This is a genomic window from Methylocystis sp. (assembly GCF_051061285.1).
Classification (GTDB): domain Bacteria; phylum Pseudomonadota; class Alphaproteobacteria; order Rhizobiales; family Beijerinckiaceae; genus Methylocystis.
Window position 1 is genome coordinate 1 of the sequence record NZ_JBPFEA010000007.1, and the last position, 53,133, is coordinate 53,133.

The 53,133-nt window shown below is 61.8% G+C and carries 48 protein-coding genes, 1 tRNA gene and 1 pseudogene; 36 read left to right on the plus strand and 14 right to left on the minus strand.

Annotation, left to right across the window (positions count from 1 at the left end):
- Window positions 1-141: 141 nt before the first annotated feature.
- From ACR65T_RS01935 to ACR65T_RS01950, 4 genes and pseudogenes are all read left to right on the plus strand, one after another.
- Window positions 142-423 (plus strand): annotated as a pseudogene (locus tag ACR65T_RS01935) (SDR family oxidoreductase); the annotation flags it as partial.
- 210 nt (window positions 424-633) lie between these two features.
- Window positions 634-1,743, plus strand: a complete 1,110-nt coding sequence (locus tag ACR65T_RS01940; protein WP_434494905.1) for a transporter substrate-binding domain-containing protein — start codon at window positions 634-636, stop codon at window positions 1,741-1,743.
- Between the two features lie 70 nt (window positions 1,744-1,813).
- On the plus strand, window positions 1,814-2,032 hold the full coding sequence (locus ACR65T_RS01945) for a GCG_CRPN prefix-to-repeats domain-containing protein (RefSeq protein ID WP_434494906.1): 219 nt from the start codon (window positions 1,814-1,816) through the stop codon (window positions 2,030-2,032).
- 304 nt (window positions 2,033-2,336) lie between these two features.
- Window positions 2,337-2,798, plus strand: a complete 462-nt coding sequence (locus tag ACR65T_RS01950; RefSeq protein WP_434494907.1) for a MucR family transcriptional regulator — start codon at window positions 2,337-2,339, stop codon at window positions 2,796-2,798.
- A 76-nt stretch (window positions 2,799-2,874) separates the two neighbouring features.
- On the opposite strand, the gene ACR65T_RS01955 is transcribed toward ACR65T_RS01950, so the two are convergent.
- Together ACR65T_RS01955 and ACR65T_RS01960 are read right to left on the minus strand one after the other, a co-directional pair.
- The gene (locus ACR65T_RS01955; RefSeq protein WP_434494908.1) at window positions 2,875-3,489 is read right to left on the minus strand and encodes a ParB-like protein; all 615 of its coding nucleotides are present in this window, start codon (window positions 3,487-3,489) and stop codon (window positions 2,875-2,877) included.
- An 849-nt stretch (window positions 3,490-4,338) separates the two neighbouring features.
- Window positions 4,339-5,109, minus strand: a complete 771-nt coding sequence (locus ACR65T_RS01960; protein ID WP_434494909.1) for a class I SAM-dependent methyltransferase — start codon at window positions 5,107-5,109, stop codon at window positions 4,339-4,341.
- 86 nt (window positions 5,110-5,195) lie between these two features.
- Here ACR65T_RS01960 and ACR65T_RS01965 point away from each other — a divergent pair, with 86 nt between their 5' ends.
- From ACR65T_RS01965 to ACR65T_RS01980, 4 genes are all read left to right on the plus strand, one after another.
- Window positions 5,196-5,963 (plus strand): helix-turn-helix transcriptional regulator, encoded by a 768-nt coding sequence (locus ACR65T_RS01965; RefSeq protein WP_434494910.1) that lies wholly within the window; start codon window positions 5,196-5,198, stop codon window positions 5,961-5,963.
- Window positions 5,964-6,069: 106 nt separating this feature from the next.
- Window positions 6,070-6,489 (plus strand): MAPEG family protein, encoded by a 420-nt coding sequence (locus ACR65T_RS01970; RefSeq protein WP_434494911.1) that lies wholly within the window; start codon window positions 6,070-6,072, stop codon window positions 6,487-6,489.
- 537 nt (window positions 6,490-7,026) lie between these two features.
- The gene (locus ACR65T_RS01975) at window positions 7,027-7,434 is read left to right on the plus strand and encodes a VOC family protein (RefSeq protein ID WP_196400889.1); all 408 of its coding nucleotides are present in this window, start codon (window positions 7,027-7,029) and stop codon (window positions 7,432-7,434) included.
- Window positions 7,435-7,620: a recombinase family protein gene (locus ACR65T_RS01980; protein ID WP_434494948.1), complete on the plus strand. Its 186-nt coding sequence runs from the start codon at window positions 7,435-7,437 to the stop codon at window positions 7,618-7,620.
- Between the two features lie 37 nt (window positions 7,621-7,657).
- Here ACR65T_RS01980 and ACR65T_RS01985 read toward each other — a convergent pair whose 3' ends face one another.
- A complete protein-coding gene (locus ACR65T_RS01985; protein WP_434494912.1) occupies window positions 7,658-8,182 on the minus strand; it encodes an NADPH-dependent FMN reductase in 525 nt (174 codons plus the stop codon).
- A gap of 8 nt (window positions 8,183-8,190) precedes the next feature.
- Window positions 8,191-9,129 (minus strand): NAD-dependent epimerase/dehydratase family protein, encoded by a 939-nt coding sequence (locus tag ACR65T_RS01990; RefSeq protein WP_434494913.1) that lies wholly within the window; start codon window positions 9,127-9,129, stop codon window positions 8,191-8,193.
- A gap of 130 nt (window positions 9,130-9,259) precedes the next feature.
- Here ACR65T_RS01990 and ACR65T_RS01995 point away from each other — a divergent pair, with 130 nt between their 5' ends.
- Window positions 9,260-10,216 (plus strand): LysR substrate-binding domain-containing protein, encoded by a 957-nt coding sequence (locus ACR65T_RS01995; RefSeq protein WP_434494914.1) that lies wholly within the window; start codon window positions 9,260-9,262, stop codon window positions 10,214-10,216.
- A 322-nt stretch (window positions 10,217-10,538) separates the two neighbouring features.
- Here ACR65T_RS01995 and ACR65T_RS02000 read toward each other — a convergent pair whose 3' ends face one another.
- Both ACR65T_RS02000 and ACR65T_RS02005 read right to left on the minus strand, forming a co-directional pair.
- Window positions 10,539-11,096: a carboxymuconolactone decarboxylase gene (locus tag ACR65T_RS02000; protein ID WP_434494915.1), complete on the minus strand. Its 558-nt coding sequence runs from the start codon at window positions 11,094-11,096 to the stop codon at window positions 10,539-10,541.
- A 15-nt stretch (window positions 11,097-11,111) separates the two neighbouring features.
- On the minus strand, window positions 11,112-12,836 hold the full coding sequence (locus tag ACR65T_RS02005) for a thiamine pyrophosphate-binding protein (RefSeq protein WP_434494916.1): 1,725 nt from the start codon (window positions 12,834-12,836) through the stop codon (window positions 11,112-11,114).
- Window positions 12,837-13,095: 259 nt separating this feature from the next.
- On the opposite strand from ACR65T_RS02005, the gene ACR65T_RS02010 reads away from it, so the two are divergent.
- Entirely contained in the window at window positions 13,096-14,130 is a 1,035-nt protein-coding gene (locus ACR65T_RS02010; RefSeq protein WP_434494917.1) for a ligase-associated DNA damage response exonuclease, read from the plus strand.
- Complete coding sequence (locus ACR65T_RS02015; protein WP_434494918.1) at window positions 14,127-15,857, plus strand: ATP-dependent DNA ligase; 1,731 nt, start codon at window positions 14,127-14,129, stop codon at window positions 15,855-15,857. The genes ACR65T_RS02010 and ACR65T_RS02015 overlap by 4 nt, the downstream gene beginning before the upstream one ends.
- 125 nt (window positions 15,858-15,982) lie before the next feature.
- Here ACR65T_RS02015 and eutC read toward each other — a convergent pair whose 3' ends face one another.
- Together eutC and ACR65T_RS02025 are read right to left on the minus strand one after the other, a co-directional pair.
- Entirely contained in the window at window positions 15,983-16,768 is a 786-nt protein-coding gene (gene eutC / locus ACR65T_RS02020) for an ethanolamine ammonia-lyase subunit EutC (RefSeq protein WP_434494919.1), read from the minus strand.
- Window positions 16,769-16,770: 2 nt separating this feature from the next.
- On the minus strand, window positions 16,771-18,150 hold the full coding sequence (locus tag ACR65T_RS02025) for an ethanolamine ammonia-lyase subunit EutB (protein ID WP_434494920.1): 1,380 nt from the start codon (window positions 18,148-18,150) through the stop codon (window positions 16,771-16,773).
- 163 nt (window positions 18,151-18,313) lie between these two features.
- Here ACR65T_RS02025 and ACR65T_RS02030 point away from each other — a divergent pair, with 163 nt between their 5' ends.
- Together ACR65T_RS02030 and ACR65T_RS02035 are read left to right on the plus strand one after the other, a co-directional pair.
- Window positions 18,314-19,204, plus strand: coding sequence for a phosphotransferase (locus ACR65T_RS02030; protein ID WP_434494921.1), 891 nt, complete (start codon window positions 18,314-18,316; stop codon window positions 19,202-19,204).
- Window positions 19,201-21,648 carry a GcvT family protein gene (locus ACR65T_RS02035; RefSeq protein WP_434494922.1) on the plus strand — a complete coding sequence of 816 codons (2,448 nt, stop codon included), beginning with the start codon at window positions 19,201-19,203 and terminating at the stop codon, window positions 21,646-21,648. The genes ACR65T_RS02030 and ACR65T_RS02035 overlap by 4 nt, the downstream gene beginning before the upstream one ends.
- 9 nt (window positions 21,649-21,657) lie before the next feature.
- Here ACR65T_RS02035 and rocD read toward each other — a convergent pair whose 3' ends face one another.
- Window positions 21,658-22,899 carry an ornithine--oxo-acid transaminase gene (rocD, locus tag ACR65T_RS02040; RefSeq protein ID WP_434494923.1) on the minus strand — a complete coding sequence of 414 codons (1,242 nt, stop codon included), beginning with the start codon at window positions 22,897-22,899 and terminating at the stop codon, window positions 21,658-21,660.
- A gap of 130 nt (window positions 22,900-23,029) precedes the next feature.
- Here rocD and amaB point away from each other — a divergent pair, with 130 nt between their 5' ends.
- From amaB to ACR65T_RS02085, 9 genes are all read left to right on the plus strand, one after another.
- Window positions 23,030-24,568, plus strand: a complete 1,539-nt coding sequence (gene amaB, locus ACR65T_RS02045) for an L-piperidine-6-carboxylate dehydrogenase (protein ID WP_434494949.1) — start codon at window positions 23,030-23,032, stop codon at window positions 24,566-24,568.
- 70 nt (window positions 24,569-24,638) lie between these two features.
- Window positions 24,639-26,084 carry a 2-oxoadipate dioxygenase/decarboxylase HglS gene (hglS, locus tag ACR65T_RS02050; protein WP_434494924.1) on the plus strand — a complete coding sequence of 482 codons (1,446 nt, stop codon included), beginning with the start codon at window positions 24,639-24,641 and terminating at the stop codon, window positions 26,082-26,084.
- Between the two features lie 50 nt (window positions 26,085-26,134).
- Complete coding sequence (locus ACR65T_RS02055) at window positions 26,135-27,127, plus strand: NAD-dependent epimerase/dehydratase family protein (protein WP_434494925.1); 993 nt, start codon at window positions 26,135-26,137, stop codon at window positions 27,125-27,127.
- Window positions 27,111-28,364: an aminotransferase class I/II-fold pyridoxal phosphate-dependent enzyme gene (locus ACR65T_RS02060; protein WP_434494926.1), complete on the plus strand. Its 1,254-nt coding sequence runs from the start codon at window positions 27,111-27,113 to the stop codon at window positions 28,362-28,364. The genes ACR65T_RS02055 and ACR65T_RS02060 overlap by 17 nt, the downstream gene beginning before the upstream one ends.
- 60 nt (window positions 28,365-28,424) lie before the next feature.
- Entirely contained in the window at window positions 28,425-29,702 is a 1,278-nt protein-coding gene (locus tag ACR65T_RS02065) for a cystathionine gamma-synthase family protein (protein ID WP_434494927.1), read from the plus strand.
- A gap of 119 nt (window positions 29,703-29,821) precedes the next feature.
- Window positions 29,822-30,154: an STAS domain-containing protein gene (locus ACR65T_RS02070; protein WP_434494928.1), complete on the plus strand. Its 333-nt coding sequence runs from the start codon at window positions 29,822-29,824 to the stop codon at window positions 30,152-30,154.
- 29 nt (window positions 30,155-30,183) lie between these two features.
- Window positions 30,184-30,609: an ATP-binding protein gene (locus ACR65T_RS02075; RefSeq protein WP_434494929.1), complete on the plus strand. Its 426-nt coding sequence runs from the start codon at window positions 30,184-30,186 to the stop codon at window positions 30,607-30,609.
- Window positions 30,610-30,685: 76 nt separating this feature from the next.
- Complete coding sequence (locus ACR65T_RS02080; RefSeq protein WP_434494930.1) at window positions 30,686-34,027, plus strand: NAD-glutamate dehydrogenase domain-containing protein; 3,342 nt, start codon at window positions 30,686-30,688, stop codon at window positions 34,025-34,027.
- 3 nt (window positions 34,028-34,030) lie between these two features.
- The gene (locus ACR65T_RS02085; protein ID WP_434494931.1) at window positions 34,031-36,631 is read left to right on the plus strand and encodes a PAS domain S-box protein; all 2,601 of its coding nucleotides are present in this window, start codon (window positions 34,031-34,033) and stop codon (window positions 36,629-36,631) included.
- A gap of 16 nt (window positions 36,632-36,647) precedes the next feature.
- Here the strand turns inward: ACR65T_RS02085 and ACR65T_RS02090 are convergent, their stop codons facing one another.
- On the minus strand, window positions 36,648-37,127 hold the full coding sequence (locus ACR65T_RS02090; RefSeq protein ID WP_434494932.1) for a ferritin-like domain-containing protein: 480 nt from the start codon (window positions 37,125-37,127) through the stop codon (window positions 36,648-36,650).
- Between the two features lie 88 nt (window positions 37,128-37,215).
- Entirely contained in the window at window positions 37,216-38,121 is a 906-nt protein-coding gene (locus ACR65T_RS02095; RefSeq protein WP_434494933.1) for a ferritin family protein, read from the minus strand.
- A gap of 924 nt (window positions 38,122-39,045) precedes the next feature.
- Here ACR65T_RS02095 and ACR65T_RS02100 point away from each other — a divergent pair.
- Window positions 39,046-39,591, plus strand: a complete 546-nt coding sequence (locus tag ACR65T_RS02100) for a hypothetical protein (RefSeq protein ID WP_434494934.1) — start codon at window positions 39,046-39,048, stop codon at window positions 39,589-39,591.
- 71 nt (window positions 39,592-39,662) lie between these two features.
- On the opposite strand, the gene ACR65T_RS02105 is transcribed toward ACR65T_RS02100, so the two are convergent.
- Entirely contained in the window at window positions 39,663-39,851 is a 189-nt protein-coding gene (locus ACR65T_RS02105) for a hypothetical protein (RefSeq protein WP_434494935.1), read from the minus strand.
- Between the two features lie 650 nt (window positions 39,852-40,501).
- Between ACR65T_RS02105 and ACR65T_RS02110 the strand changes: the two genes are divergently transcribed.
- Window positions 40,502-40,810 (plus strand): hypothetical protein, encoded by a 309-nt coding sequence (locus tag ACR65T_RS02110; RefSeq protein ID WP_434494936.1) that lies wholly within the window; start codon window positions 40,502-40,504, stop codon window positions 40,808-40,810.
- An 87-nt stretch (window positions 40,811-40,897) separates the two neighbouring features.
- Here ACR65T_RS02110 and ACR65T_RS02115 read toward each other — a convergent pair whose 3' ends face one another.
- The gene (locus ACR65T_RS02115) at window positions 40,898-41,368 is read right to left on the minus strand and encodes a VOC family protein (RefSeq protein ID WP_434494937.1); all 471 of its coding nucleotides are present in this window, start codon (window positions 41,366-41,368) and stop codon (window positions 40,898-40,900) included.
- Window positions 41,369-41,896: 528 nt separating this feature from the next.
- On the opposite strand from ACR65T_RS02115, the gene ACR65T_RS02120 reads away from it, so the two are divergent.
- On the plus strand, window positions 41,897-42,385 hold the full coding sequence (locus tag ACR65T_RS02120) for a MarR family winged helix-turn-helix transcriptional regulator (protein WP_434494938.1): 489 nt from the start codon (window positions 41,897-41,899) through the stop codon (window positions 42,383-42,385).
- Complete coding sequence (locus tag ACR65T_RS02125; RefSeq protein ID WP_434494939.1) at window positions 42,369-42,857, plus strand: VOC family protein; 489 nt, start codon at window positions 42,369-42,371, stop codon at window positions 42,855-42,857. Before ACR65T_RS02120 ends, ACR65T_RS02125 begins: the two co-directional genes overlap by 17 nt.
- A 127-nt stretch (window positions 42,858-42,984) precedes the next feature.
- Here ACR65T_RS02125 and ACR65T_RS02130 read toward each other — a convergent pair whose 3' ends face one another.
- On the minus strand, window positions 42,985-43,239 hold the full coding sequence (locus tag ACR65T_RS02130; RefSeq protein WP_434494940.1) for a hypothetical protein: 255 nt from the start codon (window positions 43,237-43,239) through the stop codon (window positions 42,985-42,987).
- A gap of 176 nt (window positions 43,240-43,415) precedes the next feature.
- Here ACR65T_RS02130 and ftsY point away from each other — a divergent pair, with 176 nt between their 5' ends.
- From ftsY to ACR65T_RS02180, 10 genes are all read left to right on the plus strand, one after another.
- On the plus strand, window positions 43,416-44,489 hold the full coding sequence (ftsY, locus tag ACR65T_RS02135; protein ID WP_434494941.1) for a signal recognition particle-docking protein FtsY: 1,074 nt from the start codon (window positions 43,416-43,418) through the stop codon (window positions 44,487-44,489).
- 5 nt (window positions 44,490-44,494) lie between these two features.
- A complete protein-coding gene (locus ACR65T_RS02140) occupies window positions 44,495-45,097 on the plus strand; it encodes a septation protein A (protein WP_434494942.1) in 603 nt (200 codons plus the stop codon).
- Between the two features lie 223 nt (window positions 45,098-45,320).
- The gene (locus tag ACR65T_RS02145; RefSeq protein WP_014892238.1) at window positions 45,321-45,464 is read left to right on the plus strand and encodes a hypothetical protein; all 144 of its coding nucleotides are present in this window, start codon (window positions 45,321-45,323) and stop codon (window positions 45,462-45,464) included.
- 50 nt (window positions 45,465-45,514) lie between these two features.
- Window positions 45,515-46,468: a tyrosine recombinase gene (locus ACR65T_RS02150; protein WP_434494943.1), complete on the plus strand. Its 954-nt coding sequence runs from the start codon at window positions 45,515-45,517 to the stop codon at window positions 46,466-46,468.
- Between the two features lie 86 nt (window positions 46,469-46,554).
- Window positions 46,555-47,118 carry a bactofilin family protein gene (locus ACR65T_RS02155; RefSeq protein WP_434494944.1) on the plus strand — a complete coding sequence of 188 codons (564 nt, stop codon included), beginning with the start codon at window positions 46,555-46,557 and terminating at the stop codon, window positions 47,116-47,118.
- Window positions 47,119-47,168: 50 nt separating this feature from the next.
- A tRNA-Glu gene (locus tag ACR65T_RS02160) sits at window positions 47,169-47,244 on the plus strand.
- 288 nt (window positions 47,245-47,532) lie between these two features.
- Window positions 47,533-49,080, plus strand: a complete 1,548-nt coding sequence (locus ACR65T_RS02165; RefSeq protein WP_434494945.1) for a sensor histidine kinase — start codon at window positions 47,533-47,535, stop codon at window positions 49,078-49,080.
- Complete coding sequence (locus ACR65T_RS02170; protein WP_434494946.1) at window positions 49,070-49,432, plus strand: response regulator; 363 nt, start codon at window positions 49,070-49,072, stop codon at window positions 49,430-49,432. Before ACR65T_RS02165 ends, ACR65T_RS02170 begins: the two co-directional genes overlap by 11 nt.
- Window positions 49,433-49,773: 341 nt before the next feature.
- Entirely contained in the window at window positions 49,774-51,099 is a 1,326-nt protein-coding gene (locus tag ACR65T_RS02175) for an ABC transporter substrate-binding protein (protein ID WP_434494950.1), read from the plus strand.
- Between the two features lie 296 nt (window positions 51,100-51,395).
- Window positions 51,396-53,024: an NADP-dependent glyceraldehyde-3-phosphate dehydrogenase gene (locus tag ACR65T_RS02180; protein ID WP_434494947.1), complete on the plus strand. Its 1,629-nt coding sequence runs from the start codon at window positions 51,396-51,398 to the stop codon at window positions 53,022-53,024.
- Window positions 53,025-53,133 lie beyond the last annotated feature (109 nt).

Below are 53,133 nucleotides of genomic sequence, written 5' to 3' on the forward strand. Positions count from 1 at the left end.
CCGATCCCGCCGACGCTCCGGCGCCGCGGACGGCCACCAAAAAACGGAGGCGCCGATCACGACATCGGTTGATCGCCATGCCCGCCAGACTGGGGAATTTTACTTCGGCGCTTCTGGGGAAATTAAAATCGGCATTTACACCACTGCGTGGGCTTGGAGCTCGCGCCTTATGGCGTGAGGTGCAATCTCGTTTCCCCTGGCTCCACGGACACCGCCATGCAGCGGTCTATGTGGCGTTCGGCAGACGCAGAGACGCAAGTGATCACCGGAGACCTTGGATCCTTCAAATTGGGAATTCCGCTGCGAAAGATCGCTGCCCCACAGGAGATCGCAAGCGCCGTCGTGTTTCTTGCGTCGGATCTCGCCAGCCACATCACGCTTCAGGACCTTGTCGTCGATGGCGGCGCGACGCTTGCAGCTTAACGGCTGATCGAAGCGCGCGCCGCCGAGCCTGCCGACATGCCTGCCGGGCGTCCGCCCGCCGTCATCCCCGTCCCCGGCCGAGGCAGGGCGGACGCAGAACCGACATCCGCGCCTCGGGGGTTGGTCTTTGGCGAGACCGTTTCGACAAGTTATAAATCGCCAAGCGCGTTGCGACACTCAAGCTTCAGAAAGCCAGCCCCGGCCGGAACGATGATCAAAATCAACTTCTTACTGTCCACGATCGTAGCTTGCTTCGCCATCGCTCTGTCCACGCCCTTATGCGCGGAAACCAGCTCCCCTCCAGCAAAAAAGATGCAGGTTGTGGTGTTGGAAAGTCCTCCGTTCGTAATGAAGACTGACCAGGGATTTACTGGATTTGCGATCGACCTGTGGGAGGAGAGCGCCAAACGCATGGGCTTGGATTACGAATACCGGGAAGCATCAACCCTCCAAGAGCTTCTCGATTCGGTAACCACGGGAAAATCCGACGTTGCGGTCACCGAGTTGACCATAAACGCCGAGCGGATGGAGCGAATGGATTTTTCCCAGCCCTGGTTCGATGCCGGCTTGCAGATGATGATTCATCAAGCGCCTCCGACTGGTTTTTGGAGTTTTTTCGAGCAGCTCGAGGAGAATGGCCATCTTAGAGTGTATCTTTGGATGGGGCTCGGCGTGATCGTCGCTTCCTTTCTCCTTACGGCGCTCGATCGACGCCTGGACCCCGAGTTTCCAGCGGAGTGGAAACAGGGCTTTTCCGAGAGTTTTTATCACGTCCTCTCGGTTCTGACGTCGGGAAAAACAAATCACAAGCTGGTGTTCGGAAGTTACGGGACGATGATTGCAGCTCTCTGGCTGGTCATGGGCGCGGGCGTTGTAGCTTACATAACGTCCTCGATCACCAGCGTGATGACTGTAAACTCTCTGGAACGGCGCATATGGGTCGCAGACAAAGACAGGATCGAGGATTTAACGGATCTCAAAGGCAAAACTGTTGGCACGCTCAGCGGGAGCGTAGCGAACATGTATGTCGCGAAGGCGGGACTGTCCGGCCGGGGATTCAGCACCCTTGGCAATCTCGTCAAGGCGCTCGCGGAAAATCGCGTGGATGCGATCGTCGGCGACCAGCCTTCCCTCGTATATCACCTACATCAGCGCCCCGATTTACCCGTGATTCCCGTAGGCAAGGTCATAAGACACGAGAAGTATGGGTTCGCCCTGAAGGCCGGGAGCCCGATCCGTCTGAAGCTCTCGAAACAGGTGATGCTCGCCTGGGAAACCGGCCTGATAGACCGTTTACGAAAAAAGTATTTTGGCGGCTGAGCGCGCACGAAACGCGTGGCGCAATTGCGAATTAGGAGATAGCGTGTCGCCGATAACTACAGGAGAAGTTATGGCACACTTTCGGATTTTGGTAACTGCGGCTACACTAGGTCTTGGTTTTGCTTTCGCGCCCACAGCATCGAACGCCATGCCGGCGGCCTCGGTGAATGCTGCGGTTCAGGCTCCGATCGAGAAAGTTTATGGGGGATGTGGCGTTTACGGACACCGTGGCCCCTATGGCGGTTGCCGGGCTGGCGGGCAGGCTAGTGGAAGGCGCTATCGCCGGTAAGCGATCTCTCTTTAGCCAATGCAAAGCACCCTGAGGACTTAGCTCCTCCGGGTGACCTGCTCGAGGCCTGGTTGGCGGTATTCAGACGGGCTCTCAAGAGTGAATTCTAAAGGAGGGCACAGGCTGCTGCGCCCTTAGCCCTTTGGGTTTTTTAGGAGTGGGCCTTGGGGCGCGACGATCAGAAACCCTCGTCGCCCAGAGTTTGGAGCCGCGTTATTTGCGGCGCAAGTAGAACGGCGCCTATCGACGCGGAAGCAATGTCGGCGTATCGAGGGGTTACGCACGACCGCTTCGAGGAATTTCCGTGACATCAAATACAGATCAGCCGAATACGACCGAGCTCGCCGCCGAAATCGTGGCGGCCTTCGTCTCTCGCAATTCGCTTCCCGTATCGGAGCTTCCCGCTCTGATTTTGTCCGTGGACGCGACGTTGCGTCGCCTCGCGACGGGCGCGCCGGCGACGATAGCTTCGCCAGCAGAGCAGCCCACGCCTGCCGTCTCCATCCGCAAGTCGGTTACGGCGGACCATCTGATCTGTCTGGATGATGGGAAGCGGTTCAAATCGCTCAAGCGGCATCTCGCGACGCTGGGGATGACGCCGGAGGAGTATCGCGCCAAGTGGGGCTTGCCCGCCGACTATCCCATGGTCGCGGCGAATTATGCGGCGCGGCGCTCGGATCTGGCGAAGAGCATGGGGCTCGGTCAATCGCGCGACAAGGCTGCCCCCCCTGCAAAGCGCGGGCGCAAGCCGAAGGCGGGCGCTTAAATCGGTGGAGCGGGTGGTGATCTGAGACGCATTCCCCGTCGCAAACGCTCAAGATCGACCTTAACCACCGAGACCCCTATGAAACCGCTTCTTCCGTGCAGCGGCATTTAGCGCATGGGTCTTTGCACCACGCGTCGCGAATCAGCCTTTTGGCTGCTTTGATCGCGAGGGCAGGGTCGCTTCGATGTAAATCGAGTTTGATATGGACGCGTAGGAAATCGGCCCAGCGAAATTCGGCGAAAGGCGCATGATCCTTCGGGCATCCGCAGTCCCGGCGCAGGCGGGCTATGAGGCTCCGGAAGGGATCGTCCGCCAAGTCCTGAAGCGCGCGCGGCAACTCCGAAAGGGTCTGCGGCGCGCCGCTAGAGCAAATTAAGCCGCGTTTCCGAAGCGCCATAAAAAACTGATGTGCATCGAGGCGGGACAGATCTTCGATCTGACGCACTGAAACCAAGTCGACTCTCTCCTGAAGAAGCGCGAGAGCCATGTGGTGACCATCAGTCAGGAAATATTGCGCGCCAGGTCCGTATACAGCAGGAAAAGGGTGAGACGCGAGAAAACGAAGTTTTTCTCCAGCCGACAAGGCTCGCCACTTCGAGCGCTTGGCGCCGACCGCCTCATATCCGACCGCTATCTGGGTCGGTCGCAGCTGTGCAAGCTTGACTGAAACAGTTTTCGCGGCCGCTTCCATGCTTGGCAACCATTCTGACGCCGTCCTTGACGTGGCCACGCCGGCTCCGCGCTCACAATGCGCTCGTTGGGGCAGGGGAAACGGTCTGGCCAACGCAAATCCCGCCGAAGAAAACGCCCAGACTGAGCGGGCGCGTTTTATCAGGAGTCCAGCTGATCCTGACGGAGGATCGCCGTCTGCTGCAATGCGGTCATTCGACGCGCGGATCAGCCTGGCGGTTTTCTTTCGGTTCAGCATGGAGAGCCTTGGCGAAGCTTTGGAAAGGGCGGGCCGATAAGGTCACTCTAACGAGGTGGCGGGTTTCGTCTGCGCCGACGCGCGAATCGGCGTCCAGCTCAAAAGACGTCGTTGCCGAGCCGCTTCGAGAGTCTCGCATTCGAAGCGAGATTCGGCCACGGGAAGCTTTTGTCGCGCGAGCGCGTCGAACAACGCAAGGCGCGCGACGGCGACCCTTACTCTTTGAATCGGATCGTCGAACAAAGCATAGGCCAGCGTCCCACACTCGGCGCAAAAATGGAACCGGACGCGTCCTGAAGCAAACGTCGTGACGCTCGTGCGGTCGTCGGCGCGAAAAGCGATCGACCCTTTTGGGTCCGAAATCCAAACGCCGTCATGCGCGCGACAAAATTGGCACGTTGGCGCATCCGATCGCGGTCTGAAGTCTCCGGGGGCAAGCTCGCTGCACAAGATCGCCTCGACCTGTCCGCACGGGCACTTTCCGCGATACTCGGTCATGAGACTCTCCGCGTAAGTTTCTTGAAATCTAACGTGCTGGATTTTCGGAGCTCTATTGGCGGCGCGGATTGACGCTTGCCGCATAACGCGTCCCACTCCAAACTCGGCGATTGATCAACGCTCCTCTGCTTTCACGCTGACGAACATGACGCCAATTGCGAAGGAGCCGTCGGACTCAATCTCAAAATGCGCTTTCGTTGTCCCTGAGGCAGCGAACTGCAGGGAGCGGATCGCCTGAACATTTTCTTCTGGCGTTCGCATCCGCGCCGTCCAAATGGGAAAGTCCATGCGCAGCTGCGACGTTTGAAGCCGATCGATCGCGAAGCCGGCGCAGGACAAGGCGGCGGCCCATTTGGCCAGTGTGTAGTTTCGCACATGAGAGGCGTCGCGGAGCAGCTCGACAGCTTGCAGATGCGTGTCGAAGAGCGGCGATGCGGGCGCATAGATGTCGACAAACACTGCTCGGCTTCCCTTTTTCAATACACGCCGGGCCTCGCGCAGGCCCGCGTCGAAGTGGCGCCAGTGATGCGCTGAGTAACGACATGCCAGAAAATCGAAGGCGCCGTCGGCGAAGGGCAAGGCCTCCACAGACGCTCTCACGGTCGTGATGTTCGACAGACCCTTTTCTCGCGCGATCGCCGAGACCGCGGCGAGCATCTCGCTCGACAGGTCGACCGCAGACGCCCGATCGGCAAAGCGCGCCACTCGATACGAGACGTGGCCGCCGCCGGCTCCAAGGTCGAGGGCGTTCTTGGGACGGATCGCCGCGACGATCTCTTCGAGGGCTTTCAGGTCCTCCCCGTCGGCGTGAACTGCGCTCTCGACATAGGCCTTGGCGCGGGGTCCGAACTGCGCTTCAACCACGTTTTCATGGGGTCTGTTCATCGGTCAGCTCCTTTCGCAAGGAGTGCAGGCTGAGGCCGAGAACAAAGGATTACAATGATGATCCTTATCCTATTATACATGCTTCCATGCTCGACGCGGACGAAAGACGACTTCTGGGAAACTTCATCCGCGCGCATCGGGAGCGGGCGCGGCCCGACATTGCGGGCGGCAGACGGCGCACGCCAGGCTTGCGGAGGGAGGAACTGGCTGCGCGGGCCGGCATCAGTGTGACTTGGTGCGCCTGGATCGAACAGGGGCGCGCCGTCCAGGCGTCGCCCGAGGCCCTCGTCCGTATCGCGCAAGCGCTCGCGTTGACGCCGGCGGAGCGCTCTTATTTGTTCGAGCTCGCTGGACGGCTGGATCCTGAGGCGGTCGCGCGGCCGCAAGAGCAGGCGCCTGCGTCGCTACGCGCCATAATTGGCGCCCTCGAACACCCGGCCTATGGCCTGGACTGCTGCTGGAGCGCGGTTTGCTGGAATGATTCTGCCGCGCGGCTCTTCCGGGGGTGGTTGGATGGAGACCATCAACGCAATCTGCTGCGCTTCGTTTTTCAGGAAAGCAGCGCGCGCGATCTTCTACCAAATTGGGAGGACCGAGCCCGGCGACTGCTCGCAGAATTTAGGGCGGACTATGGGCATATGTTTCGCGACGAACGGGTAAAGCGATTTGTGCACGCCCTACGACGTGACAGCGAATTCTTTTCGAGAGCATGGGACGAGCAGGGAGTTCGGTATCGCGAGGGAGGATTGCGAGCGTTCCGCCACCCGCAGCAGGAGCTACTGTTCGAGCAGCATTCCTACACCCCATCGGACGCTCCTTGTTACAAGCTCGTGGCGCTGCTCCCTGTGGGTTAGCGTCATTGCCGGCGCTCGCTTCCTCTTGCTCGCAACGGAACGGATCGGATAAAGTTGCGCTCACGCTGGCGCGCGGCTTCAGCGCAACTATCGCGGACGGTTTGATATGACGGCGCTTCTGACGCCCGTTTTTGTGCTTATCTCATTGACCTTCACATTGCTGTTCTGGTTGGGAGGATCGCGCTATTTGAGCCTCCGAAATCGGGAGGTGAGGACTTCGGATATTGCGCTGGGCCAGCCCGCATGGCCGCGTCGTCTCACTCAGATTGATCGCGCCTATCACAACCAGTTTGAGCTTCCCCTCCTATTTTATGCGCTCGTGTGCCTCGTCATCGTAACCGGCGCGCAACCCGCGGGCTTCCGATTTCTCGAGTGGCAATTCGTGATCCTGCGTCTTGCCCATGCCTATGTTCACGTGACATCGAACCAGCTGCGCGCAAGATTCTTGCTGTTTGCCGCCGGGGCGATGACGCTGCTCGCGATGTGGGTCCTGTTTGGCGTCCGCCTTTTGGGCAGCGGCGATTAGCTCGCGGCTTGCGGCGCCCCTGGAGCGATCGGCGGCCGTTGCAGGCTCGTGACCGGCGTCCGATTGCGATCGCCACGTTCCTTAAGGATCGTCATCAGACGTTGCGGATTGCGTTCGCTCCATCTTCGTGAGGCGCGCATCCGATCGTTCATTGCTGACATGATAGCGGCCCGGCGGCCATTGATCTGTCTCGTGTGATTGGCCTGGAGGCCAGAGCGCCTCCGCAGCAATCGCTACCGCGTTGAGCCGCCGTCGCGCCATTTCACATTCTTGGAAGTCCGGCGCCGCGGCAACTTTGTCGAGCTTCGCAATGCTGTCTGGGGAGAGTTCCAAAACCGTCGCCTTGAGATTGTCGCGAAAATGTTCGATCGACAATGCGCCGACGACAACCAAAATGTCGGGCGATCGCAAAGGCCGGAAGCCGCCAAGGCGGGACGACCGAAACGTAGGATTTCCACCGGTGTTGATTGGCCTGGTCGCGGCGAAGGAGGACTTCAGCAGTCGTGCAGATTAATCGTCGCTTGAGGAGCAGTTGTCATGATCCGCATCCGAGAAATTGACCATCTCGTGCTTCGCGTCGTGAACCTTGACGCAATGCTGAAGTTCTATTGCGATGTTCTGGGATGCACAATTGAGCGGCGACAAGAGGCGATTGGCCTAATACAGCTGAGAGCGGGCCGGTCGCTTCTGGATCTTGTGCCGGTCGATGGCGAACTCGGCAGCGCCGGAGGCGAGGCGCCGGGGAAGGGCGGGCGGAACCTAGATCATTTCTGTTTCCGTGTTGATCCCTTTGATGAGCCCGGCATCCGCAGACATCTTGAAGCCAACGGAATCGAAGCCGGCCCGACCCGTTTCCGTTACGGCGCCGAAGGCGACGGACCTTCTATCTATGTCACGGACCCCGAGCGAAATGTTGTCGAACTCAAGGGTCCCCAAGGACGCTAACTGTTCGGGGACACATCGACGAGCACGGGGCGGCTTATGATTGCTGTGCTTGGCGGGCCGGCGGAGGTCGAGCGTGATTTAATCCGCACGCGTAACGGCGAAGGGCGCGCCCGCGCTAAATTGCACGGTCAGCCTATGGGGCGACCGAGCGCGAGAGCCCAAGGATTTAGCGGCCCCAGATCTTAAATTCACCTCAAGTCCATCCGCGGACGGTTATGCGTGATCAGGGCTCTTGCATCGCCTCGATGAGGTCCGACAAGGCGCCGCGAAGCTTGTCCGACAAAGTCAGATCGAACTCGATCTCTTTCGCGTCATAAGGGACGGGTATTGGCCCCATCTCAATGAGTTTAGCTGACATGGTGATCTGGATTTCTCGAAGTTGTGCGTCTGCATGGAGTGCGCGCGGCGACGTATTGATCACCGCAACAGGCTTGCCGGGAAATTCGACGCTCCCGACGAGCCAATCAAGTGCGTTCTTTAGAGAGCCCGGAACGCCGTGCGCGTATTCTGGCGATGCGATCACGACGCCGTCGCTTTGACCAATACTTTTGCGTAGCGCGCAAACTTCACGGGGAGGAAGTTGAGACGCCTCGGCCCGATCGAGATCCGGATTGAAATGTGGCAGGCTTGCAAGCCCATCGTAGAGCACAAAGTCGACGAAAGGTGGCGCGAGCAAAGCCATCGCCCTTAGGGCCGCACTGTTCGAGGATGCAGTTCGTAAACTGCCGGAAATCCCCAATATGCGCATGGCTTCCTCTAAACGCCGTCGACGAAAGATCGAACTGTTGCTGTGGCTCCCACCTCCAGCGGCGTCGGGTCCGACCAAAAGCGCGACGAAAACTTTTGCGCATCGACACGGTAGGGGCGATCCCAAAGAAACCGCATCTCAGTCATTTCTCGCAATAAGGGGGAGCCCAGCCCAAGGACTGGAAGGGCTGCAAGCGGCAAGCCAAAAATACGTGGTGCGCGATCGAGCGCCTGGGCGCCAAGAGTTAGGATTTCACGCGGCGTGCGCGTCGGCGCGCAGGGGAGGTGCCAAGCGTGGCCGAAAGCGTCGTCCGGCGCGTCGAGCAGTGTGACGACCCCACGCGCGACGTCGGGAACATAGGCAAAATCATGCTGCGCGTCTGGTGGCGACAGCAACAAGGCGCGCTTGCTTTTGGCGATTGCGCCGAAGGCGTTCGCGCCCAAATGAGATAAGGTGACGCCGGGTCCATAAAAATCTGAGGCGCGTAGAGCCGTCGCCCGGATTCGTCCAGCTTCCGCCGCCGCCATCCAGATACGGCTCGCCTCGACGCGAACGGCCGGCTTCACGCCAAAAGGAACAAGGGGCATGTCCTCGCGCAAGGGCGCATTTTGCGGACCATACATGTAAAGATTATCGACAAACACCATGCGGGCGCGCGTCGCCTCGCAGGCGCTAACAAAATTCGTCATTGCGCGCGGCCAGGCGACGCGCCAGACGTCGCTCGCATAGGGAAATCCGACCGCTATGACGATTTGCCGCGCACCCTCAGTTGTCCGACGAACAGCCTCAGCGTCCAGGACGTCGCAGGCTATGAAATTCGCGCCTTGAGGTAAATCAGGCGGCGCGTGGCGCTGCGCGACGCGAACGGAGACGCCTTGCGCGAGAAGTCGCCGCGTCGTCTCCCTTCCCACCGGGCCGAAGCCGAAGACCGTAACATCAGTGCTCATCTGCCTCTGCTTCGAATCTCGTTAAATTTGCGAGCGGCCTCGCCAACCCTCATGCGGGCGAGGTCGCCTTGTGCGCATGAGCATATCGCGGCGCCTTGTATATATAAAATGCATTGTTATGATATCCACTATGCATAAAGCGCATTTATCTGGCGTTGATCTCAATCTCTTGCCGCCGCTCGACGCCTTGCTGCGGCGGCGCAATGTCACGCGCGCCGCCGAGGACGTCGGGCTGAGCCAGCCGGCCATGAGTCGCGCGCTCGCGCGGTTGCGGGATCTGCTTGGCGATCCACTCCTCGTTCGCACGCGCGAAGGCTTTGCGTTGACTCCGAAGGCGCAAACGCTGGCGCCGCAGGTCGTCGCTGCGCTCGATGGTCTCAAGCCGATATTTGCGCCGACGCCATTCGACCCCGCGAAGGAACGCCGAGTCTTGCGCGTCGCGGCGGCCGACGTTCAGTCGATTTTGCTCGGACCGCCAATCATGAGCCGTCTGTCGCGCGAGGCGCCGCTGGTCGATCTCCGCTTCGAACCCTATGGCGGCGACGTTCTTAGGCGATTGGAGAGCGGCGCGCTCGATCTTGCCTTCGCCTTGGCGACCACGCCTCTGCCGCCAGGGGCCGTGAGCGAGACGGTCGCCTGCGATGAGCTTGCGCTCATTCTGCGCCGAGGTCATCGGGCGGCGAAGCGCCGGTGGAAACTCGAGGATTACGGTCGCTTCGATCATGTCGGCGTCGCGCTGCTCGGCGATGGCGCATCCGAGATCGACGCCATGCTCGCGGCGTCAGGCGTGTCCCGCCGCATGGGCTTCATCGCCCCCCATTTTACGACCGCGCTCGCCTGCGTCGCGGCGACGGATATGGTGACGACGCTCTCGGCCACATTTGCGCGCCGCTTCGCGGAGCACTTCGGACTTATCTTGCTGAGGCCGCCTTTCCAGAATACTTCACTGCCGATGACCCTTGTTTCCTCCCGGGTTGGGGCCATGGACCCTTTGGTAAAATGGTTCTGCGCGCTCGTGCGAGACGAGGCGAAGAAAGTTTATGAAGGAGAAATCCCCTCTCGAAAGCGGTGGAAAACGCTCCGTTAAACGGGCCGGACCAACTCCGGTTCGTTCACGCCAAGTCAACGCCAAGACTGTCACGCCGTCGGCGGACGTCATCTCCGGTCGCATCAAGATCGCGGCACGGGGAGACGATTTCGCTGCAGAGTTCATCTGCGGCGCATTCGCAATGCGCGCGCCGCCGCTCAATCGGCGCTTCCGGTGCGACTGCCCAGAGTCGTCAAGCACGGTCGCAGGCAAGGCCGATGCAAGGAATTGCATGCCGCTCTTTGCCATCGCGCCGAACATGTCATCATTTCATGGCGCGACAGCGGAGCCTGAGCGCCTGCCTTTCCATTTGACGGGCGATTTACTTGAACGGCTTCTCGACGCCTGGCGGCAATGCGACGTGGAAACCCTGGTTGATCGCCGAAAACATCTGATAAAAACCGGACAGGACGACAAGTTCGATAAACCCTTCGACGCCGAACGCCTTGATGGCTTCGTCCTGAAGGTTCTGCGGAATATTTCGCCAGGACAATGTCGACGCCAGCACCTCGGCGACAAGATCATAGGGCGACGACGCGACGGCGCTTAAGTCTTCGCCTCTTTCCAGAGCGCTGATCAACGAGGATGGAACGCCCGCCGCTTCGGCGTGCTGAACATGATCAGCCCATTCGAAGGCGGCCCCGGTCCGACGCGCGACGAACAGCACAACGAACTGATAGACCTCGCGGGGCAGGTGGCCCTGGAACTTTAAATAATAGCCGAGGTCCTCGATCTTCTCGCAAAGCTGCGGATGGTTCATCAGCGCGGCGTAGGGGCCGCCGAAGCCCGCGCCTTGCGCCTTTCGCCGTTCGACCATGCGGTCGTAGCGTGCACGATCGGCCGGCGACAGCGTTGAAGGATCAAAAGGCAACTGAGCCATCGGCGCCTCCCCTTGTCACTCGTGGTAGGAATAGGCGGCAATGGCCTGGGCCCAGTCCTTCACCGGCGTCGTGAAGGCCTTGTCGGCTTTGACGTCGATGAGGCATGGGCCTTCTCCCTGCAACGCTCTCTCGAATGCGCCGGCAAGATCGCCCGGAGAACGCACGGTTTCGGCGCGAGAGCCCAGAGCCTGCGCGAACCCTGCCCAGTCGTGATCCGGCAACCGCGTCAATTCGTCGGGCGTTGGACCCAGTCCATGCGCGCGCAACCAAACATTGCCGAGCGCGGCATTGTTGATTACGACATAGATCACCGGCAGCTGGTAGCGCGCCGCGGTGGCGATTTCCATGCCGCCCATGCGCATGCATCCATCGCCTGTGACGACCGCCACGCGACGGCGCGGCTGTGCGCATTGCACGCCGATCGCAGCGCCGATCGCCCAGCCCATCGGGCCGAGATTTGTGGCCGACACATAGGTCTTGGGTTCATAAGCTTCCCAGTAATGGCCGGCGAAGGCGCGATGCGCGCCGGAATCCACCACCAGAATGCCGTCTCGCGGTAAGGCTTTTCTCAGTTCGCTGACGACGCGGGCTGGATGAATCGGAACCGCGTCGCTCTCGCAGTTTTCCGGATCCTGTAGACGCGGTTGGGAGCGGATCTCGGACATCCAAGCCGCGCGCGCGGAGAGCGTCGGCTCGAGAGCGCCGCGCAACTTATCGCTCTGATCGAGCAGATAGCGAAGATAGGCGCCGCAGCTGCCAACAATACCGCCGTCCTGGACATGCGTCCCGATTGCGGCGGGCAGTAAGTTCACGCAGATCGTCTTATTGGGTTTGACTTGGAGCGCCCAATGCATCGTGTCGCGTTCATTCAGTCCCGACCCCAGAATAACCAGCAGATCGAGCGAGGGATCCATCAGCGCGGCGCGGGAGTGATGCGTGCCCGCATAGCCGAACACGCCGAGCGAAAGCGGATGGTTCTCTGGGAAGACGCCTTTTCCGCGCAGCGTCGTCGCGACGGGGACGCGCCAAGTCTCGGCGAATTCCTTCAGCGCATTGGCGGCTTTCGAGTGCTCGATGCCCGCGCCGGCCAATATCGCGATCTTGACGGGTAGTTTGCCGCCAGAGCCGCCATGAAAATGTTGCAGCGACGACTCGGCGGCTGTCATCGACAGCGCGTTGTAATCGACCAAGGCCCGATCGATCGGCGTATGGCTGACGGAAATCTCTGCGGCCAGGCAGTCGCCAGGCAATGAGAGGTGCACCGGCGCGGCCGGACGGGTACGAAGCTGTAGCAGGGCGTGCCCAAACAGATGCGGCATATTCTTCGGATTGTCGATTGATGAGGAATAGCGCGTCAGCGGCTTCATGATCGCGACGTCATCCAGCGTCTGGGGGCTTGCGTCCTGAAATACGCCCAAGCCCTCGAGGACCGTCGCCACTTCGCCGCTCATCAGAAGAAGCGGCGAGCCATCGGATTGCGCGGTCGCCACGGCGGTGACGGTATTGGTAAGGCCCGGTCCGCCGATGCAGAGCGCGGCGCCGAAATTTCCGCTCGCCCGCGCGTAGCCGTCCGCCATATAGGCGGCGCCGCCTTCTTGCGCCGCCACGATCGGCGTCAGCGCTTCCTGTCGTCCGAAAGCGGGCAGAAAAGGATCGACGAGGCCGCCGGGCACCATGAACACATGGTCGAGTCCTTCGTGCGCCAGCGCCTCGAGGATAAAATCGACCCCTAGGTGCATTCCCAGCTCCCATTCACTATTGATGCGCCAGGCGCGTATGGAGAAAGCGCATGCGCCGGCGCTTCATATAGTCGAGCGCAAGCTTTAGGATCAATGGAGATTTTGACCGCGACAGGCGCAGCGGAGCAAGCGGCGCCTCGCGGCTCATCGCGAACTCGGCCGTCGCCGCCTGAAGTGACTCCGAGCGACCGAGTTCCTATTTATGCTGTCGGCGCTGCTTCAAGGGCCGTGCCGACGCGCTTTTCATATCTTCGGCGAGATGACCAAGGATCTGATCGTTCCCGCCGCGGAGGGCCTCTTCTGCCCTCGTGGGAAATTCCACATCGACCCCTGGCGCCCGGCGGCTCTGGCGGTGATTACGCACGGCCATTCTGATCACGCGCGATGGGGCAGCGGCGCCTATCTCTGTCACGAGGATTGCGCGCCGATCCTGCGCAGACGCCTCGGCGACGTTCGCATCGAGACGCTGCGTTATGGCGAGAGCCGAGACATCGGCGAGGTGCGGCTCTCGCTGCATCCGGCCGGCCATGTCATCGGCTCGGCGCAGGTGCGCATCGAGCACCGGGGCGAGGTCTGGGTCGCCTCCGGCGACTACAAGCTCGAAGCGGATGGCGTTAGCGCGCCCTTTGAGCCTGTCAGGTGCGATGTCTTCATCACCGAATCGACCTTCGGTCTGCCGATCTATCGCTGGCGCCCGCAAGCCGAAGTGATGGCCGACATCAATTCCTGGTGGGCGGAAAATGCGCGCGCGGGACGCGCCAGCGTCATGCAGGCCTACGGGTTCGGCAAGGCGCAACGTCTGCTCAAACATCTCGACACGAAGATCGGACCGATCGTCTGTCACGGCGCGATCGAACCGCTCAATCAGATTCATCGCGATCTCGGCGTAGCGCTGCCGCCGACGCTCAACGTCGGCGCGCTCGACAAGGCGGGGCTTTCGCGCAGCTTTGCGCTGGCGCCGCCCCATGCCGTGCAAAGCGGATGGATTCGACGTTTTGGCGATCATTCCGACGCTTTCGCCAGCGGATGGATGCGGCTGCGCGGCAATCGGCGACGCCGCGGCGTCGATCAAGGCTTCGCGCTTTCGGATCATGCCGACTGGCCGGGGCTCTTGCAGGCGATCGCCTCGACAGGCGCAGAGCGGATCTTTGTCACGCATGGAAGTGGGGAGGCGCTTTCGCGCTATTTGCGAGAGAGAGGATATGACGCGCGGCCGATGGCGACCGAATATGGCGATGAAGCTCTGGAGGGCGAGGCGGGGCCGAACGCCGGGGCCGACACAGACGGCGCATGAAAATCTTCGCCACGCTCTACCGGCGCATCGACGCTGCGACGTCGACTCAGCACAAGAGACAGGCGCTGGTCGACTATCTGCGCCTTGCGGTCGGCGATCCGGAGCAATATGCGAGCGCCGCGTGGACGGTCTACTTTCTCGCCGGCGGCAAGCCGCGCCAGATGATCTCGACCAAGCTCCTGCGCCAGCTCGCCTTGGAGGCGACGGATCTGCCCGAGTGGCTTCTCGACGAGTGCTATCACAGCGTCGGCGATCTCGCCGAGACTCTGGCGCTCTTGCTGCCGCCGCCGAGCCGCATGGAAGACGCGCCGCTCGATCTTTGGATGAACGAACGGCTGCTGCCCTTGCGCGAGCGTGATGACGCTGCGCGGCAAGCGGCGCTACGCGACTGGCTCGACGCCATGCCCTCCGACGACCGTTTGCCGTTCTTCAAGCTGGTCACCGGCGAATTGCGCATCGGCGTCTCAAAGCTGCAAATGACTCAAGCGATCGCCCAGGCGACGGAGCTTGACGCCAAGCTCGTCGCGCAGCGGATGATGGGCTACACGCAGGCGAACCGCGCGCCTCAGGCGCAGGATTTTGTCGCGCTCGTCGCGCCGGCGGAAGCGGGCGAAGACGGGCGGCCTCTGCGCGGCCAGCCTTATCCGTTCTTTCTCGCGCATCCGCTTCAGGCGCCGCTTTCGGCCTTTCCAGAACTGCTCGGCCCAGTCGACGACTGGCTCGTTGAATGGAAATTCGATGGCATACGCGCGCAGTTCATTCATCGCGCCGGAGAGTGGTGGCTGTGGTCGCGCGGCGAAGAGCTTGTCAGCGACAGCTTTCCGGAGCTTGCCGCGCTCGCCGACTTTCTCCCCGACGATATTGTCATCGACGGCGAGCTGATCGTCGTCGCGCCCCGTTCGGAGGCGCGTTCGGGGATGGATGATCTTAGCGACCTGCGCCCCTTTTCCGAATTGCAGCAGCGTCTCGGACGCAAGCTTCTCACGCCGAAAATGCTGCGCGACAGGCCAGTGGCGCTGATCGCTTATGACCTGCTTGAGAAGGACGGCCACGATCTGCGCGAAAAGCCGCAGCGGGAGCGCCGTGCGCTTCTCGAAAAGGTCGTCTCGCACGCGCATTCATCCGCGATGCAGGTCGGCGCCGATTTGCCTCTGCGACTGAGCCCAGCGCTGACGCAACCCGATTGGGAGTCCTTCGCTCAACAGCGTGAAGAGGCTCGGACGCGCGGCGCCGAAGGCATGATGCTGAAGGCGATGGGCGCGCCTTATGGCGTCGGCCGGCAGAAGAGCGGCGCCAATCTGTGGTGGAAATGGAAGCTCGATCCGATGAGCGTCGACGCCGTGCTGATCTACGCCGCGCGGGGACACGGGCGACGCTCCGGCGTTTACAGCGACTACACGTTCGGGGTATGGAGCGGCCCGCCGGAACAGACGGACCGCGCGCTGCTGCCCTTCGCCAAGGCCTATTCCGGGCTTTCGGACGAAGAGATGCGCAAGGTCGACGCGACGATCAGAAGGACGACGATCGAGAATTTCGGGCCGGTGCGCAGCGTGCGCCCGACGATGGTTTTCGAACTCGGCTTCGAGGGAATCGGCGCCAGCAACCGCCACAAAAGCGGCATAGCGGTTCGCTTTCCCCGCATGTTGCGCTGGCGACAGGACAAGCCCGTGGAGGACGCCGATACGATCGAGGCGCTACACGCGCTATTGCCGGGCGGCGGCGCATGAGCGGACGACGCGCCAAACAGTCCGCCGTGAACACCCTATTCGCGGCGATGACGATAATTCCGATACGTTTGCGCTTGCGCCAAAGTTGGATCGTTAAGCCTACGGCAAGCGCGAGAGCGGGCCAGCTAACTCTTGGCGTCGATCGCGCGCAGGTCTCCCGATGGGAGCGTATCGGCTTCGTCTTTGAGGTCGACGCCGGTCAGCTGGCGTCGGCGCGCCTCATGGCAAAGGTAAACCAGCTTGCGCGCGGCGTCGGCGTAGGAGAGGCCTTGCAGGCGGATATTCGAGAGGCAGTTGCGCTCGGCGTCGGTTCGGCCGACGCGCGGCGCAAATGTAAGATAGACGCCCATGCTATCGGGCGAGGAGAGGCCCGGCCGCTCGCCAATAAATACCGCCGCGAGTCTTGCCCCAAGCGTTTCGCCGATATCGTCGCCGAGGGCCACGCGCCCCTGTTCGGCGAGAACGATCGGCGCGACTTTCCACGATGTTCGATCGAGAGACTGCAGCGCTCTTTCGAGCACTGGAAGTGCGTGCCGGGCGATGGCGCGGGCGGAAAGTCCTTCGGCGATGACGAACGCAAGGTCGTAATTGCCCGCCAAAGGTTTGAGATGCTCGCGCGACGCGTCGTCGAGTTTTCGACCAAGGTCAGGACGCAGCAGAAAGCTGCGCCGATCGCGGGCGGCGCTCTTCACGCGAACGGCCGTCAGCCCGCGTGCGGTCAACTCATCGAAGAGCCGGTCGGCGTCGAGTCGCTCTTCCACCGCATCGCGCGCTTCGGCGTGCGCCAGCTGGAAATCCAGAGTGGCGCACGTCGTCAGCGCCGCTCCGGCGCGCGGCAGGAAAATTCTTGCCGGCGTCGCCGAACGCAGCATCGACATCTTATCGAGAGGCGTCGGGCGATCGTCGGCCATCTTCAAGCTCTTTCGAGAAGCGGCGCAAAGGATGCAGGCAGCGCCGGCGGCTGCAATTCGCCACGCGCGTCCGTCAAACCGACGTCCGCAAGCCATTGTGCAAACTCCGGCGCGGGCGCCAGATTCAGCATACGCCGAACGGCAAGCACGTCATGATAGGAGGTGCTCTGGTAATTCAGCATCACGTCGTCCGCGCCCGGCACGCCCATGACATAATTGACGCCGGCGACGGCGAGCAGCGTCAGCAGATCATCCATATCGTTCTGGTCGGCTTCGGCGTGGTTCGTGTAACACACGTCGCAGCCCATCGGCAGTCCAAGCAGCTTGCCGCAGAAATGGTCTTCGAGCGCCGCCCGCGTGATCTGCTTGCCGTCGAAGAGATATTCAGGGCCGATGAACCCGACGACGGTGTTGATCAGCAGAGGATCGAACATCCGCGCGACGCCATAGGCGCGGGCTTCCAGCGTCTGCTGATCGCAATTCCAATGGGCGTTGGCCGAAAGCGCGCTGCCCTGGCCGGTTTCGAAATACATGACATTGTCGCCGATCGTTCCGCGCCTGAGCGCCAGCGCCGCTTCGCGCGACTCGCGCAACACCGCGAGGTCGATCCCGAAGCTTGAATTGGCGGCCTGCGTGCCGGCGATCGATTGAAACACCAGATCGACCGGCGCACGTCGCTCCATCAGCTGCAGCGTCGTCGTGACATGCGCGAGCACGCAGGATTGCGTCGGAATGTTCAGCGTCTCGCGCAATTCATCGAGAAGGCTCAGGAGTTCGTAACACTGTTCCGGACTGTCGGACGCCGGATTGACGCCGATGACCGCGTCGCCATTGCCCAGCAGAAGCCCGTCGATGGCGCTTGCGAGAACGCCTCGCGCGTCGTCGGTCGGATGGTTTGGCTGAATGCGCGACGACAGCCGCCCGCGCAGGCCGAGCGTATTGCGAAAGTTCGTGACGACGCGCCGCTTTGCGGCGATCAGAATCAGGTCCTGGTTGCGGCAGATCTTCGAGACCGCCGCAGCCATTTCAGGCGTCAGTCCGAAGGTCAAGGCTGTGAGAGCGTCCTCATCGACGGCGTCGGAGAGAAGCCAGTCACGAAATTCGCCGACGGTCAGCGAGGCGATCGGCGCAAAGGCGTTTCGGTCGTGGCCGTCGAGGATCAGTCGCGTGACCTCGTCCTCTTCATAGGGAACGAGCGCTTCGTTCAAAAACACGCTCAAGGGCAGATCAGCGAGGGCCATCTGCGCAGCGACCCGCTCCGCGGCGCTGGCCGCCGCAATGCCGGCGAGGCAGTCGCCGGAACGCAATGGGGTCGCCTTCGCCATCAGCGCTTTAAGGTCTGGGAACCTGTAGCTCGTTCCACGTATCGTCGTCGCATACATGGCCAGACCTCGAAAGACCTTCTCACAGGCTATGGCGCCCCAGCGGACATGTCACCGTCCGCGCATAAGGTTTTCCCCAGGGCCCTTCATAGCCCATGGCCTTTGCGCGCCAGGCGCATATATTAGCTCAGTCAGAGTTTGTTATATTGCCCCGCCGGAGCCGATGTCAGCCCATACCGCAGATCCAGAAACTCTGATACGCGCGCTTCCGCTCTGGCGCGGCCCGATCGAGATCGCGCCGTTGCTCGGCGGCATCACCAACAAAAATTATATCGTCAGGGATGGCGATCGATCCGTCGTCGTTCGCCTTGGCGGCGACATCCCCGTTCATGGCGTCATGCGCTTTAACGAATTGGCGGCGAGCAGGGCCGCGGGCGCCGCCGGCATATCGCCGAAAGTTCTGTGTGCCGCGCCGATGGCGATGGCGCTCGAATATATCTCGGGCCGCACCTATGAGCCGGAAGACATGCGGGCGAACCGCAGACGCTGCGTCGATCTTGTCAGGCGCGTTCATCGCGAGATCGCACGGCATTTGCGCGGGCCGACGCTGGCGTTCAACGTCTTCCATATCATTCGCGACTACGCCCATACGCTTGTCGAGGATAAAAGCCGGATGTCGGCGAAATTGCCGCGCTTGCTCGCGGCGAGCGAGATTTTGGAAAAGGCGACGGGCGCGATCGACCTCGTCTTCGGTCATAATGATCTCCTTGCCGCGAATATCATCGACGACGGGCGTCGGCTTTGGCTTGTCGACTGGGATTATGCCGGATGGAATACGCCGCTGTTTGATCTGGGCGGACTCTCGTCGAACAATGGCTTTGACGCCGCGGATGACGACGCGATGCTCGAGGAATATTTCGAGGCGGCGCCGACCGATGCATTGCGGCGCCGCTTCAAGGCGATGCTTTGCGCCTCGCTGTTGCGCGAAGCGTTGTGGAGCCTTGTCTCGGAGAGTCGGTCGTCGATCGATTTCGATTACGTCGCGTACTCAGAACAAAATCTGACGCGCTTCGATGAGGCCTGGGCGGCGTTCCTGCAGATGGAAAGAGCATGACGGACCTGCCGCGAAGCGCCCAGATCGTCGTCGTCGGCGGCGGCATCGTTGGCTGCTCCGTCGCTTACCACCTCGCCAAGCGCGGCGTGGAGACGCTGCTGCTTGAACGACATCAACTGTCCTCGGGTTCGACCTGGCATGCGGCGGGACTGATCGGTCAGTTGCGGACCAACGCCAATATCACCAAGCTCCTCGGCTATTCGGTGGAGCTCTACGACCGGCTCGAAGCAGAGACGGGCTATGCGACCGGCTGGCGACGCAATGGCGGGTTGCGTCTTGCCTGCAACGCCGATCGATGGATAGAAGTCAAACGTCAGGCGACGTCCGCGCGGAGCTTCGGTCTGGAGATGCAGCTCCTGAGCGCCAAGGAGGCGCAGGCGCTCTGGCCGCTGATGAATGTCGACGACGTCATCGGCGCGGCTTTCCTGCCGACCGACGGACAAGCGAATCCTTCGGACATCACCCAGGCGCTGGCGAAAGGCGCGCGGCTTGCGGGCGCAAAGCTCGTCGAGGGCGTCGCCGTCACGGACTTCATCATCGAGAACGATCGCGTGCGCGGCGTCGTGACGAATCGCGGGGCCATCGCCTGCGAGAAGCTCGTGCTCTGCGCAGGCCTCTGGACTCAGCCGCTCGCGGCCCGCGCCGGCGTCGCCGTTCCGCTCTCGGCGGTGCATCACCAATATCTCGTGACCGAAAAGATCAACGGCGTGACGAGCGATCTGCCGACGCTGCGCGATCCGGATCGGCTGACCTATTACAAGGAGGAGGTCGGCGGACTTGTCATGGGCGGCTATGAGCCCAACCCCGTGCCCTGGTCATCGGGCGCCGTGCCAGAGGATTTCGCCTTTCGACTTCTCGAAGACGATTGGGATCATTTCGAGCCGATCATGGATCTCGCGCTCGGCCGCGTGCCGGCGCTCGCCGAGGCCGGCGTCAAGCAAATGATCAACGGCCTCGAAAGCTTCACGCCCGACGGCAATTGGATGATCGGCGAAGCGCCGGAGGTGCGCAATTTCTTCGTCGGCGCCGGCTTTAACGCTTTCGGCATCGCGTCGGCGGGCGGCGCCGGCATGGCGCTGGCGGAATGGGCGGCGGACGGCGAACAGCCGTTCGATCTCTGGCCGGTCGACATCCGCCGCTTCGGCGCGCCGCACAGGGACCCGTCCTGGGTGCGGGTGCGGACGCTCGAAGCCTATGCGCGCCACTACAGCATCGCCTGGCCCTTCGAAGAATTTACCTCTGGCCGGCCGCTGCGGCGTTCGCCGCTCTATGACCGCCTCAAAGCGAAAGGCGCGTGCTTAGGCGAAAAGATGGGCTTCGAACGGCCCAATTGGTTCGCGGATGTGAGCCTGGGCGAAGCGCCGCGGGATCGCTATTCATTCGGCAGGCCCGGCTGGTTCGATGCGGTCGGACGAGAGCATCGCGCCTGCCGGGAGGCGGCGGCGCTTTTCGATCAGACCAGCTTCGCCAAGGCGCTCATTGTCGGCAAAGACGCCGAAGCGGCGCTGTCCTGGATCGCCGCCAACAATGTCGCCAAGCCGCCGGGCGCCGTCACCTATACGCAGTTGTTGAACCACAAGGGCGGCATTGAATGCGATCTGACGATCACGCGATTGGCGAAGGACCGCTTCTATGTCGTGACGGGGACCGCCTTCGGCACGCACGACTTCGACTGGATCGGGCGATCGATTCCCGAGGGCATGGACGCGCGAGTCATCGACGTCACCTCGGGGAATTCCGTGCTGGCTCTGATGGGTCCGCGCGCGCGAGAGATTCTGCAATCGTGCTGCGACGACGATCTTTCGAATGCCGCATTCCCGTTCATGACTTCTCGCGAAATTCGCTTGGCCGGCGCGCCGGTGCTGGCGATCCGCGTCACTTATGTGGGCGAACTCGGCTGGGAGCTTCACATCCCTGTCGATTTCGCTGTCTCGGTCTATGACGCGTTGGTTGGCGCGGGCGCGCCGTTTGGCCTCGTCGACGCCGGCTATCGAGCGATCGAATCCCTGCGTTTGGAGAAGGGTTACCGCGCTTGGGGCTCGGATATCGGTCCGGATCACACGCCGCCGATGGCGGGTCTCGGCTGGGCCGTCAAGATGAAGTCCGGCGCGCCCTTTCAGGGAAGAGGCGCGCTCGTTGAGTCTGCGGGCGCGCCCTTGCCGCGTCTTCTCGCCGGCTTCGCCGTCGACGATCCTGAGATCGCGCTGCTCGGGCGCGAAACGATCTTTTGCAACGGCCTGCGCGTCGGATGGCTATCCAGTGGCGGCTATGGCTATTCGATCGGCAAGGCGATCGGTTATGGCTATGTTCGCAACCTCGACGGCGTCGATCCGGCTTTTGTGCTCTCTGGCGAATACCAACTCGAAATCGCCGGCGAGCGCCGGCCGGCGACCGTCTCGCTTTCGCCATTCTATGACCCGAAAGGCGAACGCCTACGCGCTTAGCCGCTGCGCCTACGCTTCAAGTGAATGGCCCACGTCGGCGGCGCCGCGGAGATTGCGCGGCGCGTGAAATTTCGAGATCGCTTCCTCGACGGCGTCGAGCGCGAGATCGAGGTCGTCTTGCGAAATGACGAAGGGCGGCGCCAAGCGCACGACCGTGTGATGCGTCGCGGTCGTCAGCACGCCCTTTTTGAGCAGGCCCTCGCAGATTTCTCGCGCGCTCGCGTAGCGCGGGTCTATTTCGACGCCGGCCCACAGGCCGCGCCCGCGAACTTCGCTGATCGCCGGGGCGCGCATCGCGTGCAGCCGTTGCAGCATTCTCGCGCCAAGCGCTTGGCTGCGTTCGACCAGCCGTTCGTCGCGAATGACATGCAGCGCTTCAAGACCGACGGCGGCGGCGAGAGCGTTGCCGCCGAAGGTCGATCCGTGCGAGCCCGGCGTGAAGACATCCATCACTCCGCGTTTCGCCACGAAGGCGGAGACGGGCAGCACGCCGCCGCCGAGCGCCTTTCCCAGCATCACGCCATCGGGAAGGACATTCTCATGCTCGAAGGCGAACCAGGCGCCGCTGCGCCCCAACCCCGATTGAATTTCGTCCAGCAGCAGCAAAACGCCGCGTTCGTCGCACAGTCGGCGCAGTCCCGTGAGCCAGCCGTCCGGCGGCACGATGATCCCCGCCTCGCCTTGGATCGGCTCGACGAGAATGGCGGCGGTCTGCGGGGTGATGGCGGCTTCGAAGGCGGCGAGATCGCCAAACGGCGCGGCGCGAAAGCCTGGCATGAACGGACCAAACCCGTCTCGATACTCGCGTTCCGAGGAGAAGCTGATGATCGTGGTGGTGCGGCCATGGAAATTGCCCGCGGCGACGATAATCTCGGGATTGGCGACGCCCTTCACGTGATTGGCCCAGCGGCGCGCCGCCTTAATCGCCGTCTCAACCGCCTCCGCGCCGGTGTTCATCGGCAGAGCGACGTCGAGCCCCGTCAGTTTGCAGAGTTCCTCGAGAAAGGGCGCGAGCTTGTCATTGTAAAAGGCGCGGGACGGCACCGCGAGCCGCTGCGCCTGCTCAGCGAGCTTTGCAAGGATTCGGGGATGCGCGTGACCCAGGCTGACAGCTGAATAGGCGCTCATCATGTCGATGTAGCGCCGGCCTTCCACATCCCACAGATATGCGCCCTGTCCCCGCGTGAGTACGACGGGCAGCGGGTCGTAGTTTCTGGCGACGTGCGGGTTTCTGAACTCCGAGTTGTCCATATCCGAGAGCTTTTGGCGCGCATTCGCATTGGATAAATGCGTGCGAACGTTCAATGTGCTGACTACATTACATGGGCACACGCTGGGCGCGGCGCCAGCCGCGCAGCCGCCGCGAACATGGGGAGTTGAAATGGAGGCGCGCGCTTTAGATCCTGGCCTCGCCGGGGAAGCCGCGGCCCACCTGCGCAAGCTCGGGGTCCAATCACAGATGTTTGAGCGCGGCTCGGTGACGGTCCGCTCGCCGATTACTGGCGAGATTATCGCGCGCGTTGACGGCGTGGAGTCGGCGGCCGCGCATGGCGCCATCGCCCGCGCCGCGAAGGCGTTTCGCATCTGGCGCAACGTCCCGGCGCCCCGCCGGGGCGAGTTCGTGCGACTGCTGGGCGAGGAGCTGAGGGCGGCCAAGACCGAGTTGGCGCATCTTGTCACGGTCGAGGCGGGCAAGATCACGACGGAGGGTCTCGGGGAAGTCCAGGAGATGATCGACATCTGCGACTTCGCAGTGGGCCTCTCGCGTCAGCTTCACGGCTTGACCATCGCCACCGAACGCCGCGGCCACCGGATGATGGAGACCTGGCGACCGCTCGGCGTCGTCGGAGTCATCACCAGCTTCAACTTTCCGGTCGCCGTTTGGGCCTGGAACGCGGCGCTTGCGCTGGTCTGCGGGAATTCGCTGGTTTGGAAGCCCTCTGAAAAGACTCCGCTTGTGGCGCTGGCGACCCAAGCGCTGTTCGAGCGCGCGGCCGCGCGTTTCGGCGATGCGCCGGAGGGGCTTTCAACCGTACTCGTCGGCGGGCGCGATGTCGGTGAAGCGCTTGTCGAAGACGCGCGGGTGCAACTCGTTTCCGCGACGGGTTCGACGGCGATGGGGCGCGCCATCGCGCCGCGCCTCGCGGGTCGTTTCGCGAAGTCTATTCTGGAACTCGGCGGCAACAACGCCGCCGTCGTTTGCGCCTCTGCGCCGCTTGATCTGACCGTTCGTGCAATCGCGTTCGCGGCCATGGGCACCGCGGGCCAGCGATGCACGACGCTGCGGCGGCTGATCGTGCATGAAGACGTCTATGACGAACTTCTCGGCCGCTTGCGGCGCGCCTACGCCACGGTTCCGGTCGGCGATCCCCGAGACGGCGCCGCGCTTGTCGGCCCGCTCATCGATCAGAACGCCTATGCGGCGATGCGCGCTGCGCTCGACGAAGCGCGCGCAGCAGGGGGCGCAATCCTTGGCGGAGAGCGCGTGCTGACGGAGACATTCCCCGAGGCGTTCTACGTGCGCCCGGCCCTCGTCGAAATGCCGGGGCAGACGGACGTCGTGCGGCGGGAAACATTCGCGCCGATCCTCTATGTGATGAAGTTCCGCAGCCTCGACGAAGCGATAGCGCTCAATAACGATGTCGCACATGGCCTTGCGTCATCGATCTTTACCGCGCGTCTGGACGAAGCCGAGCGCTTCATGGCCGCCGACGGGTCGGATTGCGGCATCGTAAATGTGAACATCGGACCTTCCGGCGCCGAAATCGGCGGAGCCTTCGGCGGGGAGAAGGACACCGGCGGCGGCCGCGAAGCGGGGTCGGACTGCTGGAAGTTCTACATGCGCCGCGCCACCAACACGATTAACTATTCAGGCGAACTGCCGCTAGCGCAGGGCGTCAAATTCGATCTGGACGTTTAGCGCATGACGCTACGCTCATGATTTCCGCCGCTGATGGATTAAATACCCGAGGAGCGAAGGTCACAAAAAAATGAATGACGCTTCCGCCGACTCGATTCGGACGATGTTCGCATCGGCGGTCTCGGACATGTATCAGGCCGAAGCGCCGCAGTATCGCGCGATGCAGGCGCTCGTCGCCGACGTAAACCGGCAGACGCTCGCCGACGAGCCGCAACTCAAGCGGCGCCTGGCGGAAAACGACGAACTCGAGCGACTCGACGTTGAGCGCCATGGCGCGATTCGCGTCGGAACCGCCGAGGAATTGTCGATGCTGCGCCGGCTCTTCGCGATCATGGGAATGGCGCCCGTCGGCTATTATGATCTGTCGATCGCCAGAATTCCGGTGCATTCGACGGCATTCCGTCCAATTGGCGAGAGCGCATTGCGGGCTAATCCCTTTCGCATCTTCACTTCGCTTCTCAGGCTTGATCTCATCCCTGACCGAGAAGCGCGCGAGATCGCCGCCAAGGTTCTGGCGCAGCGCGACATTTTTACGCCGCGCTGCCGAACGCTGATCGATCGCTTCGAAAGACGTGGGTTCGATGATGGAGAGGCGCGCGAATTTGTCCTGGAGGCCGCGAGGATTTTTCGCTGGAACGGGCAGGCGACGGTTTCATCGGCGGTCTATCGGACGCTGCATGCGACGCATCCGCTGCTCGCCGACATCGTCTGTTTCAAAGGGCCGCACATCAACCATCTCACCTTGCACGCGCTCGATATCGACGCGGCGCACAGCGCCATGGCGGCGCACGGGATGAATCCGAAGGCGATTATCGAGGGCCCCCCGCGTCGCCGCTGCCCGATCCTGTTGCGGCAGACGAGCTTCAAGGCGCGCCCCGAGCCTGTCGAATTCATCGAGGAAGACGGCCGGCGCGTGACGGGCGCCCATGCCGCGCGTTTTGGCGAGATCGAGCAGAGAGGCGCGGCGCTGACCCAGAAGGGCCGCGCGCTTTACGACAGGCTTCTCGCCGAAGCTCAGGTCGCGGTTCCGCTCGCGACAGACGGCGCCAATACGCGCGCCTTTAACGAAGAGCTGGCGCGGCGCTTCGCGGCGTTTCCCGACGATGATGAGACGCTGCGGCGCGAAAAGCTCGCCTTCTTCCGTTATTCGGTCGATCCAAGCGGGAGAGGAAGGGAGCCGATGTCTCCTCCCTCGTTGGATGATCTTCTGCGGACGGGAACTCTGCGCGCCGAACCGATCGTTTACGAGGATTTCCTGCCAGTCAGCGCCGCAGGGATCTTTCGCTCGAATCTTGGGGAGCAGGGAGAAGAGGAATTGATTGAGCGCGCCGACCGAGGCGCCTTCGAGGCCGCGCTCGGCGCGCCGGTTTTCAATGAGCTCGCGCTCTACGAGGAAGTGGAGATGCGCTCACTAGGCGCAAGCCTGCAGGCGCTTGGCGTCGATCGCGCCGCTTCGGTTCGACCGCCAAAAACGGGCGCCGCGCCTATTGGCGCAGCGGAAAGCAGCCATAACTGAGGAGTAGGGCGCCCGACGCATGGGCGGAGGCGCCGCGGTATCGGAGGCGCATGCGACGCATCCTGGTTACGGGCGCCCGCGGCCAGATCGGCGTTGAGCTGACGCTGGCGCTGCGAAAGCGATATGGCGCGGCGCGCGTCGTCGCCTCAGACCTCGCAGAGGCGCAGCCATTGGACGACCTTTATGAGCGCCTCGACTGTACGCAGGCGGAAGCGGTCGCCGATCTGATGCGGCGGCGCGACATCGACGTCGTCTACCACCTCGCAGCGCTGCTCTCGGCTGTCGCTGAGGACAGGCCGCAGGCCGCCTGGAGCGTCAATATGAGCGGCCTCTATAATGTGCTGGAGGCGGCGCGCCACTTCGGTTGCCAGGTGTTTTTCCCAAGCTCTATTGCGGCATTCGGTCCGTCAACGCCGCGCCGTGGCACGCCACAGGTCACGATTCAGCGGCCAACGACCATTTACGGCGTCACCAAGGTCGCCGGCGAATTGCTGTGCGATTATTACGCGACGCGCTTTGGCGTCGACGCGCGCGGATTGCGCCTGCCGGGTCTGGTTTCTTCCGCGGCGCCGCCGGGCGGCGGCACGACGGACTACGCCGTCGAAATGTTTCGCGCGGCTGTTCGGCGCAAGCGCTATTCATGCTTCCTCGCCGCAGAGACCCGTCTCGACATGATGTATATGCCGGACGCAACACGCGCGATCATGGAACTCATGGAGGCTGATCCCGGGCGCCTGCGGTTTCGCAATGCATATAACGTCACCGGCATGAGCGTCACGCCGGGCGAAATCGCCGCGGAAATTCGCAAACACGCGCCCTCCTTCGCCGTGGATTACCGCATTGACCCGATACGCCAAGCGATCGCCGACTCCTGGCCGCAGTCGCTTGACGCCAATGCGGCGCGCGAAGATTGGGGGTTTGCCCCGTGCTTCGATCTCGCCGCCATGACGCGGGATATGCTCGCGCGTCTTGGCGCGGCGACAGATCCATTTGACGATCCGAATTCTGACGAGGTCCCCAATGCCAATGCAGGGTTTGGCTAAGGCGCTCGCCGCGCAGCTCGGCGAGCTTTCGCAGGCCGGGCTGCTCAAGGCCGCGGAAAGCGTGCTCTGCGGCGTCATTGCGCCGCATGACGGCTACGGTCCGCGCTTTCTCATCGAAAGCGAAGGCGACAAGCCGTACCTGCGCATGAACGCCAACAATTATCTCGGCATGTCGCTGCGCGAAGAGGTCGTCGACGCCGAAGATGCGGCGGCGACGAACTATGGCGCCGGGCCCGGCGCGGTGCGCTTTATCAGCGGAACCTGGTCGCCTCATGTCGCCTTGGAGCGTCGGCTCGCCGCCTTTCATTCGCGGCCGTCGGCGATCATCTTTTCGTCGGCCTATGCGGCGATCATGGGCCTCATTCCGCTGCTCGTCAGCAAGAAGACCGCCGTCATTAGCGACGCGCTCAACCATAATTGCATCATCAACGCGATCTCTCTTGCGGCGCCAACGGAGAAGCGGATCTACAAACATCTCGATATGGGCGAACTCGAGCGATGTCTCGACGAGACCGCGAGATCATGCACCCGCGCCATCATCGTGACCGACGGCGTATTCAGCATGCGCGGCGATCACGCGCCGCTCGACCGCATCATGACGTTGGCGCGCAGCCGCGATAACGCCTTCGCGGAGGGCGCGATCGTCGTCGTCGACGATTCACATGGCGTCGGCGCGCTCGGCGCAACTGGTCGCGGCGCGGAGGAATATACGCGGTCCGCGCCGGTCGACATTCTCGTGGCGACGCTCGGCAAGGCCTTCGGCGTCAATGGCGGCTATGTCGTCGGCGACGAAATCCTCATCCGCTACCTGCGCGAGCGCTCGCCCTTTTACGTCTATTCGAATCCCATCACGCCGGCGGAAGCCGCCGCCGCGCATCAGGCGATCGACATCCTGGACAGTCCGAACGGCCTGTCGCTGCTCGAGCATTTGCGCGCCATGACCGCACGTTTCAAGGCGGGGCTCGTCCGGCTTGGCTTCGAGACGCTGCCCGGGGAGCATCCGGTCGCGCCGCTCGTGACCCGCGACAGCGCCCGCACCGTCGCGCTTGTCGAGCATCTGCGGCGGCGAGGCGTTCTGGTTACGGGACTGACCTATCCGGTCGTGCCGAGGGGCGACGAGGAGATTCGCTTTCAGATCAGCGCGGATCACACGGCCGCCGACATCGACGCGGCTTTGGAGGCGCTGGCCGAGATGGCGGAGTCCGAGGCTCCAGCGGCGCGAGCAAGTAAGCTTTAACGCACTATGTCTACCGTAGCGGCGTCGCCTGTTCAGCAGGCGACACTCGGGGAAATGACAATGGACAGCGCGCGTTATCATAAAGCGAGCATCGGAAACCGCTTGCTTCAGCCGGAAACGCTCATGCTGGGCTACGGCTACGATCCGACGCTGTCGGAAGGCGCGGTTAAGCCGCCGGTATTTCTGACGTCGACCTTCGTGTTTCGAACGGCCGAAGAGGGGCGCGACTTCTTCGACTATATGGCCGGCCGTCGTGCGCCGCCGGAAGGCGAAGAATCCGGACTGGTCTATTCACGGTTCAACCATCCCAATCTCGAGATCGTCGAGGACCGCCTGGCGATCTACGAGCACGCCGAATGCGGTCTCGTCTTTTCCTCCGGCATGTCGGCGATTGTCACCACGATTCTCGCCTTCGCGCGCCCAGGAGAAACGATCCTGCGCAGCCGTCCGCTCTATGGCGGCACGGAAGTTCTCATCGACAAGACGCTGGCGCCGTTCGGATTGACCGGCGTTGGCTTCACCAACGGGCTCGACGAAGACACTATCCGCGCCGCAGCCGTGCGCGCGATGGACGTCGGACGCATCGCGATGATCTTCATCGAGACGCCGTCCAATCCGATGAACAGCCTGGTTGATATCGCGCTGGTGCGACGTATCGCCGAAGATGTCGCGGAAACACAGGGCTCGAGGCCGGTCATTTGCTGCGACAACACGCTGCTCGGCCCGGTTTTCCAGTCGCCGCTCCGGCATGGCGCCGATTTGTCGCTCTATTCGCTGACGAAATATGTCGGCGGGCACAGCGATCTCATCGGCGGCGCGGTCGTCGGATCCTGCGCGCATCTGAAGACCATTCGCGCGATGCGCAGCGCCATCGGCACGCAGCTCGACGCGCATTCCTGCTGGATGCTTGGCCGCTCGCTCGAGACATTGTCTTTGCGCATGAATCGGGCGGCGGAGAACGCGGCGATCGTCGCGGATTTTCTCGCCGGTCATCCCAAGGTGGCTCGCGTTCACTATCCGCCGCTGCTGCCGGCTGATCATCCCGAGCGCTTGTTGATGGCGCGCCAGTCGAGTTCCGCCGGCTCCACCTTTTCCTTTGAGGTCGTGGGCGGACAAGCCGAAGCCTTCGCCTTCCTCAATCGGCTGCAGATCTTCAAGCTCGCCGTCAGCCTCGGCGGCACCGAATCGTTGATTTGTCATCCGACGACCACCGTGCATTCGGGGCTCACCGAAGAGGCCCGCCGCGAAATCGGCATTACGCCTTCGCTCGTTCGCGCATCGATCGGCATCGAACATCCGGACGATCTTATCGCCGATCTGGCGCAGGCGTTCGATTGATTAACCATCGTCGTAGCGTTCGCTGCCACAAGCTCAGCGCTAAGCCCTGTTAATCGGGCGCCGCAGACATATCTATTCCAAGAGGCCTTTGTGGCCATCAATCGAGCTGAGACTAGACAATGAGAGTAGCGAAGGAAGTGCGAGACGACCGAACCGTTCTGAGCGTCCAGGAGGATCGCATCGATGCGCACAACTCCGGCGAACTCAAGGACTTGGTGCTAAAGACGCTCGAAGGCGGCGCTCAAAACGTTGTTATCGATTTGGCGAGAGTGCAATTCATCGACAGCTCAGGGCTGGGGGCGCTGCTCTCCGGCTACAAGAATGCGAGTTTGCGCTCGAGCGGGTTCGCTTTGGCGGGTCTGCAGCCGCGCGTCAGGTCGATGTTCGAACTGACGCGACTGCACCGTGTTTTCGATATTTATCCAAGCTTGCAGCTGGCGCTGAGCGCGTGAGTCCGCGAATGGGGTGGGCGGGAATCGAGATGTGCGAGACAATCGTCAATCTGGACATCGTCGTTCCCAATCAGACACGATATCTGCGTTTCGTTGGCGCAATCGCCGAGCAGCTTGCGAAAGAGCTGGACGTTCCGGAGGAGACACGCGACACCCTAGCTTTTCACCTCAATCTTGCGCTAACCGAGGCCGTCGCCAACGCCATTCAATATAGCTCCGCGGCAAATTCGGCCGACTCCGTTCGGATCTCTTTTTCGGTGAAGGACGCTTACCTTTCCGTTCGGGTTTTCGATCACGGCACAGGTTTCGACCTTGCTGCTCTGCCGACGCCCGAGTTCGATGAACTTCGCGAACGCGGCCGGGGCATATTCTTCATTCGCTCTGTGATGGACTCTGTTCAATATCACAAGACGGATTCGGGCAATGTTCTCGAAATGCGCAAGAAGATCGCCTAGCTGATGGTTGCCCGTGCTTCGCTCTCCAGACACATTGACGTCTGAGACGCCCCGCGTCGGGGACTGGGATTCTGCGGTGCGGGATTTCCTCCGCCGCGCCGGTCGCCGTTCTGGGCTGAATCTTTCCGGCGAGGCGCTTGACGCGCTGCCCAAATCCTATCGCTATCTCGTGCCGGCGCGGCGCGCCGCGCGCGATCTCGCGCTGATTGCGGCCAATAACGAGCACGAGATCGTCGAATTGCGTCCGCTGCGCGGCTCTGGAGCCGATGTCGCCCGATACGAAGTTCGTCTGATTGGCGCCAAAGACCATGCGCTCGATGAACTTCTGCCGATGCTGCAGAACCTCGGACTGCGCGTCGCAGATCAAATTCAGTTCGCGCTCAATCTCAGCATCGGGCCGCGTTTCATTCGAAGCTTCATCGTCGAACCGTCCATGCGCAGCGGCGCGAGCGTCGCACGCTCGCACGGTCGACTGTTGGAGGCGCTCAAAGCTGTGCTCTCAGCCGAAGTTGAGAGCGACGCCTTGAACGGGCTGGTCTTGGTCACCGAGCTTGACTGGCGGCAGATCGATCTCTTTCGCGCCTATAGCAACTACTATCAGCAACTCGGCCTCCGGATCGAGCGCACCCGCATCTATCGCGCGCTTTTGCGCAGTCCGGCGGTCGTCCAACTCCTCTATCGTTACTTCGAAGCGCGGTTCGAACCGGATCGCGGCGGGCGCGACTCCTTTGAGATCGAGTTGGAGTCGCTCACGCCGATCAGGGCTCAGCTTGTCGACGTATTGGACAAGGTCACGGACGGTGGCGACGATCGCATTCTTCGCGACCTCTTCAATCTCATTGACGCGACGGTGCGCACCAACTTCTATTTTTGCGACGATTGGGCGCGGAAGTTCATTGCTCTAAAGATCAGCAGTCTCGGCGTGTTCAACATGCCCGCTCCAAAGCCTATGGCGGAGATCTACGTTCATTCACCTTCAATGGAAGGCGTCCATCTGCGGGGCGCGAAAGTCGCACGCGGCGGCATACGCTGGTCGGACCGGCCTGAGGACTTTCGCGGCGAAGTCCTGGCGCTGATGCAGACCCAGATGATCAAGAACGCCCTCATTGTGCCGCAGGGCGCCAAGGGCGGCTTTGTTCTGAAGCTTCCCTTTGAAGACGCCACGCAGCGGCAGCGCCTCGGGAAGGAGGCATATTCGCAGTTCCTGCGGGGGCTTCTCGATCTCACCGACAATCTAAAGGATTCACAGATCGTCCGGCCGCCGGCGCTCGTCGCTTATGACGGCCCCGACCCATATCTCGTCGTTGCAGCCGACAAAGGCACCGCCACCTGGGCTGACGTCGCGAATGAGATTTCGAAGTCCTACGGCTTCTGGCTCGGCGACGCCTTCGCGAGCGGCGGCGCACATGGCTATCATCATAAGCGACTGGGCATTACTGCGCGCGGCGCCTGGGTCTGTGTAAGACGGCACTTCCATGAACTCGGTCGCAACGTCGATGCGGAGCCGATTGCGGTCGTCGGAGTCGGCTCTATGGATGGCGACGTCTTCGGCAACGGCATGCTGCACACGCCGAACATTCGGCTGCTCGGCGCGTTCGACGGTCAGTACATCTTCATCGACCCCAACCCGGATCCGCTCATTTCCTTCGCCGAGCGACGCCGTCTGTTCCAACTGCCGCAGTCGACGTGGCGCGACTACGACCCGGCGCTGCTCTCACAAGGCGGAGGCGTCTATCGGCGCGACGCCAAGGATATCCCGCTAAGCCCGGAAGTGCGCGCATGGCTGGGCGTGCGGCATAGCGCGATCGACGGCGAAGCGCTGGTCCGCTGGCTCTTGATCGCGCCTGTGGATCTGTTGTGGATGGGCGGGGTCGGCACTTATGTCAAGGCGAGTTCGGAGACGAATGAGAGCGTCGGCGATCGCGTCAACGACGGCGCGCGCGTCGATGCGCTGCAGCTTCGCGCCAAGGTGGTTGGCGAAGGCGCCAACCTCGCCTTTACGCAGCGGGGGCGTATTGAATACGCCCTGAGAGGCGGCCGGATTAATACCGACGCGGTCGATAATTCGGCCGGCGTTGATCTCTCCGATCACGAAGTCAATTTGAAGACTCTGCTGCACATGCGGCCGGACCAAAACGCGCCAGACGTCGAAGATCCCAATCGCTTGCTCGAATCCCTCACCGACGAGGTTTGCGCGTCCGTATTGCAGGACAATGACCAACAGAGTCTTTGCCTGTCATTGGATCGGGCGCGGTGCCGCATCAATCTCGATCCCTTCATGGACCTCGCGGAGCAACTTGAAAACGCCGGCTATATCAATCCTGCGGCCGAGGCCTTCCCGACACGAAAGGATGTCTCCGCGCGCGAGACGAAAGAGCTGACGCGACCGGAGCTCGCCTTGCTGATGGCCAGTTCGAAGCTGGCGCTGAAGCAGAGGCTGCTGGAAGACGAGGCGTTTCTGCAGGGTTCCTGGTCGTATGAATTTCTGGCGAGCTATTTCCCAGAATATTTGCGGTCTCATTTTTCGGAGCGAATCAGGAGTCATTCACTCGCGCGGGAAATCGCCGTCACGATGATCTGCAACAAGGTCGTCGATCAGGCGGGAGTTTGCTTCCTGCTGCTGGGCGAGGGATTGGTCCCAACTCTGCTCAGCTATGCCGTCAAGCTCTATCTTTCCTTCGATCGAATCTTCGAGGGCGATCGATGGCGCGCCAGTTTTCGCGAAAGCCGCGAACTGGACGCCGCGCGTCAGTACGGGCTGATCCTCCAGCTCGAAGGGGCTTTGGCGTATATGTGCCACTGGGCCATGCGACGTGGGCGTCGGCTGAGCCCCGACGACGAAGACATCGAGCGCTGGCGTTCAGATCTGCGCGCCTATCGTGAACGCGTGGGTGTGAGCGACGCGCAGGATGACCAGTCTGTGGCGGCGCCCTATTTCGATCGGCTGCGGAATTTTCCTTTCCTCGTCGCGCTTACCCGCGAATCGGGAGAGGACATGCGGGTCGCCGGCGCGTATTTTGATAAGGCCGCCAATCTGTTTGGATTGCAGAAGCTTACCGCCCTTCTCGCGGAGGTGAAGCCAAGAGACCTCTGGGAGCAGCAGTTGCAGGCCGCGCTCGACGCGCGAATGCGGGATGCGTCCGCGCGCATCGCGTCCATGCAGTTGCTGAACGGAATCGCCGACGCGCGGGCCTTGTTTCGAAATGTCGGCCTGGAGTTTCGTCTCGCCGGGCTTGAGCGGCTGGCGTTCAAACTCGAGGCTTCGCTTTTAACGACGCTGACGCCCTTCGCAGCCTTCGTCGCCGAGCTGAACGCCCTGGTCGACGCGTGCGACGCCGCTTATCGCAGCCGCTCGGCAGGGGACGCGGACAGGGCGCGAAAGCCAAGCCGCGCGTCCTCGGAAGCAGGAGCTTCGTAGCGCATGGAAACGGTCGCGGCCGATCGCGCCATTCTCGACGCTTTCGATGAGGCTCTTTGTATCCTCGAGGGGTCAGGCGCCCTGCGATCGATGAACCGAGCCGCCGAACGTCTCACGGGCTATTGCGAAAGGGAGCTCCGCGGCCAGCCTTTCTTTCCGCGGCTTCTCGCGCCAGACGCCGATGATTGCGAGCCTCCGTCGCCGTCGCCGCGCGCCCGCGAGCGGCTGTCCCTGCGCATTCGGCGCAAGGATGGACGAACGCTTGACGTTCGCTGCGAGATCGACGCGCTTTCCGGCAATGGCGACGGCGGATCGTTGCTCAAACTTCGTTCTAAAGACGGCCCGAATGAGCCCGATGCGCTCGTCGAGACGACGAAAAAGCTTGAAACCATCTTCGGCGGCATGGTCGACGGTCTGGTCGTGATCAACGAGGCCGGCGACATATTGCTCTTCAGCAGAGGCGCGGAGAAGCTGTTCGGCTACCGCGCCGAGGAAGCGCTCGGAAGAAACGTCAAGCTGCTGATGCCTTCGCCTTATCGCGAGGCGCATGACGGCTATCTCTCCGCCTATAGGGAAACCGGCGTCAAGAAAATCATCGGCGTCGGCCGCGAGGTCGTCGGGCGGCGCAAGAACGGCACGACCTTCCCGATGTATCTCTCGATCGGCGAAATCTGGCTCGACGGCACGCGCTACTTCGTCGGCGTGACCCATGATCTGACCCGGCTGAAACGCGCCGAAGACCGGCTGCTGACGCTCTCCGCCGCCGTCGAACAAAGTCCGATCGCGGTGATGATCACCAATAATGATGGCGAAATTGAATATGTGAACAGCCGCTTCGCCAGCCTGACCGGCTATCCGCCGCATGAACTCATCGGCCGGAATCCGCGGATGCTTCAATCGAAGCGGACCGAGGGCGATCAATATCGGCGGCTTTGGGAGAGCATTCGCGCCGGCGTCGAATGGCGCGGACAGATCCAGGACAAGAGAAAGGACGGCAAGCTCTATTGGGCCTCCGAGATCATCACGCCGCTGCGCAACGCGAACGGCGAGATCACCCATTATCTCGCCATTCAGCAGGATATCACCGAACAGAAGCGCGACAAGGAGGCGCTGTTCGAGAGCGAACAGCGTTTCCGGCAGATCGCCGACATGGCCGGCGATTGGCTGTGGGAGCAGGACAAGGACGGCCGCTACACTTATAGCAGCAGCGCCGTCGAGGACGTGCTCGGCATGACGCCCGAAGAGGTAGTCGGCAAGACCTATGTCGATCTCTTCGCCAAGGAGAGCGCCGAAGACGTCGCTCTTAACACGGCGCCGAGTCCGATCGCGCTGCGCCGGGCCTTCCATCGCGTCGTCAATCACTATCGGCACAAGAACGACGGCGACGTCTTCACCGAGTCGACCGGCGCGCCGATCTTCGACGAAGCCGGCCGATTGGTAAAATGGCGCGGCGTCGATCACGACATCACCTCGCGCAAGACGTTCGAAGACGCGCTGCGCGTGCGCAATCGCGCCATCGAAGCGGTCCCGATCGGCATTGCGGTCTGGGACGCGCAGGCGCCCCGCGTTCCCAACATCTACGTCAATCCGGCGCTGAGCCGGATCACCGGCTTCACCCGCGAAGAGCTGCTCGGGCACAGCTTGCATCTGTTGCGCGGGCCGGAGACGGATCCTGCGGCGCTTGAAAAGATCCGCAACGCGATCGTGCATCGCACCAGCTGCCAGGTGGTGGTGAAATTCTACCGCAAGGACGGCGTCTCCTTCTGGGACGAGCTCTCCATCTCGCCGGTCGCCAATGAGGCGGGGCGCATCACCCATTTCGTCAGCGTTCACGCCGATATTTCCGACCGGCGGCGCGTCGAAGAGAATCGCCACGAACTCGAAATCGCCAAGCAGATCCAGCTGTCGCTGCTGCCGAACGCGCCGCTGCGCACCCCGCATATGGAGATCGCCGGAATCTGCGTGCCGGCGACGCATGTCGGCGGCGATTATTTCGACTATTTCGAAAATTCCGGCGTGATCGACATCGTCATCGCCGACGTTTCCGGCCATAGCGTCGGCGCCGCGCTGATCATGACCGAAGTGCGCAGCACGCTGCGCGCCGAAACGCGAAAGGCGACCAACGCTTTGAGCGGGCCGGCGGAGCTGTTGCGCGACCTCAATGAGCTCCTGCACGAGGACCTGACCGCTGCGGACCTCTTCATCACCATGTTCTATTGCCGCTTCCTGCCGCAGACGCGCACGCTGCAATACGCCAACGCCGGCCAAAATCCGCCGTTGCTGCTGCGCGCGGACGGCGCGGTGTGCGTGCAGCTCGACGCCGACGGCCTGGTGCTCGGCGTCATGCGCGCGGTCGATTTCAAGGAGGGGAGCCTCGAACTCGCTGCGGGCGACAAGCTGCTGTTCTACACCGATGGAATCACCGAGGCGCAAAACCGCCAGGGCGACTTCTTTGGACTCGAACGTCTGTCCGCCGCGTTCATGCAGCATCGCCGCCTTGCGCCGCGCGACCTCATCAAGGCGGTGCTCGCCGACGTGCGCGCCTTCCGGGGCGAGGCGCCCGCAACGGACGACGTCGCCATGGTGGTGGCGCAAGTGTGCTGATGCCGAAACGATGACCTCAAGGATCGACGGTCAGAATTTTCCCAGCCTTGTTCGCGGCGATCCACTTATTCAGTTCAGTGACGTGACTAAGCTCTTCCGCGACAAATTCCTTGGCCAGCGTCTTGATCTCGGGGTCGGACGTCGTGTCGAGAACGTGCTGGTAATATTTGAGGCCCGCGGTCTCGGCGTCGAGCGCGATCTCAAGCGCCTGTTCGCGTCCAATGAACGGATCTGCGGCCCAAATCGCCGCCATCTCTGGGCTCTCCAGTCCAGGCCAGACGAATTCATCCGGCTTCATCTTTGGCAATTCACGAAAGCCGCCGCGGGCCTGCGCCTCGGCCAAATGCAGTCGGGAATAGTCCGCCAATCGACGAAACAGTTTGCCGACTTCATAATTGCCGCCTGACTCCATGGCGTCGGCCAGTTGCCCGTAGCGGTTCGCCGCCTCGAATTCGAGATGGATTGCATAAGCGAGAAATTCCTCGACCGATTCCATGTCCCACCCTCAGCTCGCCGAGCTTAGATTTTAAAGCGAGCGGCGGCCAAAAAGGCCGCCACCGCCTCAAGCCGATTAGGCTCCTCGCTCAAGCGTTGACGCTTGGCGGGTTCTTTATGGTCCATTCTTCGCGCGTGATCCAGGCTTCAAGAATTTTGACATGCTCGGCCTCTTCCTTGACGAATTCCTTCGCCATCGCTTCGATCTCCGGCGACTTGGTTTTGGCGGCGACGGCCCGATAAAACTCATAGCCTCGGCGTTCGCCTTGCAGCGCGGCCTTCAATCCGTCGAGCCGCGACAGCGTTGGATCGGCGGCCCAAATTTCAGTGCGTTCCGGGGTCGCATGATTTGGCCACACGTAATCGGGCGGAATGACCGCGGTCAGATCGATCGATCCCGCGCGCTTCTTGGCCTCGGCGAGATGCAGGCGTGAAAAGCCGGCGAGCTGTCGAAACAATTTGGCGACTTCCGCGTTGCCGCAGCTTTCCATCATGCCGGCGAGTTCATCGAAATGTATCGCCGCGTCCTCTTCGACCTTCACGGCGTAACCCATGAATTCATACACCGTGGAAATCTCGATGCCGCCGGTGAAGCGTTTTGCGGCATGGGTGATATGGGCGCCTTGCGCGGGCAGCGTTTGATCGCCTTCGAATTTGACGAGGATGTCCTCGTTGCGCACGAAACATTGGCACGCCAGGCGATAGCGCGGCGGCATGTCGTTGACTTCGGCGGCCTCGATCTCGGCTTTGGTGATCTTGCCGAGCTGGCGCAACATCTCCTTTTCCTTCTCGGTCAGCGCGATTCCGTATTTGGGGTTGCGGCTGAGATGCGTGACCTCGACGAGGCAGGAGCCGCATTCGCCGTCCTGACAGTCGAAGGGAATGGGGATTTTATGGGCCTTGGCCACGGCCAGAATCGTGCCGCGGTCTCCGGCGATCGCATAGACAGTAATGTCGCGCGCAAGTACTGGTGATGAGAATGTCACATTAGCCACTGATTTTGCTCCTTTTGTCTGAACTCAGACATAGTTCGTCGTTTAAGGGGCAATCCGGACCATAATGTAAGCTCACCGGAGTTATTCTAAGCGGCGGCTGAGCCCGTTATCTTGCCAAAGACTTTGCAAAGCAGAAATCTCGCCATGAAATACGATGCGCCGTAGGGCGCATTGTCGCACGCGTGCGGTATTACTGATGCGAAGGCGACGAGGCCCGACAGGGAGACGATCGTTGCGCGGCGACATCGCCATGTCGCTGCTGAAAATGCGCTGATAAAGCGCGCCAAGCAGTGGGCGCGCGAAAATGTCCCGCCGCCGGTAAGGCGCGGGGGGGGCGAGCGGTCCGGGACGCCCCGGCCATCGCTGGCCGCAGCGCAAAGAAGTGTCTTCGACGGCCGGTTTCTCCCGGACACGGATCGCGTCGTCTCGCCGCCTCCGGGCTGAGGGAGCCGCTCCCCATCGTTCGGGTAACCGACGCCTGCGCCATCCTCGGATATTATGGTCCGGGCTTTCAAAGCCTGCACATGAGTTTCGGTAAGCTTGCGCTTATCGAAGTTCTCATGCGTCTCCGCGCAAAGGAGAGAAGCCCAGACCGGCGACGCGCCGCCGGACCAGGGAACGAGGGTCGTTCGTCCCGCCGGATCCGTCCCTCGCCGGCGCCGCTCGACCCTGAGCCGCGCCCTCGCTTGACGAAGGCGAGCGGAGGATAGGAATTTATTCCAGGGATGTCAAGAGGCAAGCCTGGGACCGGTCGCCTCTCGACATAGAATGGGGGGCGCTCCCGCCGCGCTTGAAAAGAGCGACGATAGACGAGTGGAGCCACATGAACTTAGATGGTCCTATGCCACCGATCCGCGCACATGAGTTGTAATAGTTCGTATGCAGTCGACCTTACGCCAAGCGTTTCAATAAGGAAATTAGACAATGACCGACCCGAACAACGAAACGTCGGGAAACAAAAGCAACACAGGGGATCTGTGGGCTTTTTTCTACCTGACGCTCGGAGTTCCCGCACTCATATTTATTTTTGCGCTGCCATTCTGGGAGGATGTCGGGCGTTGGCCGCCCCTGCTGAGGATCAACGAAATTTTAGCCCCGAAGATCGCTGCCACTGATTATCCATGGCGCAGATTCTTAATTGGGGCCGCATTTCTGAATTACGTGGCGATAATTACGATTTGCGCGCTGATGATGTTCTCATGCAACTTCCGAAAAGTCTCACTCGCATTGTATGATGCGCTCAAATTTTTTCGAGGGTGGGTCGCATCGATATTTTTTTTATCATTCGCTGCCTTCACGTGGGTTTCATTCTTTGTGACCGATGACTTCCTTTCAAATTCCGGGTCGTTTTCCCCCAGAAGCGCCTTGGGCAGAATTGTGTTCTTCGTTCCCGTGATCATACCTCTTGGAGTGTTCTTCGCCCTAACGCAGATCGTAGGCATAACACGCGATGCCTGGCGCAAACTTTGATCCATTCTGAAATTCGCGCTCACAAGAGCCCGCATTCACGGCTAAAGGGCCCAATTAACGCCACGCCCTTCCTACGGCTTCGACGCCGCAAGAGCCTCCAAATATTCCTCTTCGCTTGGCGCACCGTATGTGAAGGGTTTGCCGTGCTTTGTGCGTTGGGCGATCGTCTCCTTCCCGCCATGAGGTTCGTCGGCGAATAGATTGGCGCTCGCCGCTGTCATTCCCGACAGGCCGAAGGCCTGATCGGGAATCCAGAGCAAATTCGCGAATGTTCGGCATTTCTGGATTCCCGATCGCGCGCTGCGCGCGCGTCGGGAATGACATCAAAGGTTCGCAGGCGTTTTCTTATTCTGAGGAGTGTACGCGCCGCGGCGCATGCTTCGAGACGGCGCCTTCGGCGCCTCCTCAGCATGAGGGCGCGAGTTGGGACGGCACTCTCCAGTGTCATTTGCGACAGGCCGAAGGCCTGATCGAGAATCCAGAGCAAATTCGCGAATGATCGGTTTTTCTGGATTCCCGATCGCGCCCGATGCGCGCGTCGGGAATGACACCAAAAGTTCGGAGGCGTTTTCTTATTCTGAGGAGCGTACGCGCCGCCGCGCATGCTTCGAGACGGCGCCTTCGGCGCCTCCTCAGCATGAGGGAGCGAGTGGAGTGTACGCTTTCCAGCGTCATTCCCGACAGGCCGACTGATCGGGAATCCAGAGCAAATTCGCGAATGATCGGCATTTCTGGATTCCCGATCGCGCACTGCGCGCGCGTCGGGAATGACAATGCTTAGCCGCGCGTTGGAAATGACAGCTTTGCTCGCATGTTTCCAACCGACAGCGACGCTTTTGCTGCCCTCTTGACGCGCCGCTTGCGCAACCAATTTCACACAGATGCGCCCAGCGCGAGCGAGGGTAAGACAATGGCGATCTATCGCGTTCGTGAAGTCAAATTCATTGAGACCGAAGGCGGCCACGTCAAGTTGAAGCCGCTGCGTGAATATGAGCGGGAATCATCCGATGCGGCGAGCGTCATCGCCGAAGTCAGCCGCTTCTTCGAGATGGAGCTCTCCAGTCCCAAGGCGCTCGACGTCGTCGATTTCGACGAGGTGATCGTTCTTGACGACAAAGGCGCGGTCATTGCGCGCTTCGGCGTCGCCGACTTCTGGGAAAAGGAGTGGAACGCCGTCGCCGCCAAAAGCGACGCCGCGCCAATCGCGCGCCCGGCTTAAGGCGACGCTAAGACATAAGTGAGTCGGTCGCAGGCTCACATGATCGCGAAGCGCCCCGGTGGGCGCGTTTCATTCGCCGCGCTCGGCTTAAGCGGCATCGCCGCGAAACGCCGCTTCGAGCGCGGCGATGTCGATCTTCACCATGCCGAGCATCGCCTGAAAGGCGCGGCCGGCGGCGGCGCGATCTTCATCCATGAACATGCGCGGCAAGGCTTCCGGCACGATCTGCCAGCGCACGCCGAAGCGATCCTTCAGCCAGCTGCATTGGATCTCGGCGCCGCCGCCTTCGAGCAGCTTCTCCCATAGCGCGTCGGTCTCGCGCTGGTCCTTGGTCATCACCGAGATCGAAAAGTTTTCATTGTGGATCGTCTCGCGGCTCATGTTCAGCGCCTGATAGGGCGCGCCGGCGAGGGTGAAGGAGACGAGCAGCGCCGGCCCGTCCGGCTCGCGGCGGAAGGCGCCTTCGAAGACGGAATCGGGAATGATCGAGACATAGAAGCGCGCCGCTTCCTCCGCCTGATCCTTGAAGGCGATACAGGTTCTGACTTTCGACGGCATGGCTGCTCCTTGCTTCCTATCTGTCATTTCCAACGAGCGATCGGGTGAAGGTTTCCTCATCCTGAAGAACGTGCGGCGCACGCGTCTCGAACATTTCCTCATCCTAAAGGAGCGTGCGGCGCACGCGTCTCGAAGGACGAGGAAACCTTCATGCGCGCCTTATAGGCTCTCCCTCGTGCTTCGAGACGCGCCTTTCAGGCGCTTCTCAGCATGAGGGAGAGGGATGGACTTTCGAACTCATGGCTGCTCCTGGTTACGTTTTCACGAGACCACTGTGGGGACAGAAGTTTCCTCATCCTGAGGAGCCTGCGCAGCAGGCGTCTCGAAGGACGAGGAAATGTTCATGCGTCGCCTTCGTGAACTCGCCCTCGTGCTTCGAGACGCGGTTTGCGGGCGAACCTCCCAGGGGAAACCGTTTCCTCGTCCTTCGAGACGCGGCCTTCGGCCGCTCCTCAGGATGAGGCAATGGTTTACTGAAGCGCGCGACTCGACAATTGTCATAAATGTTGATATCAACATAATGACGCCATGTCAAAGAAGCTGCCGATCGAGGTCGTTCATGAGGTTCGCGACGCCTGTCTCTGCCTTGCGACGCAACGCGCGGCGCGCATGCTGGCGCGACGCTTCGATCGCGCCTTCGCGCCGCTGCGGCTCACCAATGGCCAGTTCTCGCTGATGATGATGCTCAATGCGCCGCAGGCGCCGACGCTGGGGCGACTCGCGCAGGCGCTCGCCATGGATCGCACGACGCTCACCGCCGCGCTGAAATCCTTGGAGCGGCGCGGGCTCGTGGAGACGCGACTTGACGAGAAGGACCGCCGCGCGCGCAGACTGTTCTTGACCGACGCCGGCGGCGAGCTTCTCGCGGCGGCGCTGCCGATTTGGCGGCGCGAACATGCCGCGCTCGACGCGCAATTTTCGCACGGCGAAGGACAAAAGCTTCGCAAAGCGCTGCGTAAGTTAGGGGCTGAAACGCATACTGAAGAAAGGGACCCACAGCATGAACGCCACTGTTGAGAATGATGGTCAACGCATGCGATCGATCACGCCGCATCTCATCTGCGCCGGCGCTTCCGACGCGATCGAATTTTACAAGAAGGCTTTCGGCGCGCAGGAGATGATGCGCCTGCCCGGTCCCGACGGAAGACTGATGCATGCGGCGGTGCGAATCGGCGACTCCACGCTGATGCTGGTCGACGAAATGCCGGAATGGGGCGCGCTGGGGCCCAAGGCCTTGAAGGGCTCGCCCGTCACCATTCATCTGATGGTCGACAATGTCGACGAGGTTTACGCGCGCGCCATCGCCGCCGGGGCCAGCGCGAAAATGCCGGTCGCCGACATGTTCTGGGGCGACCGCTATGGGAAGCTGGTCGACCCCTTCGGTCATGAATGGTCGATCGCGACGCATATGCGCGACCTGACGCCGGAAGAGATTCTCGAGGCGGGGCGCGCGGCGATGGCGAAGGGCTGCGCCGAGGCGTCGGCCTGAGGAACGGGTTTCCTCGTCCTTCGAGACGCGTGCTGCGCACGCTCCTCAGGATGAGGAAGCCCTTCGCCCGATCGCCTTGCCTTAAGAAGGAAGCGGGCCGGGACGCCGGCCCGCTCACGCCCGGCGCTTAGTCGCTATCGAGCCTGTAACAGGAAAAATCGCGATCGGTGAAGCCGGTGCGCCAGTCTTTCAGATCGTAGCGGTAGCCCGGCGGATAGGGGAATCGGCAGTCTCCGGCATAGGCGGGCGGCCGGGCCCTTCCATACCAGCCGGGCTGGCCTGGAGAATATCCTGGAGACTGCGCCAAGGCCGAGCCCGCCGTGGCGCCGATCAGCGTCAACACACATGCGCCGGCGAAGAGCTGTCGCGTCGTGGCTTGCATCGCGCGCCTCCCGTCGAATCATTCGACGCGAGAACAACCCGGCGTTTCACGGGATGTTCCGGCGGCGTCGCGAGCGCCGCCAAATTTACGGGCATTGCGTTCCTTCGCGCCACGCGCGCGGCAAGGGGCTCCGCCCGCTAGCCCTTTCGGCGTAACTCGTGTAGGCCATCCCGTGAATGAGCCAGGAATCCGAAGGTAAAAAGCGCGGCATGTTCTCCCGCCTGTTTGGCGGCGGCCAGAGCGCGCCCGCGCCTGAGGCGGCGCCCGAAGAGGCGGCCCAAGAGGCGACCCAAGCGCCGCCGGAGGAGGAAAAGCGCTCCTGGTGGTCGCGCCTGTCCGGCGGCCTCTCGCGCACCTCGCAGGCGATCACCCAGGGCGTCGCCGACGTTTTCACCAAGCGCAAGCTCGACGCGCTGACGCTCGAGGAGCTCGAAGACGTGCTGCTGCGCGCCGATCTGGGGGTCGGCGCCGCGACGCGGATCACCGAAGCGGTCGGCAAGGCGCGCTACGAGCGCGACATCGAGCCCGAGGAAGTGCGCGAAATCCTCGCCCGCGAAGTCGAGCGCGTGCTGGCGCCGGTCGCGCAGCCGCTCGTCGTCGACGACAGCAAAACGCCCTTCATCATCCTCGTCGTCGGCGTCAACGGTTCGGGCAAGACGACGACCATCGCCAAGCTCGCCGCAAGTTGGACGGGCGAGGGCAAGACGGTGGTGCTTGCGGCGGGCGACACCTTCCGCGCCGCGGCGGTCGAGCAGCTCAAGGTCTGGGGCGACCGGCTCGGCGCCGAAGTCGTTTCGGGCGCGGAAGGCGCCGATGCGGCGGCGCTCGCCTTCGACGCGATCAAGCGCGCCAAGGAGCAGGGCGCCGATATTTTGCTCATGGACACGGCCGGCCGACTGCAAAATCGCGCCGAGTTGATGGCCGAGCTTGAAAAAATCGTCCGGGTGATGAAAAAAGCCGAAGCCGAGGCGCCACATGCGGTGCTGCTCGTTCTCGACGCCACCGTCGGACAGAACGCGCTGCAGCAGGTGGATGTTTTCGAGCGGGTCGCCGGCGTCACCGGCCTGGTGATGACCAAGCTCGACGGCACCGCGCGGGGCGGCATTCTGGTCGCGATCGCCGAGACTTACGGCCTGCCGATCCACTTCATCGGGGTGGGCGAAAGCGCCGACGATCTGGAGCCGTTTGCGGCGCGCGACTTCGCACGGGCGATCGCGGGGCTTGAAGAAACGTCAGAGGCGGAAAGCTAAGAGAGATGACGCAGGAAACGGCCATCGCGGCAAAACGAAAGCTCAATCCCTGGCTGAAGCTGGCGCTGGAACTCGGACCGCTGCTGCTGTTCTTCGTCATCAACTCAAAATATGGGATTTTCGCCGCGACCGGCGTGCTGATGGCCGGCGTCGTCCTGACGCTTGCCGTCTCATGGGCGATCACCCGACATCTGCCGGCGATGCCGGTGGTCACCGCCGTGCTGGTGCTGGTGTTCGGCTCGCTGACCTATTTTCTGCATGATGAAACCTTCATCAAGCTGAAGGTGACGATCCTTTACACGCTGTTTGGCGCCGGCCTCATCGGCGCGCTCTATTTCGGCAAGCTGCTGCTGCCGATCGTCTTCGACATGGCGATCCACATTGACGACGCCGGCTGGCGCAAGCTGACCCTACGCTGGGGCCTGTTCTTTTTCGCGCTGGCTGGGCTCAATGAAGTCCTGCGCCGCATTCTGACGACCGACGACTGGGTGAATTTCAAGGTTTTCGGCATATTGCCGCTGACGCTGGTCTTCGCGCTGGCGCAGGCGCCGCTGATCATGCGCCACGAAATTCGCCCCGAGGACGAGGATAGCGAAACGCATTTCTGATTTCGGCGCGCGCCTCCTGAACTTGATCGCATCGCCGCGCGCGCATTTGCGCGCGAATCGCTCAGACGCGTTTCCGCTCCAACATGAACTTCTCTTCATGATCGGCCGCGCCTCTGCGCCGATGATTCCAAGCGCATCCGCGCTGTCCATCGCGCGCGGGTTGCAATCGAGGCGCGTTCGGGCGAAGAGAGTCTCCAGGTTTACCGGGGGCTGAGTCGAATCCTTGCCGAGTCTCATCCGCTTTCTGATCGTCGTCGGCGCCATCGTCGCGATCGTCTACGGCGTCATGGTCGCGCTCGTCGCTTATGTGACGCCGCAACCGCGCCAGATGACCTATACGATCCCGGCGCAGCGGTTGAACAAGTGAAGGCTGTCATTCGTGACGCCTGTGCGGAATGATGCTGGGGAGTTAAGCGCATGAAAGCCGGCGCAGCGCGCCAGCTCGACGCGTTTCTCGACATGCTCGCCGCCGAGCGCGGCGCGGCGCGCAATACGCAGGACGCCTATCGGCGCGATCTTTCCGATTACATCGCGCATCTTTCCGCAAACGGCCGCGATCCCGGCGTCGCCACGACCGAAGATATTCGCGCCTATCTCGCGTCATTGGAGCCGCGCGGCATGTCGGCGGCGACCGTGGCGCGGCGCATTTCGGCGATTCGCCAGTTCCACAAATTTCTCTACGTTGACCGCCATCGCGGCGACGACCCGGCCTCGGCGCTCGACGGGCCGCGGATGCGGCGCAGCGCGCCCGGCGTATTCTCCACGGCGGAAATCGATCGGCTGCTCACGGTTGCGGGCGAAGGGCTCGACGATGAGACGCGGCCAGTTCGCGAGCGGCTGCGGGCGGCGCGGCTCTATGCGCTGCTCGAAACGCTCTACGCCACCGGCCTGCGCGTCTCGGAACTTGTCTCGCTGCCTAAAACAGCCGCGCATTCGCGCGATCCTTTCATCGCCATCCGCGGCAAGGGCGGGCGCGAGCGCCTGGCGCCACTGACCGATCGGGCGCGCCGCGCGCTTCTTTCCTACCGCAAGCTGCTTGAGGAGATGGCGCTAGAGCGCGCCGGCTCGAGCTTTCTGTTCCCTGCCGACAGCGACAGCGGTCATCTGACGCGCCAGGCCTTCGCGCGCGATCTCAAGGCGCTGGCGAGCGCCGCCGGCCTGCCTGCCGCCGACATGCATCCGCATGCGCTGCGCCACGCCTTTGCGAGCCATCTGCTGCAGAACGGCGCCGATCTGCGCGTGGTGCAGGAACTGCTCGGCCACGCGGACATCTCGACGACTCAGATCTATACGCATGTGCTCGACGAGCGCATGCGGGCGATGGTGCGCGATCTGCATCCGCTGTCGGAGACGACCGACAAGCCGCGCTGAGCCGCCCTGGGCGCTTTTTCCGTTGAATGTTGAGACGCGCTCAACGTAAGCTTTTCCGAGCATTTGAGCGACCGAGGAGCTTGGCGATGGCGAAGAACGCGATGGACTTTCGGCCCGAGGAAGAGAATGTCGCCTATATCGGCGCCGGCGTGACGCTCAAGGGCGAAATCTCCGCCTCCGATCTCATCATCGTCGACGGCGCGATCGAGGGCGACGTCTCCGCGCGCGTCATTCAGGTCGGGCAGGGCGGCGTCATCCGCGGCAACGTCAGCGCCACGGAAGCCGACGTCAGCGGCTGGATTTCCGATCATATCGAGATCAAGCAGCTGCTCGTCGTGCGCGCCAGCGGACGCGTCGAGGGTAAGATCACCTATGGCGAGATCGAATTGGAGAAGGGCGCCGTCATCGCCGGCGAACTGACCGCGATCGAGGATTATCGCGCCGCGAAGCCGGCGCCGGCGGCGAAGCCCGCCGCCGAACGCCTGGAGGTCGCCGGCGCGCCGCCGAAGCCCTCTTCCATCGATCGCATCAATGAGGCGGTGCGCGGCGCCAAAGGCGGCAAGGGCGCTCTCTATCTCGCCGCCGAGGGCGAGGCGAAGCGTGTCGCGACGCGGACGCTGCTCGGCCGCAAAACTTCGGCGGGCGGGTGAGGCGACAGCTTGCTCGGCGGGCGTCGGCGGTCTATAGAACGCTCCTTCCCGCTCCCTTCGTCTAGCGGTCTAGGACGCGGCCCTCTCAAGGCTGAAACAGGGGTTCGATTCCCCTAGGGAGCGCCAGCAGCCTGCATTCAAGTTTCATCGGTTTTACTCCGAACGGTCGCCCCGGCTGTTTGCGTGGAACATCCACGCGCTGGCGCAAGGACAGCGGCACCTTCCGGGTTGCCGGGCGAGGCTGTGGCTGCCTTGCGCCATCTTGGGACCCATTCGGTTCGATTTTCATATTTACCCATTGGCCTGAATGCGTATTTCAGCTTACTTCAAGTGCGCGCTTGAGCTGGGCTCCTGATGATAACGGGGCCTGATGGATTTGCGGCGCCGGCATTCCAATCCGTTCCATGGGGCTCGATGACTCAGTCTGAAGAACGCGTCCCATGGGATGAAAGTGCGCGGCTGGCGGCGCTCGATAGCTACAGCATCCTCGATACGCCGACAGAAGCCGATTTCGACGATATCGTCAGACTGGCCGCCGATACATTTGATGCGCCGATAGCGGTGGTCAATTTGATTGCGAAGGGACGCCAGTGGTTCAAGGCTGAAGTCGGTATTGGTGCGCGCGAACTGCCGCTGGACGTATCGATCTGCGCTCATGCCATCCTTCAAGAGAATACAATGGTCGTACCTGATACGACCAAGGACGTGCGGTTCGCCAATAATCCCCTTGTGACGGCGGCCGATGGTTTGCGCTTTTATGCCGGAGCGCTTCTGAAAACGCCGGATGGCTTGCCGCTCGGGACGGTGTGTGTCCTCGACCGCAAGCCGCGCATCCAGGGTATCACGCCTCATCAGAGACTCACGCTGGAGGTGCTTGCCAAGCAAGTTATGACTCAGCTCGAGTATCGGCGTGTTATCGCAGTTCAAGAGAGGCAGTCTCAGGAACTGCACGCCGAAATCTCCGAGCGTAGAGCCGCTCAGGAAGCGCAGCGAGACAGCGCGAACAGATATCAATTGCTTTTCAATTCGCTCGATGCAGGGTTCTGTGTTGTTGAACTTGCCTTCGATCATTCAGGCAAGCCGACCGATTATAAATTCGTCGAGGTCAACAAGGCTTTCGCAGTTCAAACCGGCATTTCTGACGCAACCGGAAAGTGGATGCGGGACATTGCCCGAGACCACGAGGAATACTGGTTCGAAATCTACGGCAAAGTTGCCCTGACGGGTGAGGCGGCCCGATTTGAGCACCGCGCCGAGTCTCTTGATGGCCGCTGGTTCGACGTCCACGCGTTCCGTATCGGCGCGCTCGGCAAGCATCAGGTCGCGATCCTGTTTCAGGATATCAGCGACCAGAAAAAGGCCGCGCAACTGCTCCAGCTCATGAACGACGAATTGGGGCACCGGATCAAGAACTCGATGTCTTTGGTGCAGGCAATCGCTTCGCAGACACTGCGCAATGTGACGGACAAGACCGCTGTCACGTCATTCAATCAGAGAATCGTTGCCTTAAGTCAGGCGCACGATGTTCTTTTGCAGCAAAGCTGGTCGTCCGCCGGTATGCGCGAGGTTGTCGTGGGTGCCCTTGGAGCCCACAGCCAGGTTGAGCGGTTCAAGATATCGGGACCTGTCGTAGACCTCGATCCGAAAGCAGCGCTCTCGCTGTCCATGCTGCTGCACGAGTTGGCAACCAACGCGGTCAAGTACGGTTCATTGAGTGGGAGGGCAGGAACGGTTGAAATTGCATGGTCCAGCGCGGATTCTCATCTCACTCTTAAATGGGAAGAGCACGGCGGTCCTCCCGCAACTGAACCCGTTCGTACGGGCCTGGGAACTCGTCTGATCAATTTGGGCCTTGTTGGAACGGGCCATGTTACCAAGAGTTACACCGATGCTGGCTTTGCGGTCGAATTTCGAGCGCCGCTCAATTTGATCCAGCAAGCGGGTAGACCAAATGCAAACTGACACCTACGTGCTTGTTGTCGAGAATGAGCCTTTGCTTCTCCTGATGGCGGGTGATCTGGTCGAGCAGGCGGGATTTTTGCCGATCTACGCAAAGAATGCGGCAGAGGCGGTCGATATTCTGGAACGTCGCAGCGACGTTTGCATCGTATTTACCGACGTCGATATGCCCGGCGGAATGAACGGGATAGAGTTGGCGGCTTTAGTCAGGGGCCGGTGGCCGCCAATACAATTCATTGTCGTATCCGGGCACCTGAATGTTATGTCCGACGACCTGCCGGGTCAGAGCCGCTTCTTTCGCAAACCTTACGATTCATCACGGATCGTGGATGCCTTGATCGAGCTTGCTGCATAAGCCGGAAATTCCTGGCACGCTCATCGCCCGGGCTGATCGACTCCTATGCACCGGGCGTCGGAGTCACAAGCCGCGGTGGCATGATCCGGAGCGCCAGTCCCACGCAAGGCATACGCGTGCGCTGCAATCGCCGTGGCGAGCGCCCAGACAAGACCTTCCATTATACTTTGATCGGGGCTTTGCCCCGCACTGCGCATTGATCGCGCAGCGGGCAGATGATTACATCGGCGGCGCTGGGGCGCGGCTTGCCAAGCCCATTCGAGAAGGAAGCTCAATCACGCGAACGATCATTTGAAAAATATTGGCCGATCAACGGCCAATACATCAGGGAGGAGATGACTATGACCGAGTTTACGCCGGATCGACGATCTCTGCTCAAAGGAAGTGCCGCGGCATTGGCTGCGACGGCGACCATGTCAGCCGACCAGATGCTTGGCTATGCCAAGGCCTGGGCGCAAACCGCCCATTGGAAGCCGGAAGCCGGCGCCACCATCAACATGCTGCGATGGAAACGATTTGTGGAGGCTGAGGACGTCGCCTTCATGAAAATCGTGGACGCCTTCCAGAAAGCGACCGGCGTCAAGATCAACGTCTCCAACGAATCCTTCGACGACATTCAGCCCAAGGCGTCGGTCGCGGCCAATACCGGGCAGGGCCTCGATATGGTGTGGGGCCTCTATTCGTTGCCGCATCTGTTTCCCGAAAAATGCACCGACGTGACCGATGTTGCCGACTATCTCGGCAAGAAATACGGCGGCTGGGCGCCATCCGGCGTGGCCTACGGCAAGAAGGGCAATAAGTGGCTCGGTATTCCGGTCGCGGCCAGCGGCGGGCTTGTGAACTATCGTGTCGCGGCCATGCAGAAGGCCGGCTTCAAGGAGTTTCCCAAAGACCTCGGCGGATTCCAGGAACTGGGCAAAGGCCTCAACAAGAACGGCACGCCTGCGGGCATGGCGCTCGGCCATGCAACGGGCGACGCCAACGGATGGCTCGCCTGGGCGATGTGGGCGCACAACGCCTATACCGTCGACAAGAACAACAAGGTGATCGTCAATTCGCCGGAGACGGCGAAGGCCTTGGAATACGTCAAATCGCTCTACGCGAATTTCATTCCCGGCGTTGTCTCCTGGAACGACAGCTCCAACAACAAGGCGTTTCTGGCCGGCCAGCTTCATCTGACGACAAACGGCATTTCGATCTATGTCGCGGCGAAGAAGGAAAATCCCGCCATCGCGCAGGACATGGATCACGCACATCTGCCGGTTGGAATCAGCGGTCAGGTGCGCGAGCAGCATCTCGGCTTCCCGATCCTGATTTTCAACTTCACCAAGTATCCGCAAGCCTGCAAGGCGTTCACGGCATTCCTGATGGAGGGGCCGCAGTTCAATCCGTGGATCGAGGCGGCGCAGGGATATCTGTCGCACTTCCTGCTTGCCTATGATGCGAATCCGATCTGGACCGCCGATCCCAAGAACACGCCGTATCGCGATGTCGCAAAACTGGCATCGACACCGGCTGGCATCGGCACCCTGAACGAAAGTGCTGCTGCGGCGATCTCGGACTTTGTCGTCGTCGATATGTTTGCGAACTACTGCACCGGACGCGAAGACCTCAAGGGCGCGATGGCGTCGGCGGAACGGCAGTTCAAGCGGATCTATCGGGCGTGATGCAGAATTGATGGTTCCCGCGCGCGGCGATCACATTGTCGCGCGCGGGACTGTGTTGCCGCACGATTGAGCAGCGCGGCTCTTATCAGCGCCTGCCATGCAGTCATAAAAAACAGCACTGCATATTATCATTTCGACTCATTCATCGGGCACACTAGACTGACCATCCCAAGGGTTGGTCTAAAGGGTCGCTCTCGAAGGGTCGGCCTGTTGCCGCCGGTCGCCTCCACCCCTTTCCGTGCCCGCAGTTTCCGCCGGGAGCGGTCCTTAGCGGAACACTCGCAATCGATGAGGTCATGATGCTCACGTCGCAGCAGTTGAAGGAATTATTCCCCGAAGAAAGCGCTCTGAAGGATTGCGGCGTCCCGCCGCCGGTTCATCAGCGCGAGACTCTGGTGAACGGCAAGCTGATGCCGTGGACCGGGCCGGTGGAGACCGTCCGTTCGGCGATCTGCGTGCGCAAGGCCGACGGCTCGCTGGCGCAGGTCGAACTCGGCAGTCATCCGATCGGCGGCATCCCGGAAGCAAAGGTCGCGCTCGATGCGGCTGTCGCGGCCTACGACAACGGGCGCGGCGAATGGCCGACCATGACGGTGGCGCAGCGCATCGGCTGTATGCAGGATTTCACCAAACAGATGGTGGCCCGCCGCGAGCAGATCGTGTCCCTGATCATGTGGGAGATCGGCAAGACGGTTGGCGACTCGCAAAAGGAATTCGACCGCACCGTCGAATACATGAAAGCGACCATCGAGGCGCTGAAGCATCTCGATAACGACAACTCGCGCTTCACCATCGTCGACGGCACCATCGGGCAGATCCGCCGCACGCCGCTCGGCGTGGTGCTCTGCATGGGGCCGTACAACTATCCGCTCAACGAGACTTTCGCGACGCTGATCCCGGCGCTGATCATGGGCAACACCATGGTGTTCAAGCCGCCGAAATTCGGCGTGCTGCTGTTTCAGCCGCTGCTCGAAGCCTTCCGCAGCGCGTTTCCGAAGGGCGTCATCAACACGGTCTACGGCAAGGGCTCGGAGGTGGTGCCGATGCTGCTCGAATCCGGCAAGGTCAATGTGCTGACGCTGATCGGATCAAGCCGCGTCGCCGACCATCTCAAGAAGATGCATCCGAAGGTCAACCGGCTGCGCGCCATTCTGGGACTGGATGCCAAGAATGCCGCCATCGTGCTGCCGGATGCGAATGTCGAACTCGCGGTGAAGGAGTGTCTGCTCGGCTCGTTGTCCTTCAACGGCCAGCGCTGCACGGCGCTGAAAATGCTGATCGTTCATCGTTCGATCGTCGACAAATTTCTCGCGCGGTTCACCGAAGAGCTGGCCAAGCTGAAAGCCGGGATGCCGTGGGACAACGGTGTTGCGCTGACGCCGCTGCCGGAGTTCGGCAAGGTCGAGCATATGACGCGGCTGGTGGCCGATGCTGTGGAGAAAGGCGCAAAGGTCATCAATGAAGGCGGCGGCACCAGCAGCGGCACGCTGTTCTATCCCGCCGTGGTCTATCCGGTGAAGGAAGGCATGATGCTCTATCGCGAGGAGCAGTTCGGTCCGATTGTCCCGGTGATGGCGTTCGACGACATCGACACGGCGCTGGATTACGTCATCACGTCCGAACACGGCCAGCAGGTCTCGATCTTCAGCGAAGATCCCGAGACCATCGGGCGGCTGGTCGATCCGTTGGTCAATCAGGTCTGCCGGGTGAACATCAACTGCCAGTGTCAGCGCGGGCCGGACGTGTTTCCGTTCACCGGGCGCAAGGATTCGGCGGAAGGCACGCTCTCGGTCACCGATGCGCTGCGCTCGTTCTCGATCCGCTCGATGATCGCTGCCAAGCAGACCGAGGATTCCAAGCGGCTGCTCGACGAGATCGTGCGCGACCACAAATCGAACTTCATAAATACTGGGTTCATTTTGTAATTGATACAAACTCACGGATGGCGCGCGTTGCCGCCGTGAGTTTTCGCTGCGATCTCACTGCCGAAACGAAGCGCTATCTTGGTCTTCGGCATGATCTTGTCCGAAAACC

Coding starts and splice junctions, on each gene's coding strand:
- ACR65T_RS01940 (WP_434494905.1), top strand. CDS start 634: ATGATCAAAATCAACTTCTTACTGTCCACGATCGTAGCTTGCTTCGCC.
- ACR65T_RS01945 (WP_434494906.1), top strand. CDS start 1,814: ATGGCACACTTTCGGATTTTGGTAACTGCGGCTACACTAGGTCTTGGT.
- ACR65T_RS01955 (WP_434494908.1), bottom strand. CDS start 3,489: ATGGAAGCGGCCGCGAAAACTGTTTCAGTCAAGCTTGCACAGCTGCGA.
- ACR65T_RS01960 (WP_434494909.1), bottom strand. CDS start 5,109: ATGAACAGACCCCATGAAAACGTGGTTGAAGCGCAGTTCGGACCCCGC.
- ACR65T_RS01965 (WP_434494910.1), top strand. CDS start 5,196: ATGCTCGACGCGGACGAAAGACGACTTCTGGGAAACTTCATCCGCGCG.
- ACR65T_RS01970 (WP_434494911.1), top strand. CDS start 6,070: ATGACGGCGCTTCTGACGCCCGTTTTTGTGCTTATCTCATTGACCTTC.
- ACR65T_RS01975 (WP_196400889.1), top strand. CDS start 7,027: ATGATCCGCATCCGAGAAATTGACCATCTCGTGCTTCGCGTCGTGAAC.
- ACR65T_RS01985 (WP_434494912.1), bottom strand. CDS start 8,182: ATGCGCATATTGGGGATTTCCGGCAGTTTACGAACTGCATCCTCGAAC.
- ACR65T_RS01990 (WP_434494913.1), bottom strand. CDS start 9,129: ATGAGCACTGATGTTACGGTCTTCGGCTTCGGCCCGGTGGGAAGGGAG.
- ACR65T_RS01995 (WP_434494914.1), top strand. CDS start 9,260: ATGCATAAAGCGCATTTATCTGGCGTTGATCTCAATCTCTTGCCGCCG.
- ACR65T_RS02000 (WP_434494915.1), bottom strand. CDS start 11,096: ATGGCTCAGTTGCCTTTTGATCCTTCAACGCTGTCGCCGGCCGATCGT.
- ACR65T_RS02005 (WP_434494916.1), bottom strand. CDS start 12,836: ATGCACCTAGGGGTCGATTTTATCCTCGAGGCGCTGGCGCACGAAGGA.
- ACR65T_RS02010 (WP_434494917.1), top strand. CDS start 13,096: ATGACCAAGGATCTGATCGTTCCCGCCGCGGAGGGCCTCTTCTGCCCT.
- ACR65T_RS02015 (WP_434494918.1), top strand. CDS start 14,127: ATGAAAATCTTCGCCACGCTCTACCGGCGCATCGACGCTGCGACGTCG.
- eutC (WP_434494919.1), bottom strand. CDS start 16,768: ATGGCCGACGATCGCCCGACGCCTCTCGATAAGATGTCGATGCTGCGT.
- ACR65T_RS02025 (WP_434494920.1), bottom strand. CDS start 18,150: ATGTATGCGACGACGATACGTGGAACGAGCTACAGGTTCCCAGACCTT.
- ACR65T_RS02030 (WP_434494921.1), top strand. CDS start 18,314: ATGTCAGCCCATACCGCAGATCCAGAAACTCTGATACGCGCGCTTCCG.
- ACR65T_RS02035 (WP_434494922.1), top strand. CDS start 19,201: ATGACGGACCTGCCGCGAAGCGCCCAGATCGTCGTCGTCGGCGGCGGC.
- rocD (WP_434494923.1), bottom strand. CDS start 22,899: ATGGACAACTCGGAGTTCAGAAACCCGCACGTCGCCAGAAACTACGAC.
- amaB (WP_434494949.1), top strand. CDS start 23,030: ATGGAGGCGCGCGCTTTAGATCCTGGCCTCGCCGGGGAAGCCGCGGCC.
- hglS (WP_434494924.1), top strand. CDS start 24,639: ATGAATGACGCTTCCGCCGACTCGATTCGGACGATGTTCGCATCGGCG.
- ACR65T_RS02055 (WP_434494925.1), top strand. CDS start 26,135: ATGCGACGCATCCTGGTTACGGGCGCCCGCGGCCAGATCGGCGTTGAG.
- ACR65T_RS02060 (WP_434494926.1), top strand. CDS start 27,111: ATGCAGGGTTTGGCTAAGGCGCTCGCCGCGCAGCTCGGCGAGCTTTCG.
- ACR65T_RS02065 (WP_434494927.1), top strand. CDS start 28,425: ATGGACAGCGCGCGTTATCATAAAGCGAGCATCGGAAACCGCTTGCTT.
- ACR65T_RS02070 (WP_434494928.1), top strand. CDS start 29,822: ATGAGAGTAGCGAAGGAAGTGCGAGACGACCGAACCGTTCTGAGCGTC.
- ACR65T_RS02075 (WP_434494929.1), top strand. CDS start 30,184: ATGTGCGAGACAATCGTCAATCTGGACATCGTCGTTCCCAATCAGACA.
- ACR65T_RS02085 (WP_434494931.1), top strand. CDS start 34,031: ATGGAAACGGTCGCGGCCGATCGCGCCATTCTCGACGCTTTCGATGAG.
- ACR65T_RS02090 (WP_434494932.1), bottom strand. CDS start 37,127: ATGGAATCGGTCGAGGAATTTCTCGCTTATGCAATCCATCTCGAATTC.
- ACR65T_RS02100 (WP_434494934.1), top strand. CDS start 39,046: ATGACCGACCCGAACAACGAAACGTCGGGAAACAAAAGCAACACAGGG.
- ACR65T_RS02110 (WP_434494936.1), top strand. CDS start 40,502: ATGGCGATCTATCGCGTTCGTGAAGTCAAATTCATTGAGACCGAAGGC.
- ACR65T_RS02115 (WP_434494937.1), bottom strand. CDS start 41,368: ATGCCGTCGAAAGTCAGAACCTGTATCGCCTTCAAGGATCAGGCGGAG.
- ACR65T_RS02120 (WP_434494938.1), top strand. CDS start 41,897: ATGTCAAAGAAGCTGCCGATCGAGGTCGTTCATGAGGTTCGCGACGCC.
- ACR65T_RS02125 (WP_434494939.1), top strand. CDS start 42,369: ATGAACGCCACTGTTGAGAATGATGGTCAACGCATGCGATCGATCACG.
- ACR65T_RS02130 (WP_434494940.1), bottom strand. CDS start 43,239: ATGCAAGCCACGACGCGACAGCTCTTCGCCGGCGCATGTGTGTTGACG.
- ftsY (WP_434494941.1), top strand. CDS start 43,416: ATGAGCCAGGAATCCGAAGGTAAAAAGCGCGGCATGTTCTCCCGCCTG.
- ACR65T_RS02140 (WP_434494942.1), top strand. CDS start 44,495: ATGACGCAGGAAACGGCCATCGCGGCAAAACGAAAGCTCAATCCCTGG.
- ACR65T_RS02150 (WP_434494943.1), top strand. CDS start 45,515: ATGAAAGCCGGCGCAGCGCGCCAGCTCGACGCGTTTCTCGACATGCTC.
- ACR65T_RS02155 (WP_434494944.1), top strand. CDS start 46,555: ATGGCGAAGAACGCGATGGACTTTCGGCCCGAGGAAGAGAATGTCGCC.
- ACR65T_RS02165 (WP_434494945.1), top strand. CDS start 47,533: ATGACTCAGTCTGAAGAACGCGTCCCATGGGATGAAAGTGCGCGGCTG.
- ACR65T_RS02170 (WP_434494946.1), top strand. CDS start 49,070: ATGCAAACTGACACCTACGTGCTTGTTGTCGAGAATGAGCCTTTGCTT.
- ACR65T_RS02175 (WP_434494950.1), top strand. CDS start 49,774: ATGACCGAGTTTACGCCGGATCGACGATCTCTGCTCAAAGGAAGTGCC.
- ACR65T_RS02180 (WP_434494947.1), top strand. CDS start 51,396: ATGATGCTCACGTCGCAGCAGTTGAAGGAATTATTCCCCGAAGAAAGC.